Genomic DNA, 57,671 nt, shown 5'->3' with positions numbered 1-57,671 from the left:
CAGCATCCGCAGCCGAAACGCCTCTAGTTACTTGCGCATTGATCGATGCAGCGACCTTCGACGGAACTAAATCACCATTCACAACAAGCGGCCAAAGGTCTTTTATTGCTTTTAGCCCTGCCTCCCCCGTCTTCTTGAGCGCATTGGCAATCTCCTGCGCGGAGTTCGCGGCTAACAGCGATGGATTAAGATCAAGATCACTCTTGATAAAGTCAGGCAGTTCATCGAACGCAAGAAATTTGTATAGATCGTTCCGAGTCACGCCCATAACCTTTGCGAGCCGGGTACGTTGCGGAAACTCGCTCTCTGCGCGGCGAACCGCAATTGCAATTTCGTAGTCGGTAAGATCATCGCGCGTGACATTTTCCATCAACGCCAAAGCGGCCATATCCTGATCGCTGCATTCAATCACCACCGCTCGAATGCTCTGCTTGTTAAGCAACTTGTGCGCTCGCCAACGCCGTTCCCCAGCGACGAGCTGGAACCCGTCCCCCACTCTGCGGACTGTCGCAGCCTGTAGCAAACCGACTTCGCCGATGGAACGAGCGAGCTCCGCAAGTTTCGCCTCATTAAATTGGCGTCGTGGCTGCCACGGATTTGGGGTCACAAAATCCACTTCAATATCTGTTGCGATTCCTTTTGCTTCCAGCTCTTGAATTCGCAATTGCGCCGCAGCGAGCGCACTGGTGATACCTGGCATCGTCTGCGGGCCGCGACCGGATTTATCTTTTTTACTGTCACCCTTGAAATCGGCCGGGGTAGGCAAATTCGCCGTTTTCGCCATTAGCTGCTCTCTGATATTGCTCATGCCGACTCCTTCCAGGATTTGACGAACATGTCGTCGAGCCACTTCGCGTATTGGATCATTGGCTGCTTGACGCGCTGTAAAGACTTCGACGTCGAATGACTGCTCACAACATCCAACGCAGTTGAAAAGGACAGCGCACCTCCGCTCATGACCGAACTTGCAGGTATTTCAAACGGATCGAGCCACCGCCCGTACGCGCTCTGTGCCCATTGGCGTACGACCGGCGCCGACGAGGTCTTCCCGTAGTCGACCTTTGATAGCAATACGGATATGCATTCGTAAACCTTGTCCTCCTCATAAGGAAGAAAATCCTCCGCAACATCAGAGAACAAGCGCCAGAAAGCGAGCGAGCTGATGAAATCAAGATTTTCGGGCACCATGGGCATAATCAACGCGTCAGCGGCAAGCAGGGCATTCAGATTCATGTAAGACAGGGAAGGGGAAGTATCGATTAGGATATAGTCGTATAGCGACTTCAATGGTTCGAGTCCTTGACGCAACACCGCCCAAAAACGATAACCTTGGATTGTTTTCTGACGCGCGGGCAACAGGAACTCTGCGCCGTATAGGAAGGTGTGCCCTGGGATGAGGTCGAGACCGTCCCAGTAAGTCGACTGGACTTTTGCAGCAAGTCCGCCCTCGATATTTTGGTCGTAAATATAAGGAAGGACGGTGTCTTCTCCAGTGACCTCCTTTTCCGCGTAAAGACCGCACAACTCTGAAGCCGACGCTTGCGGATCCAGATCGATCAACAACACTTTACGGCCGAGCAGCGTCAACGCCTGAGCAAGACAGACCGTAGTCGTGGTCTTCGCCGAACCGCCCTTAAGTTGTGCTGTTGTCAGTATCTTGCCCCGAAACTTTCCGTCGCCTTCGTCCAGTCGGGTTTGATAAATGTCCGAAGCCATCTTCACCCATACGCGAACCTCCGGCAGGGTAAATGTTCGGCTGCGGCCGCTGCCGTTCAAAGTGCCGATCGGCAAGCCGGCCTCTCCCTTGGTGACTAAGTATTGAATCTGCTGACGAGTCATGTTGCACATCTCAGCCAATTCACTAATGGTATAGAACGGCGCAACTTTCCTGGGTCGCGGTGCAAGTATCTGCTCGCGCAAGTTGTCCGCGAAAGGCTCAAGTCCGTCTGCGAAGTCGGCTACCTCGCGAAGTGTGACTTTACGATTTTCCATCGGTAAGGTGCCAACGTTGACCATTCTGCGCTTCTCCAATTATTGACGTTAAAGCGCAGAATACACGAATATGCGTAAACACAGTTGCGATGCCTAACATTTAATCATGACGCAGCGCCGGCCTTGGGACGGCAGTACTTTTAAACCTTCCCTGCAACTCAGATCATGTCTTGCATTCCCGATACTTTTCCAACGACCCCAATATGGGCAAAGTCTCGCTCAGCACAAAAACCACCCCGGGGGCGGTTTTTGTGCTGGTTCAAACAGGAAATTTTTATGATTGTTTTCAAATACTTAGCATTACTTCTTCGAAAATGAATAAAGCAAGCTCGGACAAATTGGATGCAGGTTTGTTTTGTAATCTTTAAAAAATAACCCACGAACATACAAACAGGAAAAAAATTCCGTTAGAAATCAACGCCGACTCCTGTGAATAAGGGTGGTTTTTGTGACCCACAGGGTGGTTTTTGTGAAGGGTCGACCTGAAATTGGGCAACCCCGGCGAAAATTGGGACGTTAGGGGTGGAAATTGTGTTGCGCGACTCATGCCAAACAGAATCGATGGTCAATCCAATTCGGGGCGACGCGCGACGGGGCGACCACTGGAACGGGGTGGTTTTTGTGTTGACACCCTTCTGGCGACTGATAAAGTTTCAGCATTAAGGTCGAAACCACCGCATGGAAAACAAAAATATCTCTGTTACGCCGCACCAGCTTGCCTTGGACATCTATGACGACATGTCCGCTCAAGGCACGGCTATAAGCGGTGCCACGAGGGATATTGGCTTCCTCAGGAATAACATCTTTACCCGTGTAGGCGGGCTCGGAATTGCCGCGCGGCGGGTGCTTGACGCAGCCTACTTCATTGTGGCAACAAAAGCGCCTGAGGAGCTTTCCGACGATCGTGTCTACACCTTCACAGCCGAAATCAATTATTTCAAATGGCTGATGCGCTACGACAGCCGTAACCATAGCCACCTAATCTCGTTGATGCGAGCCGCCGCCAAGGCACGCGTCGAAATCATGACGGCTCCGTCTATCGAAGAACTGACAGAGAAAGATTCGTGGGGCACCATCGGGCTGCTAGGCGACTGTTATATCGAGAGAAATGTTGTCTGCATCCTGCTGTCCGGGCGGCTTATCAAATACCTAATTAGCCCGTACAAAGCGCACTGGCTGAGTTTGCGCGCGTCGACAGCATTTTCGCTTTCGCTCGCGCGCGCTATCTATGACCGGCTCATTCCCTGCGAAGGGCCGGGCGTGACGGAGTGGTTCGCATACGAAGACGTGCTGGAGTGGCCTGGCAAAGTGGGCGAATCGCGTAAGGAATTAAAGGAATTTAAAAAGCGTTTCCTTCAGCCCGCGATCGAGCAACTGAACGAAGTCTCCGATTTCGATGTCAGTTGGGAAGCTAACGCTGAGCGCATTGCACCCGAGAAATTGAAGCTTCGTTTCAGGTTCACCAAAAAGCAAGGCGCGGACGCTGCCCGCGCCGGCATCCAAGATTCCATGTATCTCGTGCTTCACCATGAGTTCGCCTTTGATTCCCCCGACTTCGAACGGCTCGCGAAAAATCGCGCCGTCTGGACCGACGCTCGGCTTGAGCAAGCGATTGAATACACTCGCTTCCAGCTCGACCGTGGTGCGATTACAGTCAGCCCAAAAGGATATTTGTTCAAAGCGTTGGAAGGCAGTTATCGGATTGGTGAAGCGGACCGCAAGATGGCCGCACTCAAACTTGCGCACGCTGCGGAAAACAAGAAAGACGCTCTGGCGCGCGAAGTCGTCACGGCGAACGTTAACGCCCATCGGCAGGCACAAGAAAACGTCGCTAAAGCCAAGATGGAAGATGAAATTAGAGCAGGGCGCGACTTCTTCGGTTCCTCCGATGCACAGACGCAAAGCGATCTGTTTAATTCGTTCGTTGGGCAGCGGATACCGCAACGACTCATTGAAAAACAGGAACTGACTCGCGAATTGCTGACGCCAAGCAATATCCTCACGGCAAACCGGGTTGTCGCCGATGCATTTTGCTCGCATGTCTTCGTAAAGATGAAAAAAGCGCTGTCCGCTCGTCAAGGCTGATGCGATTTTAACTGCACACAGACGATAAACTGCCTAATGGTCAGGAGAGTGGCGCGCACGGAAATGAACGCCTATTACCCGCTTTGAACGACACTGGTGAAGAGGCAGTGCTCGTATTGAAGGCTGATTCAGTCGTGTTGACCGTGATAAAGCACTGCACCGAGGACCGGCCCGTGATTACGCGCGCTAATCCGCTTCATTCGGGCAGTGGTGATTAATGTAAGCGTCGATAGGATTGGCGAATTTTTCCGACGCAATGTTGAGCCTCCTACGGAATCGAAGCGCCACATCGTGACATGTCATCGTTCACTACTATGATATGGACACAATCGCTGCTTTCAAGCGATTGCGCGCCAGCCGACGCAAATCCGAAACCGCCGTGGAAGATTTCGGCCAGGCTCTCGATGAGTAAAGTTTGTCGTTACTGCTTAGCGCACATAAAAGGCCGTTGAACTCTAATCTGGCGGATGTCGCTTGAACGCAGAACGAGTAGCGAGGCATTGAGCTTGCACCGCCGGCTAGCCGAACCGAGCCCGAGTCATACTTCTACGTTGTCTTTTGCAGCGAAGATAATTGCAAGTCGAGCACGAGTGGCATCTGTGTCTCGAAGAATCAGACCGCCCAATGTCAACTCGGTAGAATACTTCATGGTGTACGCGAGTACAGCTTCTTCAAGGCTTGTTGAAAAACCAATAGCGCGAAAGTAAGTAGTAAGGGCCGAGTGAATGAAACATGTTAGCGAAGGAAGCAGCCACCAAGCGCTATCAGGTTTCTACACTCGACCGCACGGTTCCGTGTTGTACTGCTCGCATGAACAGATCTCCCGTGGACTTGTTACGTCTGGCGATACCCAGTACCTCAGCTACGCGATCGTTATAACGCACCAGTGTCCCACGAGGAGGCTGTTGCTTAAAACGAGCAATGTTATTAGACAGAAACCAGACGCCTCAAATCTGTCACTTTCCGTCTTTTGATGTGTCATCGATGACGGTCATTTAGCCTATTGAGCGGCAAAGAAACGTGCAGGAATTTTTCGTAAGGCGTTCTCCGATCCATGGACGCGGCGTATTCGCCGATACCATTATTGCGCACGCCGACTATTTGCTGGAATACAAGGGCGAAGTGCTTTCTGAACGCGAGGCCAATCATCGGGTTGCGCGCACGAAAGCGTGGAGGGCCGCACGTCATTTTTTTGGTTTAGGCGACGGCCGGGCGATCGATGGAACCGTTAGCGGAAATTCCGCATGCTGGATCAGTCAAAGTTGTGAAACGAACCGAGAGGCCGAACAGGACGGCGATCGGATGTGTACCCGTACTATCGAAAAAATCAAACTTGGTGAACAAACCTTCATTGATTATCGGCTCGACACTGGAAGCCGTACTACTAAGAAGTTGACGGCGACCTATGGCCGTCGATGTGGTGCTAAAAATTGTCGCCTGACGATGCTCTACGTGCAATGAGAGGCAGAAAAATTGCAAAACATTCATCAACTGTAGCTCAACGTCACGCTTAAATCGAACCTGCGCCGTTCCATCTGTTGGCACTCCGTATCAATTTGCTTAAGATAACGTATCGCCAGCGTACATTAATCGGGCAAATAAAGTTCAGCTGACGCGCCGTCGCAGTCGACGATCCCGCACCGCCCGTCGAACCTGTAACACTTCGAAAACAGAGGAGATCGATTTTTATGCCGGTCGCACTTGCATGCCTGCGAGCTGCATCCGCAACAGCGTTGCGGTCTGCATTTGGACGTCCCGAGAAGCATAATAAACAATTAAACTTCCGAATCGTCGATGCTTAGCAGCCTCAGCCATGTTCTCCGTATGTCAGCTGAGACCAAGGGCAAGTCTTCGACCATTGCCGTTGACGGTAAAGCTTTTGTGCAGCATCCTGAACGGGAGCGGGCACTGTTGAGGGTGGCGGGAACCCGAGGCTAGCGCGCAGCAAATATTAATCGATTATCTTAAAACCTCTCTTGGTGCCGACCTAACGCAAGATGGTAAAGATTGACCAACAAAAAAACTCTTGAGAGGACCTTTGATGAACAAGCAAGAACATGTTGATGCAGTCGCGGCACAAACCGGCGCAAGCAAGGCTTTGACCAGCGAGATCGTAGATGAGGTCCTAGTAGCGATCACGCGAGCAGTGGTGTCAGGTGATACCGTTCAATTAATCGGCTTTGGTTCGTTCGGTAAGAGGGCACGTGCCGCTCGCGCGGGGCGCAATCCAAAAACCGGCGTACCGCTGCAAATCGCTGCAGCTACCACAGTAAAGTTCACTGCAGGAAAAGGCTTCAAGGATAGCGTCAATCAGTAACGCCCCGTGTTTCCGGCAGTTTGCGCGCTAGTAATCCCGACGTGCTCATAGGCGGTGCAGTGTTAGCATTGGGGTCGATACGCTTGCGTTATGATTCGTTTGACTCGGCTTAGCTCTGAAAAGTGACAAAGAAAGAAGTGCGTGCAACATTCATATGAACCAACCCTTGTGGAGGATGGCCGGGTCGTTATGTCCACGGCATTGAACGCTGGTCGCGAAGTAAGCGCACTGATCACGAAGACGGCGTTAGAGCAGTACTTCTGGTCGCGCCCAGATGCAAACGAAGGCCATGTGCTGCGTATATTTGCTGACGGCCGCCATCGCATCGCGGCCGTCACGCGACGTTTGGCTTTACGTAGCGGTTCGACAAAAGTTCGCCTTGATGAGCAAGACTTTTAGCAGTAGGCGCTTACGCTTTCAACACGCTCAGATACTTTGAGCCCTTATCGGTTTTGCGGTGACGCGTAGGCCTGGTTAATTTTTAGATTCAATGTATTGCAGTAGCCAAACCTTGAGCCACCTGACAAAAATTTGTTTGCATATTGGGCTCTCGCTCTTATCTAAATTGGCGAGCGAAACATTCGGAGTTTCATTTTATGAGTCGTACATTTGGACGCCCAGGTTCGCGAGGCAGCGGTCCACGTCCAGCGCGCCAGCACCCGCCGAGCAGCGCGCCTCAGACGCAAAAAAAACACTATGTAAAACCCGTTCAGGCAAAGGATACGACCCAGACAGCATCTATATTTAAGACTCGAGCGTTCAAAGTACTCGTCGACACCGTTGGTGCCGAAAATGTGGCATTGGGTCTCGACTCGAATCTGGCCCGCATCGCGGAATTGGTCAGCGGTGAGCGTTTTACGCCCGAGACGGCGTTTCACATGGAAACGTCGCTTGGTCTTCCCGATGGTTTCTTCGATCATCCAAATCCGACGTTGCCACCAAACGTGATCGCACGACTGCGTTCCCCGCTGGAAAATAGGCCGAATGACAGCGTTTTTGATGAACCCGTGGAGCCTTCACCGAGCCATCAGTCCGCCGATCATATAGAGCACCCCACGGTGAGCGAAGCTGTAACAGCCAAGGATGTTGATATGCCAAGAAAGACCAGCACCGCTCCCGTACCGGCTAGCAAAAAGGGCAAAGTGGTTGCGCCGAAAGGTACCAGCGCAAGCGCGAAGAATGAGCAGCCGGAGAGCGTTTTGAAAGCGGCTAAGGCGGTGCAGCAGCAGTCGCTTGAACTGGCGAGCACGCCGTCGGTCACTGAGGTTCGACAAGCAAACCTTCATGTCTTGACTGCTCGCAATGGATCGAAAGCGCTGCTGAGCCGAATGTTGAATCTAAGCCAGTCAAACATGGCGCATCGGCTGCACGGGAAGAAGCGTTTGGACGATGTTGAGGCGAAGCGATTTACCGATGTATTGGAGCTGCCAGCGGGGTGGCTCGACACGCCGCGACAGCCGGATGACGTGCCTGGTCACGTGAACGAACTCCTCGCACCGACCTCGAGAAGACGTAAGAAAGTGATGCCAACAGCAACGAGTCCAAAACCGCAAGCGGCGGCGAGAGATGATGTGGACGAAACCAGTGCGGTGTCTCCATCGCAAAATGTTGGCGTCTCGGAGAAAGACGTGATGAGCAACGCGATGGAAAATGTCACGACTGCGATGGCGGCTGCACCCTTACTTAAACCACCCGTTGAACAGGTTGAGGTTGCAGACCAGTTTAACCAATTGTCGAGTACCAAGGAAGATTTGGCTAACGAAGCGTTTTCGCTTTCAGTAGCAAGCGACCTTGCTCATCTGCGTGGCATTCCACCCATCGCTGAAGCATTGCTGAAGACAATTGCTGCGAAGGCGCGGACGGGTCATTTGAATGAAACCACGGCGTTGGAACTCTTGCAACAAATGGTTTTGCTCTGATTAAGTATTTCTTCCTGGACCCATTGTTTGATTGATCAACACATCACTTTTCGTTTAGCTTGTCCGGGAAGCGGGGGGCAGCGGCACAAACAGGTTTGTGCAGATTTAGGTCGGTCAGACGCCGCTGAAACAGGTCGTCGAAGCGTCGCATCTACGGGCTCATCGAGGAAAGGCATCTATCAAGCCGAGCAGCGGTATGGCGGTCAATCGGCGTCTAGCCTGACGGATGATGCTGAGCCGGAAGATATCGCAGGTCACTATCTTCGAAGTGGCGGGGCTTGATATCTGCAGCAAATTTTGACTATTTTCGCCGCAACGCTTGTACCACATCTGCGCAATTGCGCGGTTAGGAAGCGAGTCTCCTGACGCCGCACACCCCCAGCGATTCTCCCAATAGAGAGCGAGCGTTTGGGCAGCTTCGCGATGACCAAAGCCGAATGCCATCTCGTACTCGCCTTTGCGAGCTCGACGTCAGGCGCCTCGCCCCGTCCAAGACGGGCGCTATCGCCAAGCGCCGCAGCCGAAAATCCCTTCCGCTTGTCTTGCACGTTTTCATCCTTCAAGACGTCTCCAAGGATGCGATTGGCTAACTCCGGGTCGCTGTCGCCGCCCGTGCCTGCAAAGAGCGACAACGCGTAGCGACGCGCAACGCTGGATGCTTATCGATACCGACCTGCACAAGAAGTTTCCGGCCAAGATACGGAGCGCCGGCGATTGTTGATAACAGCAGGGCGTTGGCGGTCGTGGCAATGGACTCGAGTGGCGCAAAACCCGATCTATACGCGGATACAACATGTCGATAGAACTGTTCGATGTCCAACGCCGTATCGTGAAGCTTAAGCGCTAGCCACTCTCGATGGATTTGGTTAAACCAACTCAATTCGGCCATATCAACTTCCTCGTGTAACAGATGCGAGACATACTACTCTCGATGCGTCGAAGCTTGAGTCAATGACAGTCTGTGTTACGACTTACCTAACCTACTGAGCGATATCCGGCTCAAATTGTCGTTTTAAACGGCGACGAAGGCTCCAGGGATCCTTCTTTGTGCTCGCTATATTTTTGGAATGACGGGGATTTTCGCATACCCGATCCGGGGGACGAGACAAGAAGAAGCTTGGATCGCGCAAGGCAGATCGAATCTAAAAAAGAAGGATCAGGGAAGTCTCAATGAACTTCCATCAAGGCAAATGGATACCGATGGTTTTGGAAGCGACAATCTATACCACCTCCCGACTCAAGCATCAAAGTACAGGAAATAAAGGTAAGTCTGTGGTCGCAAAGTAGTGTCGTACATGGATGTAGTGCTGTGATTTGACTAGTTTGTTTGCATAAATCAAGCGGCATGGCATAGTGCAAGTATTTACTATCGGAAGTACTATGCCCACACTCGAAGTCATTCAAGAAAAGCTTAAGAGGTTGCAGGCGCAAGCCGACGCGCTGATCGCAAAGAAAGCGCAGTCTGCATTGGACCAGATTCGTCGCCTGATGCTGGAACACGGATTAACGACCGAAGATATCGAAGCCAAAGCAAAAGCGAAGCGGGAAGCGAAAGGGGCAGGCAGTCCGATTGTTACGACAAAGCGGAAAGCATCCAATGCCCTTGGCACTAAAGTCGCTCCGAAGTTTCAGGATCCGAAGAGCGGTGCCATGTGGACCGGCCGTGGAAGCGCACCGGCTTGGATCGCGAAAGCAAAAGATCGCACCAAGTTCTTGATTGAAAACAATGCGGTGGCGGCGCACGTCACGTCTCCCGCAGTCAAGAACGCTAATGCAACGGCTACCGCGAAACCCCGCGGGTACCGAACGGGACCGCAGCCGGCTAAATATCGCGACCGCAAGTCAGGCGCAACATGGAGCGGTAAAGGCCGCGCACCCGCGTGGCTCGCGAACGTCAAAGACCGCACCAAATTCTTGATTGAAGAGGCGGGTGCGTCGCCCGTCACTGAACTCGCGACCAAAGCGACGCGTAAATCGCCTGCAGCTGCCAAAAAAGCGAGCGCGGCCAAAAAAGTATTGCGGAGGGTTGCGGCGAAGAAGGCCACTGTCAAAAAAACAACTGCTGTGAAAAGTGAAGGGAAGGAAACCCCGTCGAGGAAAGCCGTGGCTGGACGCAAGAAGGTTGCGGCTAAAAAGTCAGGACCGGTCGCGAAAAAGAGAGTTGCAAAGAAGGCGACTCGATTAAGCAATACAGCGTCCGCACCGACAGTGGCTGACGCTGTCAGCGATCCACAAGCAGCGTTGACAGCGCCGGCAGTGTAAATCTAGCTAGAGTAAGTAGGGCGGCCTTTCGGCCGCTCGCTCCTGTTGCAACCAGCAGGACCCGCAGCCCTGTTTTTGGATTCAAACCGCAGGCGGTCATGCATGATTCGCCGACATGCACGGCACGCGGGTACCACGGCTCGACCCCTTCCGAACCTGCCGTGGCGTCGGCTCATCTCAGAGCCAAGCACCATGCGAAGGTTATCTTACTTTGTGACGGGTCAGCCTCATCGTAGAGCTGCCGCGATTTCAATGCGTGTCGGCATTCGGCGCAGCACGATCGCTTCATCGTCCATTTCGATGTAGCCAGCATTCGCAAATTGAGTCAACCAGCCGTCCATGGGCCAAAATCCCCAGCGCGCGCGGAAGAGTCGTGCGTTGGCAACGATGCTTGTAAGGTGATTGAGCGGCGGATCGAAGCTAGGATGGAACTGATGGAACGCGCGCGCCTGGATGAACTCTATTGGCACTCCGGTTTCCGCCGCGCGAAAGCCAAAATCCGTGTCTTCTGCGCCGTAGCCGCGGTATTGCGTATCGAAGCGGCCGATTTGCTCGAACGTCTCACGTTGACACGCAAAGTTGAGTGACCAAAAGAGGGCGTGCGGCACGGTTTCACCGCTGCATCGCCCCACATGAAGCGGATGGGGCGCTCCGTATTGCGCAAATAGGTCCATTGCCGTTTCAGTGTTCTCCAGGGCCGAGGGAAGGTACAGCACCTCGCCTTGGTACAGGACGTTTTTTGAGAGGGCAAGTTTATCGCGATAAGCTGCCAACAGATCCGGCGCAGGAACACAGTCCACATCGAGAAATACAAGGTCATCACCAGGTGCATTGTCGACGGCAGCGTTGCGAGCGGCTGCGAGCGGTAACTTGTCGTCGCCGCTGTCTAGGGCGCAATGAACGATCGGGAAACGCGAGCTTTCCCACCGGAAGGGCGTTTCATTCATCTGCACGATAACGAGCGCAGCCGGCGGTACCGTCGACTGCTCAAGGCCACGGATCATGTTGAGCAAATGACCGCGACGACCGTGCACGAGAGTCAAGACATTCATCGCCCTACCTCTTGTGCCGTGCGCGTGATAGCCGACGCGGCGCGCTGCCCGCCGGTGCCGTCTGCGAACGTGGTCCAGTTCGCAGGCGAGAGCTCTGCGGCGCGATCGAGCAATGAGGGCCACGATTCCGCCGCAGGCCAAACCGCGCAGTGTATCGCCAGACCGGCTCCACCAAGCCGTTCTCCGACGGATTGTTGTTCGCCAAACGGGCGAACTTCAGGCACGCAGATAAATCGACAGCGCAGATCCGCGATCTCGCTCACGAGACTGTCGCCCGCTGATCCTACGACAACATGTGCGGATGTGAGCCATGGGAGCGGATCGTTGACCATGCCGAGCAGCTGGAGGTTTGGCGGCGTTGGAATCGAAGGATCGTCGGCGACTGGTCCAAGCACAGTCCATTGCCAATCATGACAAGCTCGTGCGGCATCGACCAACCGTGCGACAGTCAATTCCGTACCACCGAAGCCCGTAATGACTGTCACATGCCGGTGGTTGGTTTGTCGCATGGAAGGGGAACGACCGTAGCGCGAAATTGATCCGACGTAATCCGTTTTGAGCGTCCACTCCAGAGGCGTGTCAGGTTCTTCAAGCTGTGCAGGATAGGGCGCAAGCAAACGGCTCGCGCATGCGTAGGCGAGCGTATGAGCTTGATCGAGACGATGTCCGCGTTGACGCACATAGACCGTCGGCACGCCGCAAAGTCGCGCAAACAGCGCAACCTCGACAGATACGTCAACGACCAATAAACACGGCCAGCTTGATCTGAACCAGTCAACCATTGCGCCCATGCGCTCCCTAAGGCCAGCTACAGCCAACGGCGCGTAGTGAAGGCCTACCGGAGTATCAACGAGTGTGTGCTCATCGTAGTCGCTTGGGAGGTGACAAAGCGTTACGTTGGCAAGCTCGGTTTCGCTAGGCAGGCTGCTGCCGAACAATGTCACGGAGCCGGGCAGGTGGGCTGCGATCGTCAAGGCGCGCGTAACGTGTCCTGCTCCCTGATGATGCGCGTAATAGCCGACTGTTGTCTCAGCCATAATCACGAACCTTTAGCCGGGCCAAGTTGGCGAGTAGAACCTCATAACGAGCGACCATTAGATCTATATCCCAGTGCGATGAAGCATGGCGGCGACACGCGGCACGATCGAGCGTGCGTGCGCTGAGCAACGCTGTGGCTAGTGACGCTGCGTCGTTGGCCGAAGCAAGCACGCCCGTCTCGGCAGTCAAAAGTTCAGGAATTGCACCTCGAGAGAATGCCGCGACCGGCGTGCCGCAGGCCAGAGCCTCAGCCGCGACGAGTCCAAACGGCTCGTTCCAGCACGGCGTGACGAGGCAGACGCTCGCACAACCAAGTTCTTCAACAAGCTCGGCCCTCGACAGGTGACCCAGATAAACGACATTTCTCGAAAGCCGGGGCGCGATCTCTTCGTCGAAGTACGCGCGGTCAATTGCCTGCCCCGCGATGCGTAATGGAATTCCTGCAAGTTGGGCTGCGTCGATCGCGAGATGGGCGCCCTTGTCGGCTACAAGCCGGCCATACCAGAATGCGTGGTTGCCAATAGGTCTATGCGTCGGCCGCCATTGCTCCAGGTCAATACCATTTGGAATGACGTGACAGTCGGGCGTCAGTTCCTCCCAGTCTGCTGCATTGGAGCGCGACACCGTGCAGTAGTTACCGCCGCCACGTCTGTGCTGAGCGGAAATGGCATTGATCATTTCAAAAAATGGTGGCGTATGCAGAACGGTCAGCATCGGCGTGGCGATCATGCCAGACATTGTGACGGGAACGTAGTGCAGGGCATTATTGAAGATGATGTCGAATTCGTATGCATCGATACCCTGCAGGCAGTCCATGTACGCATGGTGTTCCGCAATAAAATCGGAGCTCAGCGTGTCGTGTTCATGTTTAACGGCATCGCCGCGATAACTGCCGACAGGCGCCATTGGCACTGCATTCAACCGGAGCGCCGAATCGGGATGCGCAAAGAGCGTCACGTCATGGCCGCGATGCTTGAGGTGCTGGGTAATGTCGTGGGTGAATGCCTCCAGGCCACCTGCGAAGGGCTCGCGGATTGGGTGTTTGATGTGCGTGAGGATTCCGATCTTCAAACGGGATGGGTTCACAATGGCCTGGAGTTAGCCCTTCGCGCATCATTGCGGTCTTGAGCGAGTTTTCACGTGGTCGACCATCGGTAGACCGCGTGTGGGAACAGTAATAGCGTATCGACGAAACTCGTTGCTGCGCTAATTCTTGTGAAGCTTCTTGTCAGGGACTTCACCTCGTCGAGTGGGTAGGACGGCAAGGTATCCCACCCTTTAAAACAATTGAGCTCATTTGATTTCTACACTGTCAACTGGGCTGGCCGCTTGCTCCAACACTTGTTAGGCCTTCGCGTAAGCTCCGTTTTCAGTAAAGAGATCGGTCATCACAGACTTCAGATCTAGGTGAGTTCACTCTTTTGCCGGTCTCCGCCCTGCCTCGTGACAAAAGATTCACTTCCAAGGCCGGAGATAGCAACTCATCACTCCGCACATTGCTAATGACGGCTGCGATGCTTAGCCGCAATAAAGATGCCAGCTTAATCGGCCCGACATACATATCAATGCGTGTATGTTGAGATTGAACGACCGCGCGAGTGTTTAGACTGCTGGGACGAGATACGTAAAGCCCCGTTAGCGGAACGGGACGCTTTTCGGTCCATAAGGCGATCGAGCCATTTGAAGGTAGTTCTGTCGCAAGCTAAAGGTTCTATCTGATTATCTTTCGGCAATCTCAGACCTGGGAAACCGGGTTGGCAAAATCTTCGTCCGACTATCTGCGAAACGCCCATGGCGAAAGTACTGTCGTGCACTTCTCTTCTCGCGCGGCCCGGTCTAGCGATGTCGATGCCTATTGCCGGGGATGGATTGAAGACGTCGCCGGCGGCGATCGATGGTCGATGAGCTCGGCATTTGCTCGGAAACGCTCACTGAGCAACGATCCTTGAGAAGATTATTGGAACCCGTCGGTGCATCACGATAGCGATGCGCTGTGCCATTGGGATACAACGCTAGCGCGTATGTCTCGGCTCTTCAGTAACCAAAAGCCGGCTGCTATTGGCGCTGCGCGATCGCATCCGAGCAGATTGCCAACACGCGCTGAACCATGGAGCTTGAAAGGTTCAACGACATATCTCCCGTGAATAACGCTTGAACGTGAGCCTGCCGGATCACGACCTTGGCTTTGAACAGGTCATGTCTCGCGAGCCGTAGTGCGAGTTGCCCCAGGTTGACTCGCTCAAGCCACGGCATCTTTACAGCGTTTCGTCTGAGCCATAGCCGGCAACTTTCGACCACGTGGTCCACTCGCCATTCATTGGTCAACCTATGCGAAGCCGCAGCGGTCAGGACCAGGAAGCATAACAATTCGGCGCGACGTTCACTCTCTACAATCATGCAACTCCTCATCTAGCGTTTCTGTTTGACCTGCATCGTGCGGCGGTGTGCACGAACTATGCGCTGGCTTCACCTGGTCGCAGTTCCGACGCAACATTCGTCACACCCGTCGCAACAGTGACAGTCCCGAACGTCCCTGGTCGCCATCCAGAGTGTGATGGTCGGCTGGCGGCGTTCCGACCAAGCGCGCGTTTTCGCGCGCGTGAACTCCCGGCTTGCCATTCATCCCGCGAGACACCGCTCCGTCCACTAAGTCGCCGAAGGCCGTTCCCAGCTCAGCTACGAAGGCCGCCCTCCGGCATGGATGCATTCGACAAACAAGCATATCCACAACAGCCTCCGTAATCGACTAAAAAGGGGCAATTCATTGTTTCAAAACCCGTTGCAGACAAGAAGAGGGCCGCTGCCAAAATTCAAGGACGCAGCGATTGTGCATCAACGAGGCGGGCCGACCACAGGCCATTCACTCCTGATTCAAAGCCGCATAACTCGTGCTGTTTAATCTCAGCCGCGAAGTCTAGCCGCAGGCCTTGCTTACAGCTTGAGGCCTCCTTTTTGCTCAGATAGGTGGATACATGACGACTGGAGGGTGACATGACAACGAGCGCGCGCGACGAAGACCCGGGACAACCGCCAACGGAAGTTTCCAAACCGGTTGGCGATGCAATACCAGCGCCGGTAGAGCCCGGCTTAAATCAGCCGTTGCCGTCAAAGGAGGACGACGATAACCCATTAGTCGATCCGGACTCCGCGTCTGGCGTTCCCCCGTCAGGCGAATCAGATTATGCTTAGGTCGAGGAAAGTGGTTGATTTCCTCAAACCACGGCATATCAACTGAGTTTAGTCCTGGCCGAACGTGGGAGCTTTGATCCGGGGTCGCCCCGCTACTGTTTGGCCGAAGCATGCGCGACTACCGCGACCGCGCGGAAGAAGAACCTCAACGTGACATCCACTTCTCACGTCAACATGACTTTCGGTTTCTGTCATCGCAAAACCGATTTAGTGACGCGCGCCGACAGGCCAGCTCAAACTCGACAAACGATTGGCAAAAGGCTGCCGCCTGCGACGGTTGTCGGCAAGCAGCGGCTCTCTTGAATTTTCAAGTCACTGATCTGTGAGCCATCGTGGTTTAGGTTGAGCTGCCATCGAGTGTCGGATAGTTAGTGTAGCCTTCATCAGCGCCACGGTAAAAGGTCGCTACGTTTGGCTTGTTGAGTGGGGCGTTTTCGCGGAACCGCACATCGAGATCCGGATTTGCCAGATACGCGCGGCCAAAGGCGATCAAATCCGCCTGACCGCGTTCGATCCGCTTCTCGGCGCTTTCGGCTGTGTACTGCCCGCACACAATAATCTTTCCACTGAACGCTGCGCGAAGCTTTTGCCTGAAAAGGTCTGACAACGGCTCGCCGCCAGCCCAGTCCGGTTCAGCAATATGCATGTACGCCACGCCTAGGCGCGTCAACTCTTTCGCCAAGTAAAGAGACGACGCTTCCGCTTCCGTGTCCTTTAGGTCGAAGCCGACAAATTTCGGCGAAATGCGAATCCCCACGCGATCTGCGCCGAACACAGCCACCACTGCTTCGAGCACCTCCACGACTAGCCGTACGCGACTTTCGACGCTGCCGCCGTATTGGTCGGTGCGATGATTGGTATTCGTCGACATGAATTGTTGCAGCAAATATCCATTGGCCGCGTGGACCTCAACCATATCGAAGCCGGCCTGTTTTGCGCGCTTCGCAGCGCTCACGTATTGCTTGACGATGCCCGGCAACTCCCGCGTCTCGAGCGCACGCGGGGTATCGGCCGGAATCGGTCCGAGCAAACCGTCTTTGTGCTTCACGAACGCGGTCGTGTTCTCGGCACGAATAGCCGACGGTGCCACCGGCTGGTTGTCATCGGCTTGTACGAGATGATGCGAGACCCGCCCGACGTGCCACAACTGGAGGGCAATCCTGCCGCCTTTTTCGTGAACGGCTTTAACCACGTTGGTCCAGCCCGCTTCCTGTTCGTCCGTATAAATGCCGGGTGCCGCGAAATAACCTTGTCCTTGCTTCGATATCTGTGTCGCTTCGGACACGATCAAACCTGCACCGGCACGTTGCGCGTAATAGCGCGCGTTCAAGTCGGTCGGGATATCGCCGGGTTGAGAAGCGCGATTGCGTGTGAGCGGCGCCATGACCATGCGGTTCTTGAGTTCGACCGAACCGACCTTGATCGGTGATAACAGCTTGTCTAGCGACATGTGGGATTCCTTTTATTCGTGAGCGAAGCGAGCGCAACAGGTCGCGGTGATATTTGTTGCCGTGCAATAATCGCTCCCTGCTTGCGACAGAAGGTTGTGCATACAAGGTTGGTGGCACAAAAAAGCCGCCGGGCTCAAGCCGGACGGCTCGTCGTGTTTCTTGATATCGACACTCGTAACGCGCACGTAAAACGTGGTTTGGGTCGAATGAAGGCAATCCTTGCCGTCTTTCTAAATTCGCGAGAGCATCCACAGAGCAATGTCCCATTGCCGCTGGGACGGATTGACGTCTGAGAATGCCCCTTGCGGTGGATCGATTACACACAGAAGCAACATCCAAATCATCAATTTGCTCGCTCACTCGATCGCGCGTTCGCGTCTGGCACTTGTGCTGCAATCGCCGCTGCTGCAGTTGAGTCGCGGGAAGGTGTCATGGATCGAGCGCCGCAGAGTCATTACACGCTGTCGCTCACTATGTGCAAGGCAGAACCTATGCCGGACGTGCGAGCAAGCGTTCGCCTACAGAGTCCCGCGGACTTGCTCATTTGGCGACAGGCGTATTCTGGGGCGCGCTATCGAGGTACCGCTTGGTTATCGAGCATGGCCGGCACCGATCGTCCGAGCCGCCGGGTTTCACTGCGTATAGTTAAATTACCATCTTGTGCACGGGCGACTCACGCCGGGTTCAACGCACTTGTGCCGCTCCGTTTTTCGTCTCGATCTATGCTGCGCTTGGCGATAGCCTTGCTGAGTATGCCTTGCCTTTGTCATAAAAGTCGGCTAGCTTATACTGTATATATGTACAGTATTTAGGAGGCGCTATGGAAAATTGGGTGCGCGTTCAGAACGATCGGGATCGGAGGGTTTTTGGCTTGGCTACGTGGGCAAGTTGGGGATGCAGAGATCGCGCTAGCGGCACAGGCCTGTGCCCAGGGCGATTCGAAACCGTATTTATCTATGGTCTGTCGGCAGATCGGTCTGCGAGTCCCGAGGCTTCCAACCGCAGATACCAGTTCCGCGATAGGGGAGCGCTACTTGGCTGCCATGTACGAGATTTTGCGTAACCGGGTCTGCAATGCACATGTTGAGACGTGAAAGTTGACCGTTTCGGTGCGTTTCGAGCAAATTTTAGAGCGTGGTTTTAGTCACATCTCTATGTGAAGTCGTTATCAACAATAATCATAGGCCGCGCGTCACTGCGGACCGCTTCGGTGTCTGTGCGTGTCGAATATCCGTGAATGCTGGAAGACGACGCAAAGAGTTTTTTGATAAAGCATTTCGACGTTTCCGCAACAGTGCGCTCTTTTTCTAAAGTAAGTATCCGAGTATTTGGTATGTTTAGATCACGGCGCTAAAAGGAGATTAACACCCGTGTGCCGAGACAGGTTCGGACAGGAGAATTGAAATGCTGCGATGGATTGCAAGTTGGGCTGCCCGTTACGCGCCCACAGTGGAACAGCAAGCGCAGAAAGCAATGCCTGAATTGCGCATGGCGTTGTACCAGGCAGAGCAGCGCATTCTTGATGCGCAGGTGCAGGCCGAGTACTATCGGTCTCGGCTTGCATTCTGCGAATCGGTACTGAAGAATGGGATTGAGCAGGTAAGCGACCTACGGCGAGACCCGCATCCAGGGGCGCCGACACTTAAGTTGGGGCCTACTCTCACCACCGCAAAGTCGGCTTAGAACTTTTGTCACCAAATGGATGGGGCTGTGTGTATTTGCTATCAAGCGCCGTTATCCTAAACAATGAAAGTGCGTCGTAATGCGAATGCGAGCACGGAGAGCCGACGAACAAACGCCCGTCGGATAAACCACAGCAGTCAAGCGGTTTGCCGCAGCAACGCACGGCGATAGCTTGATCGAAGCAGGAGGTCCGGCACGGGCGTCAAGACTTCCGACATAAACTGTAGTTCGACACAGGACGCAATGCCATGGCGCGGGGCGGCACGGTGAAACGCACGGCGCGCGCACTCGAGTTGCGAGCGATCGCCGTCAGCTACTGCACGGATCGCCTGCCGTTCATCTTCACTTAGAATTTGCATGTTAGGTCCATTCGCTTGGTGATTCAAAATGCATTGTACGTGGCGTTTAGCGATCATATAAGTGAGGACGTGGACGAACGAGCAAGTGGAATTCCAAGCTTCTGTCACGAATGGTCACGAATGCAGTATCGATTCATTGATATGGTCAGCTGGATGTGTTTGAACTCGGCTAGACTTCTTTCAAAAGACCGTGCTGATGTGGCTGTTCTCAGCCGTCCGGACCGCAATTCTCGCTGCCCCATGACACCGACTTGCGTGAGCCGGATACGCGAAGAAACATTTCGCGGATATCGGCAGCCGGCCTTATTTGGTTTTGCACCATTGGTGTTTCCAGGGACCCATCCATCGTCGAGGCGTGTCATTGACCGGCGTTATGGAGCCATTCCGGGATCGGCGTATTGGCGCCACCTGATGATCGGCGCATAGGCGCCAGCGCAGGATCGGCGTTATGGCGCCAGTCCGTGACCGGCGTAAAGGAGCCAGTCAATGATCGGCGTATAGGCGCCACTGGCGCGAGGTGTTGAACGCGATTCGAACTTTCCAGATGGGTACTCTCCCGTTCTTTCTGAACGGAGTGTCCATGACCAACCGGAGGTTCGAATTGTTTGAGTACCGTCAAGTCCTTGTCCGCATGCGGCAAGGCGATTCTGATCGCGACATCGGGCGTAGCGGCCTGATGGGTCGCAAGAAGTTGACCGCTGTTCGTCGTATGGCCGACGAGCGCGGCTGGCTGAATCCCGGGCAGCCGTTGCCTGACGACACCGTGATTGCCGGCGTGTTTGGCCGCACTCCACATTTGCCGAGCACATGCGTGTCCACGCTCGAGCCGTTTCGCGAGCAGATCCGTGACTGGCATGACGCCGGCGTTCAGGGAACAACGATTCACCACGCGCTGAAAGTATGCGATCCATCAACGACGCCTCTCTAAGGTTACACGCCGTTGGAGTGTGGACGGTGTAGGGAGCGCGCCATCAGGGAATGTCGGCCGGCATCTTCCAAGGAAGCAGCGCGTCGTATTCATCGACGGTATTTGCAAGTGGCAGCCGTTGAAACAGCCAGGTGAGGTAACGATAGGGATCAATGCGGTGGGCGCGACAGGTCTCCACGATTGAGTAGATGTTAGCGCTGGCGTTGGCGCCCGCAACGGTGTCTGCAAAGAGCCAGGAGCGGCGTCCTACACAGAATGGGCGAATCGAGTTTTCACAAGCATTATTCGAGATGGGCCAGCTGCCATTCTCGGTGTATCGAATTAGTTTCGGCCACTGTCCGCGCAGGTAAGTTAGCGCTTTGCCGAGGAGGCTATTTGGCACGACGCCGGGAGATTGCTCGGTCAACAGCTTATGAATCACATCGAGCACGCGCCTACAATACCGTTGTCGCAATCGCTGTCGTCGATCGACAGCCCATTGCGCGCTGCGTGTCTCGACGGCGAATAACTTTCCGATGAGCTTGATGAAACGCGTGGCCAGCAGATCGGGCGAGCGCGCTGCTTTAGGCACATTTTCCTCTGCCTTGATGAAGTATCGTCTCGCGTGAACCCAGCATCCAAGATGAACAAGCTGGTATCGCTCGGCGAGGCTGTTATAGGGTTCATAGCCGTCCGTCATCAGAACCGCACCTTTACGAATGCCCGTGAACAGTTTGTCAGCCAGGTGCGCACCGCGACCGGGCGTGTAGGTGAAGCAGCGGATCGGATTTCCTGAATCCGTCATCTGCGACCAGAGATAGCTCTTCGTCTGAGGCTTACGCCCCTTCTCCTTCAAGACCTGGAATGTCGTCTCGTCGCAGTAGACCAGCTCCGCATCGAGCAATGCATCGCGCATCAGGTTAATCACAGGCTGTATTGCCAGACCGACGCGAACCATGCTCGCGGCGATCGTGTTGGACGAGATGTCGCCGCCAAAGCGCCGCAGCAAACCAGCCTGACGATAAAGTGGCATTCCGAACTGGTACTTGCCCGTGGCGATCCACGCAAGCGCCGATTCGGTAAGCAGTCCGCGAGGGATGATGCGCGCGGGCGCCGGCGTGACCTTGATGCCGAGATCGCAGCATGGGCACGCATACTTGACGCGCTGATGCTGGATCACACGAAGCTGCTCTGGAATCACATCGAGCTGCTCGCTGATCTCGACCCCGATTTCCACGAGCGCGTGACCGTCGTTCGTGCAGAAGCGGTCGGCCTCGGGGAGATCATGTCGCACAACCTCGCGCGGCAGATTCGGATCGAGCGGTTTGCGATGACCACGCCGCTTGCGCTGATGCGTACCAGCTGTCGTCTCTGGAGTGTCTTCCAAGGCGGCCGTGCTGTTCGCACTGAGCGCTTCGGCTTCGTTGAACAGACCCAGTTGATCGGAACCCCGCGCTTCGCTCTTCGCGCCGAACAGTTCACGACGGTAAGCACGAAGCCGCTCCTCGGCAAGATCGCGTTCCGCTGTCACGAGCCGCAACGCGCCACGTAGCGTTTCCTGTTCTTCGCGCAGTGCGCGAGCGGCCTCGCGCTCAGCGAGCAGCTCTTTCAATTCGTCGGCGGTGATCGTGACCTCGATCGGCATACTGCTTGGACTAATATGCCAAGGGCGCGTTCAGCTAACGCGGAGATATTCTCGCTTTGTATGTCGCCGGATCGTCGTAATGTCATCGCCGTCGAGCAGCGCATGCAGGACGTCGCTTGTCATCGTCACGACCTCGGCCTTGTTGTCCGGCCAGATGAAGTGGCTCGTCTCCAATCGTTTGATCATTAGCCAGAAACCGCTGCCATCCCAGAAGAGAATCTTGATGCGGTCACGACGCCGATTCCCGAAGATGTAAAGAGAGGAGTCCATCGGGTTCAATTGCATGGACTGCTCAACGAGGATTGACAGGCTGTTCATACCGTAGCGGAAATCGACAGGATCCCGGTGCAAGTAAACCTTCAGCTTTTCGTCGAACCTGAACACGGCAACCTCCCCAGGATCTGCACTACGGTCGTCAGTTCGTCGATGGTCGCGATCGAGCTGCCCAGCTCAAGTTCGACGCCGTTCGATAGACGCACATGCAGCGCCAGAGACATCGTCATCGGGGGTGGCGCAGCCGATGGTGGCGTCGCCGCATGGGCGACCGCAACAAATGGCGCAGCGTGATCGTTGTACGACATCGTTAGCGCGGCAGGCACCGCAATGTCGATCATCACTTCGTCCGATACCTCGGAGACTTTAGCAACCGATTCTGTGGCGGCTTGCCGCTGCCGATACTGCGTAACCCAGGTGCGCAACAGATTCGGGTTGATATCATGTTCCATGGCTGTTCGGGCAATCGATACGCCTCGCTTCAGACACAGACGGATAAGTTCATCCCGCGCTTCGTCATCGTATTCGCGTCGGCCATCGCGCTTTTGGCCAATCACTAAACGGCTTCGCAAGTCATTTTCTTCTGTCATCGGTGCAAATCCTCTAAGTGTCCACGTGGACACCTAGCATCAGAGTGCAACGATTTCTACACAAGGACGCTACTGATGGATCGCATACCGCTGAAACGCAACCATGGCTACACCGCCAGCTTCTCGGCGATGCGCCGTATCCTGCTGGGCCTGAGGGCCGAACGCGGCGTGCCGGCCACAACGATCCTTGAGTTTGCGCCAGCGGGGGCCGCACAGGTTGACTTCGGCGCCGGGCCGGTACTACGTAAGCGGTCGGTGAAGGACACACCTCGGACTGGAATAGATTATGCCGAGGCATCCCTTTCGGGTTTGCCGAGGTTCCAAGGCAACAAGGCCTCGTAGTCGTCGGCGGTCTTGGCATAGGGCAGCGCCGTAAATAGGTCGACCAGATATCGATAAGCGTCGACACGATTTGCGACACACGTTTGGACAAGCGAGTACAGGTTCGCGCTCGCTTTAGCCCCACCCACAGAGTCAGCGAATAACCATGCTCGGCGTCCGACTACAAATGGACGAATCGAATTCTCAGCTGGATTGTTATCAATGGGCCACGCTTCGTTTTCCACATAGCGAATCAGTTTTGGCCACTGACCGGCAAGATACCTCAGGGCTTCGCCTAATTTTCCGCTCGGCGCAGTCGTATCGAGATGGTGGTCAAGGAGTCTCTTGATTTCCGTGAGCACTGCACGACTGTAGCGCCGACGTAAGCGCGCTCGCCAGTTGGACTTCTTATGCGCGTGCGACTCCGCCGCATAGAGCTTGGCAATGAGATGGATGAATTGCGTGGACGGCTGATGTACACCACGCGCCTCTTTGGGTAACCCGTCTTCCGCTTTCACGAAGTAACGCCTCGCGTGAACCCAGCAACCTAAATGCACGGCGCCATGGGTTTGCGCGATCGCGTTGTATGGTTCGTACCCGTCGCTCATCAGCACGGCGCCGTGGCGCATGCCTGCCCATAGGTTTGACCCGTGTTGCGTGCCACGCCCGGGTGCATATCCGAAGAGCCGCACGGGTCGCCCGCTGCCGTTGATTTGGCACCACATATAGCTCTTGGTTTGCGCCGCTCGCCCAGGCTCCTTGAGCACTTGCACGGTGGTCTCGTCAGCGAACACAATCTCGCTGTCGAGTAAGGGAACCCGCAATAAATTGATGATGGGCTGCACCGCCTCGCCCAGGCGCACGACACTGGCCGCAAGCGTATTGCGCGAGATGTCACCGCCAAAGCGTTTGAGCAGCGCCGCAATGCGGTACAGCGGCAACCCATCCATGAATTTCGACACCACGAACCAGGCCAGCGCCGCTTCGGTGAACAAACCCTTCGAGATGATGCGCAAACGCGCCGGCGTAACCAAGATTCCCTGGTCACACTCTGCGCACGCGTACTTCACGCGCTCGTGACGAATCACCCGTACTTGCTGTGGAACGATGTCAAGCTGCTCGCTGACTTCGACGCCGATCTCGATCAACGTCGTGCCGTCGTTTGGGCAGGTACGTTCTGATTCGGGCAATTCGTAGCGAATCACTTCACGCGGCAGAGCAGGATCGAGCGGCTTTCGACCGGGCTTCTTACGTTTATGACCCGCGACCTCAGTTTCAGCTTCGTCAGACTGTGCCGGCGCCGTCGCTGCGGTGGGGGCAAGCGCTTCGGCTTCGTTCAGAAACAGGTCCCGCTGCTCAGCACTACGTGCTTCGCTCTTGGCGCCGAACAACTGGCGCTGGAACGCTTTGAGTTGTTCCTTGAGAAGGTCGCGTTCGACCTTGGTCACCCGTAGTTCGCCGCGCAACGCTCGGCTATCGGCAAGCGCCGCATCACGCTCAGCGATGAGCGCGGCGAGCTCTTCGGCGGTGATCGAGTGGGGTTTGTGAATGTCGCGGGCCATGGCGTAACAATAGCCAATCGCGAGCCTCCGTAGGTTTACGGGAATTTCTAAACATCTGACCGGCGTCTCGTGGATGGGACAGACAATGAACGAGATGCACCGGTCGTGCGCGTGAGCGCGGCTAGCTCGCGCGCATGTAGTGACGGGCCGAATGCTTCTTCATGGCCGCCAGGTCGACACCGTCGAGCAGCCAGTGCAACTGTTCCACCGTCAGCTCAAGAACTGCCGCCTCGCGGGGCCATGCAAAGCGGTCTGCCTCTAACCGTTTGATCAATAGCCAGAAGCCCGTTCGGTTCCACAGGATGAGCTTTACACGGTCGCGCCGCTTGTTGGTAAAGGCATAAACGGCGGGCGCGAACGGGTCGAGTTTCAATGCTTGCTCGACCAATGCAACCAACCCGTTAATCCCTTTACGACCGTCGATGGCGTCGCGGTGAAGGAAGACCTTCAAGTCTTCGTCGAATCGAAACATGGCAAGGTACTCAGCGTGGTTAGTAGTGACAGCAACTGATCGTCTCGGGCATCATCGAATTCAACCTTGATGCCGTTGGGAAATCGAACCTCCAAGCGAGGTGCAGTCTCCTTTGGCTGGGCCTGAGTTGGAATCACGGGTATGAAAGCCGCTGCCGCCGGGTTCAAGGGCTTAGCCACCGGCACGATCCCGGTGCTCGCCTGCCGTTTTTTATCAGCCGTAACCCACGTACGCAACAAGTTTGCGTTTAATCCGTGGTCCAGCGCGAGACGTGCGACGGACACGCCCGGCACCTTGCAGGCCTCGATCAGTTCTCGCTTGGCTTTCGGGTCGTACACGCATCGACCGTCCTGCTTGCGGCCTACAATAAGCCGCGCTTTCAACTCTGAGGTGATGTCAGTCATAGATGTCCACGTTGATTTACGTGGACATATGGTCGCCACTGTGAGGCGCTTCCGCTAGACGCTGACAACGGACCGCTTACGGTACTACCACATGAATTGGGCGCGCAGATCAAGACGTGGTTCTACGCATGACCTGAACGGATTACGCTCGAGAACGGCTTGCGCTTTCGCTGTGAGGCTTATTAAGCCTTCACGCATGTCGGTGAAGCCCGCGGCCAGCCACACACGCGTGCCAGTAGGTGGTCCCATCACCATTGAGCACCACGCATTGAAAAGTCGCGTTAGCCGTTCGCTGGAAACACGTTGTTCCAAGCTGTGATAATCGCAAGTCAGCCGTTGCGGGCTATGCGGCGACACCGGTCGTCATTGTGGGCTTGCCGGCATCACAGCGGGCTACCAGTGCAGAATCATCCTGCGTGCCGCGACCGTCGGCACAAGCGGCACGGCCGACTGCTTACCTGCCCAACGGGGTGGATCTTGAACTCGAGTGTTCAGCAGACGGCGCTGCAATAGTAAGTTCGGTGATCGTTGCGTTGGGAGTACATTGACGTTTCGCTTCGAAGCGGACCTCGCTGTCTTCTGCATCGCAAACCGGTCGACTTTTGTGCTTATGCCACGCTCGGGGCTATCCAAAGTCCGTGGGACACAACCACACATACTGCTGTGGACGTTGCAAGCTACTCAGCTTACATAAGTGCCCGAGCGCCTTCGCTTGTGCAGCATCGGTTGTAACTTGCCTGGCGCCTTGTGGCGACCAGGACTTAGCACGGAAGCAGCTACTGGGGACTAGACTGGCTCTGTTGCTGCGGCGCCTGAGTCTGCTGCTGGGCTTGCGCCTTGGCTTGCGCATCTTCTTTTGCTTTTTTGCTAGCCATGTGGTGGCCCACTATACAGCCACCGGCTGCGCCGAGCACCGCATGACCGCTGCCGACAAAGTGGCCCCCCACACCCCCGACGGCCGCGCCTTTAAGGCAACCCGCGGCATTGGCTTGGGCAACTCCTAAGCATGTCAGGAGTGAAAAAATCAAGACCTTCGTAACGCGCATAACACCTCCGGATGTTTGGAAAAATCACATGGGGCCGACTTTTACAAACGCAAGTGGTGTCGTCCGCGTGAAGCCATAAAAATTTCGGCGAAAGCGGCTCAGCTATTTGCGCCCTCGCACCTTTAGAACAAATCGATGGGCTGATAAATAGCTCACGAAATTTGGTTGCGAGGTCCAGGAGGAAACATCGGTGAGGCGACGTTTGACAGTAGCCATCGAATTTTCGCTTCGCCGGTCGTTGCATGACCGGCGTCAGCGTCAGCCATTTGCGAACGTCAGAACATTGCAAATTTGCGTTAAGCACACCATCGTGGCGATCGAGACCTTTACATGGCGTTGCGCAACCACCTGTCGCCAGCAATCGTGCGCCGATACCACCAAAACAGCGGCGCCATTGGCAATATCACCGGTGGATGCAAAGGCCAATTATTGTTGGCGCCGGCGAAATTTAAGATGGGACCTATACCGTATGTAAAATGGCAATTAAGGCGAAAAAATGGGTAACGAAGGTAGCCTTTTGAGTGGATCCGCGCGGAAGGTCGTTGCATGCTCCGCGGAGTTTATGTTGCATTTGGATACCGGAAATATGGCGCACGCGCGCCCCGTACTGCGGCCGGAAGCCGCAATGGAGTTTTGATAATGAGAAAATTCGGACGTCTTCTGGCAATTGTATCGGTCTTGGGTGCTTTTCTTACCTTGACAGGCTGTAATACGATCGCAGGCGTTGGGGATGATATATCCGGCTCGGCACGTGCAGTTCAGCACTCGCTATAGCCCTGAGTCTGCATGAGTAGCTACCGTACGGAAATCGATCTTAGAGAAAGAGAGGAACGGCTTCGAACTACAAAGAATTGTTGGCTCGGGCGTTAGAGCTCGATTACCAGATAGCCGCGGCCCTTGACGTGGCTGCGGCATCAGCACTTACCGAGATCGAAGCAAAAATTGCCGGGGCCGATTCAAGGTGGATGGTTTGTTTTCGACAAATAAAACACGGAAGGGACGCGTTGACAGTGGCCCTTCCTATCATGACCCAGATTCGGGTGCGTTCTGGAGTGGCCTGGGACGAGAACCCCATCGCATCACAGGCAAGGATCGGGCGTCCTTCGTCGTTACTGAAGACCAGTAGCCGATCTTTGATCTCAACTTTTGAATCGTCTTGGTTGGTCTGGCTCTCGGTCGTCTTACGAATCGCACGAGAGAGTCAAGCCGCCTAATTCGTTTTATCGCCGAGCGCGGCATAAGGGTCGCGATTAGCGCAAGGGATTGGCGCTCCCACTCGCACAGTCGCTTCCTTTCCAACAATAATAAAGCCGGCGAAAGCCAATGCTGTGGCCCGTTCATCTATGCACGTCTGGGACACATTGAACATGACCCGCCAATATCTGTCGACATCAAAAGCTCCGAAACACTCGCGTCGGGAGAAAGGAGTCAGACCAGGTTTCGTCAGCCGGATGACCCACGGGCGATCGCGACGAAGTTATTTGTTTTAACGTCGCTATCGTCTGAACGTGAAGCCAATGCGAGGCGAATCGATACGTTTGGCGGAAGCACATCGGCGTATGCAATACCATCAATTCGGATCTGACAAACAGACGAAGGTACTAATGAGACCCCGAATCCTGCCGCAACGAGGTTTACTACGGATGACAATTGTGGGGCCTGCTGCCCCTCGCGCGGAACAAACCCTGCGTTACGACACGCGTCCAAGATGACATCATGCAGTGTCGGACTAACTACCCGCGGGAGTAAAACAAATGGCTCTTGCGAAAGGTCCGAGAGCGCCACCCGCCGTTTTTTAGCTAGTGGATGTGTGCTCGGAATAACTACCCTCATAGCTTCGGTAGCAATATGATCTAACTGAACGCCGGTTGGTGACTCGCCTCCCAAACGGACGAAAGCAACATCGACGCTGCCGTCGTGCAGAAGGTCAAGAAGCTGGGCGGTGTTGCCCTCCGCGAGAGTTAGCTTGACGCCTGGGAATGACTGTCGATAGGTTTGAATTAACTTCGATACGACTGGGTTAAAGGCAGCCGAGCCTGTGAACCCAATGTTAAGTTGTCCCAGTTCTCCACGAGCTGCGCTCTGCGCTTTCTCAACAGCGTGCCGTGCGTCTTGTAGAAGCCTTTTCGCATCGGTCGCAAAAGCGTTGCCAGCGTCGGTCAAAACCACGCCATGCCCGGTGCGGCGAAATAGCCTCGTTCCAATCTCCTTCTCTAGAGCATGAATTTGTGTGCTAAGTGGCGGCTGACCGATGCCCAGCCGCTCGGCCGCACGCGTGACATTGCTCTCTTCAGCAACTGCCAAAAAATACCGAATGTGACGTAGTTCCATGCGATATCTTTTTAAGGTATTTCAGGAAGACATGATAGATATTGGACAGAATATCACCGTTGCGACACTATGGGTTGTTGCCACTCATTTGAGCACGCACTGCGATGAGGTTAATAGATCAGTCTCGTCCAAGTAAGGGGTCTAGCATGGCTGAAGCTGTAAAAAAACCAAGGCCTGAGTACCGGAACATCGGACTTGCTCAGCTCGCAACCTACCGCTTGCCGCTAGCGGGAAAGGTTTCGATTCTGCACCGCATCAGTGGTCTGCTTCTATTCGTAGCGCTACCGTTTCTGCTTTATCTGCTGGACCAAAGCCTGACATCGGAAATCAGTTTCGATGCATTCAAGGGCTTTCTCGCCAATCCTCTCGTCAAGCTCGTCGTGCTCGTGCTGTCGTGGTCCTTCCTGTTCCACTTCTGCGCCGGCATCCGTTTCCTCCTTCTCGATACGCACCGTGCAGTAAGCAAGGAAGGCGGCAAGCAGACGTCCATCGTGGTACTGACGGTGTCGACCCTGCTGACAATCGTCGTTGCGCTTAAACTCTTCGGAGCCTTCTGACAATGGCCGCGAATAACAACAACCGAATCGGTCCCAAGCGCCTTGTAGTGGGCGCGCATTACGGTCTGCGTGACTGGCTCGCGCAGCGCATTACCGCCGTTGTCATGGCTTTGTACACGCTGGTGCTGCTGTTCTGGTTTTTCGGTGCACGCGATTTTTCGTATGACGGCTGGGCGTCGATCTTCGCCATGCAATGGATGAAGCTTGCAACCTTCGTAGCCCTGCTCTCGCTCTTCTATCACGCGTGGGTCGGCATTCGGGACATCTGGATGGACTACGTGAAGCCGGTCGGCTTGCGTCTGCTCCTGCAAGTGGCGACGATCCTCTGGCTGGTCGGTTGTATCGGCTACGCGGCACAGATTCTCTGGAGAGTGTAAAGAATGGCTGCAATTAAAACGTCCCTGCCGCGTCGCCGTTTCGACGTCGTGATCGTGGGTGCAGGTGGTTCCGGCATGCGCGCTTCGCTGCAACTCGCTCGTGCGGGTTTGTCGGTCGCGGTGCTGTCCAAGGTATTCCCCACGCGTTCGCATACCGTGGCCGCGCAAGGCGGGATTGGCGCGTCGCTTGGCAACATGAGCGAAGACAACTGGCACTATCACTTCTACGACACCATCAAGGGCTCCGACTGGCTCGGCGACCAGGATGCGATCGAATTCATGTGCCGCGAAGCCCCCGGTGCTGTCTACGAACTTGAACACATGGGCATGCCGTTCGACCGCAACGCCGACGGCACGATCTACCAGCGTCCGTTCGGCGGCCACACGGCCAACTACGGCGAGAAGCCGGTTCAGCGCGCATGCGCCGCGGCCGACCGTACCGGCCATGCGTTGCTGCACACGCTGTATCAGCAGAACGTCGCGGCCAAGACGCACTTCTTCGTTGAATGGATGGCGCTGGACCTGATCCGCGACGCCGACGGCGACGTGCTCGGCGTGACCGCGCTGGAAATGGAAACGGGCGACGTCCACATCCTCGAAGGCAAGACCACGTTGTTCGCAACGGGCGGCGCGGGCCGGATCTTCGCGGCATCGACCAATGCGTTCATCAATACCGGCGACGGACTCGGCATGGCCGCGCGTTCGGGCATCGCCTTGCAGGACATGGAATTCTGGCAATTCCATCCGACCGGCGTGGCCGGCGCGGGCGTGCTGATCACCGAAGGCGTGCGCGGCGAAGGCGGCATCCTGCGCAACTCGGACGGCGAACGCTTCATGGAGCGCTATGCACCGACTTTGAAGGACCTGGCGCCGCGTGACTTCGTATCGCGTTCGATGGACCAGGAAATCAAGGAAGGCCGCGGCGTGGGTCCGAACAAGGATCACGTGTTGCTTGACCTTTCGCACATCGGCGCCGAGACCATCATGAAGCGTCTCCCGTCGATCCGCGAAATCGCGATGAAGTTCGCGAACGTCGATTGCATCAAGGAACCGATTCCGGTTGTACCGACCATCCATTACCAGATGGGCGGCATTCCGACGAACATTCACGGCCAGGTGGTCGGAACGCTCAAGGGCGGCTACGAAGAACCGGTCAACGGCTTCTACGCTGTCGGCGAATGCTCGTGTGTGTCGGTGCACGGCGCGAACCGTCTCGGCACGAATTCGCTGCTCGACCTCGTGGTGTTTGGCCGTGCGGCCGGCAACCACATCATCAAGCACGCGAAGGAAATGAAGGAGCACAAACCCCTTCCGGCCGATGCAGCCGACGCAGCGCTTGAACGCCTCGCCGTGCTGGAAAACTCGTCGTCGGGCGATTACACGCAGGCCATCGCGAACGATATCCGCGCGACCATGCAGGCACATGCTGGTGTGTTCCGCACGTCCGCGTTGCTGGAAGAAGGCGTGGGCAAGATCAAGGAACTGTCCGAGCGCGTGAAGCACGTGCATCTGAAGGACAAGTCGAAGGTCTTCAACACGGCGAAGGTCGAAGCGCTCGAACTCGCGAACCTGATCGAAGTGGCGCGCGCCACCATGATTTCAGCGGAAGCGCGCAAGGAAAGCCGCGGTGCGCATGCGCACAGCAACTTCGAAACGCGCGACGACGACAACTGGATGAAGCACACGCTGTGGTTCAGCGAAGGCGACAAGCTCGACTACAAGCCGGTGCACATGACGCCGCTGACGGTCGAATCGGTGCCGCCCAAAGCGCGGACCTTCTAAGGCAAAGGAATCGAAATGGCAAAGCGTACTTTTGAAATCTACCGCTACGATCCGGACAAGGATGCGGCGCCCCGCATGCAGACGTACGAGATCGAAATCGACTCGCACGAGCGCATGTTGCTGGACGCGCTGCTGAAGCTGAAATCTGTCGATGAAACCCTGTCGTTCCGCCGTTCGTGCCGCGAAGGCGTGTGCGGTTCGGACGCCATGAACATCAACGGCAAGAACGGCTTGGCCTGCCTGCAGAACATGAACGACCTGCCGCAGAAGATCGTGCTGCGCCCGCTGCCAGGTCTGCCGGTCGTGCGTGACCTGATTTGCGACTTCACGCAATTCTTCAACCAGTATCATTCGATCAAGCCGTACCTGATCAACGACACGCCGCCGCCGGAAAAGGAGCGTCTGCAGACGCCCGAAGAACGCGACGAGCTTGATGGCTTGTACGAGTGCATTCTGTGCGCCAGCTGCTCCACCTCGTGCCCGAGCTTTTGGTGGAACCCGGACAAGTTCGTGGGTCCGGCGGGCTTGCTGCAAGCCTATCGTTTCATTGCGGACAGCCGCGACGAAGCGACGGGTGAACGTCTGGACAACCTGGAAGATCCGTACCGTCTGTTCCGTTGCCACACGATCATGAATTGCGTGGATGTGTGCCCGAAGGGACTGAACCCCACGAAGGCAATCGGCAAGATCAAGGAATTGATGGTGCGCCGCGCTGTCTGATAGGGACTGTGTCATGAATGACTCCGGGCATCAGTCCGACCCTCTACGTCGTGCACGCCTTAGGTGGCGGGCGCGGCGCGGTCTGCTGGAAAACGATCTGATCTTCGAACGTTTTTTCAGCCGATATGAGCATGACCTCAGTGACACGGACGTCGGCGTGCTGACGCAACTGCTGGAACTGAGCGACAACGACCTGATGGACTTGCTGCTGGCACGCAAGGAACCGGATGGCGAACTGGCCTCGCCGGATATGACTCGCGTGCTGGAGATGCTGCGCTCAGCCTGAGCCAGTCACGCGGTTGTGCAATTGTCGTGCGAATTATCGAAAACCTGTTTCCATACTTCGATTGAGTATATCGCGCGACCGAACACTGATCAGTGACTGAGTGTCGGCAATCGATGACTTTCGTTGAAGTGACTTCCCAGACGCAATGCAAGGGTCACGCAGCCGAAAGCTAAGCGTGGGATGAGTCGATGGCGGTCCATCGTTTCCGTCCCATTTGCGGACATATTAATCCGGCCAAATAGGAAATTCGTTACCCGTTCCTCATCAGGATGGCGAAATAACCACCGAAGCATCGAACTCCGCGGGAAGTGTTCGGTGCCCGTCCTAGGCTGCTTGCTGACTTTTAACTCAGATTCCCGGACGTCTCTAAGTTTTATTTAACGTCGTGAGCAACGATGACACTATTGAACACAGTGGCATTTCAACGTTTCCCCTCGGATTGGGCGTGCATCTGACGATGAACAACTGAGGGGCATACAAGACACCTAATGTGCGCTTGGTTAGCTTAACATCCGCACTTGCGCTTACGCGCGTCAGTCCCCCGGGACCAAACATGCGGGTGTGATTCTTACCTCTAACTCAATGGCGACGGCGCTACCGCACGCATCGTGCTCGTGTCTTGCCGTTGCTGTGGCGATGTTCATTAAAGCGCGTTGGAGTAGCTACCCTTAATGGGCGTCAGTTGCAGTTCGAACTGCCGATGACCAAATTAAACTCGGAAACCTCTATACGACCGCAGATTTTCAAAGAAACAGGTCGCGGGCCTGCTCAAATATCCCGACTATCTCCTCGGCGACAAGCCGGATAGTAGCGTCGTTCCTATCACGGCGGCGGGTTACTTGATACACATCTCTGCTCGGTGGGCATGATCCCAGATCGCAGATTCTTAACGCCGGATCGCTGCGTCCAATGTAGTGGGGAATCAGTGCAAGGCCAATACCTGAACGCGCAGCGATCGATTGCAGAAATTGGTCCTTTGCGCGAAACGCCAAGCGAGCGAGCGGGAAGTGTTCAGATGACCATGCTGCTCCAGACAGGTAGTGGTTAAGGAAAAGTGCTGAACCGCACCGTACTTTATTAGCGCCACCGTGGACACCTGAATTTCCAATCTCTCCTTGAGCGCGTCACGTGGCCGAAAATTACTGATGGAACGGCTGGTGAGCCGAGTGCCAAATGTCGCGAACACGCGGACGCTGGTCAATCTAATCATGCGTTGCCTGCCCAATCTTATTTAATCAGACAAATTACTGCTTTACTAAAAATTATTTGAGATGGATAATTATTTCAGATAAATAATTTGGGATAAGCGGGTCATGGCATACCATCGCACCCAACTTGCCGACGAGATGGCGCAGCAGATTCTCCATCCGCGCGGCCTTGATACGCAGCTTCAGGCCGGCGTGTTCCTTTCCGGCCCGCGTCGTATCGGGAAGACCACCTTTGTGCGCCAAGACCTGATCCCCGCTCTACAGAAGAAGGGTGCGATTGTTGTGTACGCTGACCTGTGGAGCCAGGCGCTCGCAAATCCGGCGGACCTGGTGACGATGGCGGTCCAACAAACGGTGGGAGAACTCCAAACGCCTGCTTCCGATCTGTTTGAGCGCGTCTTGCGGCATCTCAAACGCGTTTCGTCGATCGACATGGGCGCTGCAGGCTTCAAATTCGGCTTCAAGTTGGATCAGATCGGGAAGATGTCCGGCCCGACCTTGGCGAAAGTGTTCACGGAAATCGTTGAGAGAACCCACGCGAATGTCGTGTTGATCATTGACGAGATCCAGCATGCGCTCGGTAGCGCGACTGGGAACGAACTGCTGCTTGCGTTGAAGGCCGCTCGCGACGCAGTGAACCTAAGCCCTAAAATGCCGGGGCGGTTGTACATCATTGGAACGGGCTCGCATCGCGCGCAGGTGCAAGAGATGGTCATCCGCGGGAATCAGGCGTTTCAAGGCGCCGTGTCGCAGCCATTCCCGCTGCTCGGCGAGGACTACGTAGCCCACGTACTGGCTCAGACGCACGAGCAACTGGGCGCGCGGTCACCGTCCCTCGCAGCTGCGCTCAACGCGTTTCAGCAACTCGGCAGCCGGCCCGAGGAGTTGCTCAAGGCTCTAGTGTCGCTTCGAGATAGCCCGTCGGACTTGGGACCGGATACGCAACTCCCCATCATTGTGCAGGCGCTGCGTCAGTCCGCCGCCGATCTTGAGATTACGCGGGTCGAAGGGCTAGGGGATCTCGCGATCGCGGTTTTCAACCGCATCTGCCAGAGCGATGCTCCGGCTGGTGGCCTTTACTCGGCTGAGGCGAACAAAGTCCTCGCCGCCGAGGTCGGCACTCTGGTGTCCCAGAGCGCGGTGCAGAACGCGCTTCTGTCGCTCACTGACGAGAATTTGGTTATGGCTGTAGGCAACGGGAAGTACGATGCAACCGATCCGTTCGTCAAGACGGCGTGGCGAGAATCGCGCGGCTTGGCGTCAGCGATGGGGATCGATATCGCGACGCCAGCGCGTAAGCGAGGCTCAAAACGCGGACAGCAGTAGCGTGGATCGACCACGGGAAGACAGCGCGCCAGCATGAAAACAAGAGTTACCGGGAGCTGTTGTCGCCGTCGGCGATGGTCGGCAACGCCAGCTGATTTGGGCCGAGCGATCAATACTCAGCCACCGAGCAGGTTGGTGCCGCGTCTGCCACCGCTTGTATAGATATCGAACAGTGCCGAGAAGAAGCGATCGAAGGCCGGGGCGCGCGGATCACGCCGTATTGTCTCGCGTAATGACAATGACTCGATTATTGCGAGGGCCGTGCCATATTGTTTTTCTGCCCAGACTTCGCCGACCACGCGAAGCTGGTCCATGCTTTGTGCGAGATCGGTCTGGGCGCAGTACCAGAGTTGCCCCCAAACATTCGGCCGGACGACGGCGAACCACTCCGCTAGTTCAACGGCGGACCGGGCTCGGCCTGAACGCGACGTTCACTTGACGGCGTGTTTGAACATTCGAGCATCGGTCGCACACCGATTACGTTCACTGGAACTGCCAAAATGTGACAGCAAATGGAACCGTGCGGGCTGTTAGAGTTTCCGTGAGCCAACGAATGTGCTATCTAGCCTGACACTCGTTCTCATTTCCGCGATGGGTTTTCTGGCGCACTCCGAGCTTTGTTCAACGGTTCATCGCATCCGGACTCCGCGAGAAAACTGCCCGTTATGCTTCTCGCCATAGTGCGCGAGAGTCAGCCGAGGAGCCGGATAGCCCCCGCTATGTGTGTGAATGCCGTAAGGGCCCAAGTTGCGAAATCAATCTCACTCCCGACGGAGCGGCTATAACGTCAGGGATGCGATTCACCATGCATGCGGCTGAAGCGTGCACTCCGTCCGCGCGGTCGACCCGGATTTTTGATGACGGTCTTCCGTCAACCGTCCACATCATGTGTTCGGCCTCACCCTCTGCCAGAATGCGCAATTCGATATGCGCGCTTGCCGTTGGACCTTCGGCGGTTTCGACTGACGCGACGATCCTTAGGCCAAGCGAGGTGCCGGGGTCTAGCAACCTATTCAGGATGCGGCACCACACTGGTTGATCGGATAGCACCGGCTCCCGCCGTTCAGTCACGTTCGTAATGGTGAAGCCAAGCGCGTGCATTACGTGGTGCGGAATGCCTTTGTACAATTCACCTAGTTGGCCAGGCACTTTGGCCACCTTTTGCGCAAACTCGGCTTGCGTCATGTCCACGCCATAGGCTCGCATCATCCGCTCATTCGCTAGCTCAGCGTTTGTGAGGCTGTGATGGTTGAGCGAGCGAAGTTCACTGCAAGGCCCTGCGATTAGGATGCCCGGCCAGATACGCGAGAAGTCCCAGATACCGGTGCCCGTGAACGTGACGCTGCCCTGCTTGGCCAATGCGTCGATCTCCTCGGCCAACTTCGGATCAGCGCCCTGTGGGAAGTAGGACTCGGAACCGTGGCAGATAACGTTGATGCCAGCCCCAAGAAGACGTTGGTAGGCCATCAAGTTAAGACTCAGCCTTTCAGTCTGAACAACAAGCGCGATGTCCGCTCCCAAGGCAGCATAGTCGGCAGTTTCACAATCCTGAACGATGACCCCTAGATCTTCATTCAGACCAGCGAGGCGCCCTAAATCTTGGCCAATTTTGGGACCTGCTCGGTTCACGGCCGCGACGATTGGCCAACCTTTTTCAGCCAGGATGCGCACTGCCTCCATGCCATAGAAGCCGACGCCATAGATCATGACCCGGGGCTTGCGTCGAGCTTGGTCTTGAGTGTCGCTCTTCCCACATTCGGTCAGGTTCATAAAGGGTCGCTTCGACAGGTGAAGTGGCTTGCTCCAGCGCATGGGACAGAACGCGGGTGAGATCTGGGCGAGCCGCGAGGCGCCGCTTCTGCGCTTCGTGACGCTCTATGACTTTTGCGCCCTTAGGCTTCGGCCTCGCAACGTTGTTTGCGCTCTTGCAACGACAATTTTCATGTCTACGAGCGGAACGCATAGTTGAAGTTCAAAGCCGGTAGCGAAGGCCTCCTTGGCCGCACGCAGTTCCATGCGATCAAAAAGTCGCCGGCGCGGAAAGCCGCATGGCTCACATTGGCTACTTTGATGCATTAAACACCACTAGGTGAATTTTTGCAGACAACCGTTCCTACGGAGCTCATTCTACCTTCTTAGTCTATCAGGACGGTTCTCAAGCTCGTATTGGAATCGGTACATGCTTTGCAAATGCCACCGGCTCTATTACACGTGGACTTGTCTACTTTAACGCTTTGGACTTTTCAGACGCTTGCGATGCGAAGCTTCTAGGTCGTTCAAGCAACCCCCGTCCCCTCCTGCCTTGGAGGTCATTTTTAAGCAACCGTACATGCGGTACGAGGTGACATTTCGTCATCCACTTCCTTCGAATTGTGTGGAAGACGCTGTTGTCTTCTGGGCAAATTTCGTGGCGTTCGCTAGGACCCTCCGCTAAAAGGTAGGGTCAAAACAGCAAGCTCTGGAACGTTGGCTAACTCGAGGCTGGTCCCTTGTGCAAGTTGGTGTAAGAGCGAATAACTGCTTGAAATTATTTGGATGGACAACTAAGGTGTCGCACTTCAGATCTAAGAGACACCCAATGCCCACCGCGTACCGAAGCAAGACCCGTCTTTCTGCAGCTTACACAATATTACTTTTTCCTTTCCTGGTCTTCCGATCGGCCGACGTTGTGGCCGCGTGCAACACGACGGGTCTTTCGACAGTTTGCGACGCATCTGTGCCTAATCCTGCCACCGGCATGATCGGAACGGGCTCGAACGCTTCCGAAGATAACCGCACTATTACTATAGGAGCCGGCTCGTCCTTAGCAGTCGGTGACTCGAGTGCGATCAGCGTCGAAAACAACGCAAACATAACGGTAAGTGGAAATGTGAGCGCGACAGCGGTTTCCTCCCAAGGCCTTTACGGCACGGGTGCTAACGCCATTGATTTCCTTAACAACAGCAAGCTGACGGTCCAACAAGGCGGTCAGGTCGTGACACTTGGCACTGAGGCCTACGGTGAGCCCATAAATGTGGAGGGGTCGGGTAATAGCATCGTCAACAGTGGCTTGATAAAAGGCACGCACTCGGTAGCCATCTGGTTTCAGAACACCTCAGGCGCCAACACGGTGATTAATAGTCCGACCGGCATTATTCAGGCCCCAGGTAATGTCATAGGTTCGTCGGGCAACGGCGCGGTTGACTTCACCAATTATGGGCAAGTGATCGGTGATCTTAACTTCGGGGGCGGAGACGACGTACTCAGGCTTTATACCGGCTCTTCAATTTCTGGGAGTTTTAGTGGGGGAGGTGGAAACAATAGTATTTTTTTAAACGGCCTTGGCGCCTCCAGCTTGCCGGGTAATTTTACGCAGTTCCAGTCGCTTTACAAACAAGACTCTGGAACCTGGACGCTTACAGGAACGATCACCGGCGTCACGCTCTCGGAAGTACAAGCCGGCACGCTGGTATTGACGGGCAACAATAACAGTTATACCGGCAGGCTTCTGGTCGACGCAAGCGGCACGCTCGAAGCGCGAGCCCAGAGCCTGCCCCTGTCGATCAGCGACAATGGCCTGGTGCGTTTCGTCCAACCAGATGCGGGGACATACACCGGTTTGCTAGACGGTACCGGCTCCGTGGAAAAAACCGGCGCCGGCACGCTTACGCTCGCGCCCACTGCGCCGGCCGGCAACACGTACTCCGGCGGCACAACGATCACCCAAGGCACCGTCGCGCTCGCGGCGGACAACGCCCTTGGTGCGGCGACCGGTGCCCTAACGTTCAACGGCGGCACATTACAACTGACCCGGAACCTTGACTTGGCAGCCACACGTGCGGTTTCGGTGAACGCACCCGGCGGAACGTTCGACACGCAGGCTTTTACTTCGACTGTGGCACAAGGCATTACGGGCACCGGACAACTGACGAAAGCGGGGACCGGCTCTCTGACTCTCACCGGTACGAATACTTATACCGGTGGCACGACCATCGCCGCAGGCACTCTTCGGTTGGGCAACGGCGGAACCAGCGGCAGTATCACGGGCGACGTAATGGATAACGGCACGCTGCTGTTCGACCGGTCTGATGTCGCCGGCTACGCAGGCACGATATCCGGCTCAGGAGCAGTTAATCAAGCGGGCGTAGGCACCACTGTGCTGACAGGGGCGAGCACCTATACCGGTGGGACGTCGATCTCGGCGGGAACCTTGCAACTGGGCAGCAGCGGCACGAGCGGGAGCATCGTTGGAGACGTGACCGACAACGGACAGCTTGCATTTGATCGCTCGGATGTCGCAGGCTTCGCTGGTACCATTTCCGGCACTGGTTCAGTGTCTCAGATAGGTTCAGGCACCATGGTGCTGACGGGCGCTAACACGTACAACGCTGGGACTGCGGTCCAAACCGGGACCCTCGTGGTCGGCGACAGCGCGCATCCATCGGCCACCATTGGCGCGGGCTCAACGACTGTCGCACACGGCGCGACGCTCGGCGGGTATGGAACGGTGCTGGGTTCCGTAGACAATGCCGGTGTCGTTGCTACTGCCAATGCATTGCCTTTCACCTCGGGTAGCCCGAGCGGAACGTTCACTATTGCTGGCGATTTTACGAATCGTGGCGTGGCCCAACTCGGTGTGACGGGCAATACCATTGGCAATGTGCTGAATGTCGGCAGCAACTACACTGGCGTTGGCGGCACGCTTCGCCTGAACACCTTGTTAAATCAAGGCGGAGCCGCCTCCCAGTCCGACCGCCTCGTCGTGAACGGCAACACAACTGGCAACACCGCCATCCAGATAAATAAAGCAGGCTCAGGTGCACAAACGGTTGCCGACGGCATTCAACTGGTGCAGGTCAACGGCAATTCCGCGGCAGGCAGCTTCGCCCTTGGCGCGCCAGTACAAGCGGGCGCTTATCAATATCTCCTTTATCGAGGCGGAGCATCGACGCCCAGCGACTGGTACTTGCGGACTACTCTAGAAACGGCGCCCGGAGTTCCTCCCACGACGCCAGCAACGCCTGCTGCACCGGGCAACCCTCCCTCTCTTGCCGCGCCGGCTTATCGTCCCGCAACTGTCGGATATACGATGACGCCTTTACTAAATCTGGACTACGGCTTTTCGATTTTAGGGCGGCTCCATGAGCGTGTCGGCGACGTCGCCAGTCTTTCTGCGGTGCAACCCGGCAGCAAGGACGGCGTTTGGGGACGCATTGGCGGCGAAAGCTTGGATGCGAACTCTGATGATCGTTTTTCAAGCGATGAGCGCACTTTCTTTGCGCAGCTGGGCAAGGACTGGACACTCGACAATGCCCCGACGGGCGGCAGCACGCACGCAGGCGTGACGGTCACTCTTGGGTCCACGTCGGCGTCTTTTGAAGACAGTGCCAGGAATATCAACGCTCAACTGAGCAATACGACCGGCTCGGTTGAGACGCAAGCGCAGTCAGTAGGCGGCTACTGGACCAAGTATCTTTCCGACGGGACCTACTTCGATGGTGTCGGCCAGTTGACGCACTACCACAACAAATATGGCGACATTTACAGCGACAACGCGGCCCAGAATGGTTACGGCGCGGGCGCGTCGGGAGAAATCGGCAAGCCGTTCGTGCTTGGTTCGACCCGCATCGCTATCGAACCGCAAGCGCAGTTGCTGTATCAATACGTTCACCTGAACGCGACAAACGACGCGATCTCATCGGTAAGCGCGAATTCGACCAACGCCTTGCGCGGGCGGCTCGGATTCCGTTTGTTCACGGCGAATCTCAGCAACAATTCGAAGGATGGTGCGGCCACACCCTATTTCACGGCAAACGTACTGCACGACTTCTTCTCTCCCGGCCAGACCGAAGTTGGCAACGCGTCGTTTGACTCGGGGATGAACAAGACCTGGTATGAGCTAGGTGTGGGCGTGACGACGAGCGCAGGCAAAAATTCTGAGCTTTACGCGAATGTAAAATACTCGCGAAACTTCAGTGGGGCGTACCGACAGGGCGTGTTTGGCCAGGCGGGTTATCGGTATAGTTGGTGACTGGTCAGGATTCACGGCGAAGCGAAACGCGGGGCACAGTGACTTGAGGTCCTTGTTAATGTGTCTCAAACCAGGCAGGTCTTACGTAGCCTGCTCGCCGTGATCTTTTTACGGATCAACAGTTTGTCACGGTCGAATTCTTTTGAATGCGGCAGATAGAAAAAACAGTTTGCTACGTGGCTAATGACCAAAAAGCATATCGGAGGAAAGATTTATAAAAACGGAATGGAACGCATTCGAAATGCGTTCTGCTGCCTCAATCGTCGATAAATAAAAATACTCAAGCGGTCAGCCCAAAAAGTTGAAAGTGAGTTGGCTGCCGATGTGGCGCTAAGGTTTGTCGCCTGCCAACGCTCTATGCGCATTGAGAAGCCGAAATCTGAGCGCGCCGATTAACTGGAGCGGTGATAGCGCTTAAGGCGAACTCGAGGCACTGTTTCTGCCGGCAAGTGTCGCCATTTCGCCAGTGGCAACGTATTCAGCGTATATGATCCGAGCAGCTGGATTGAAGCTGACCCGCCGTCGCAGTCGTCGATGCCGCGCTACCTTTCATCAACTCAGTACGCATCGGGAACAGAGACACCAAATTTTACGACGGTCGCACTTTGCGCTGCGCCCTGCAACCGATGTAACGCTGCAGACCCGGTGTCTGCGTCTAGGCTGTCCCAAGATGCATGGTGAACAATCCACGTTCCAATATGGTTGCAACTCAGCGGTCGCAACGAAGTTTTACCTCGTGTCTGCGCATCGCGAGGGAGATCCCTTGAGCAGTTCGCCAGGCTGTGTGTATTCTAATGCCATCTTTTCGGCTTGCGCGCTGTAGTGGGTGGCTGGAACTCGACGCGAATGGCAACTGGAAATAGATCAGCTCGGAGGTCTCTTCTAGTGCCGACCTAATTCTTGATGGTAAAGTTTAACCAACGAAACTTAATTATTGAGAAAATTCTGATGAACAAACAAGAACTTGTCGATGCAGTCGCAGCACAATCCGGCGCAAGCAAAGCCTTGACCAGCGAAATCATCGATGAGGTGCTGGCAAAGATCACGCAAGCGGTGGTGTCCGGCGATACGGTTCAATTAGTTGGTTTTGGTTCGTTCGGTACTGGCGCGCGTGCCGCCCGTGCGGGGCGCAATCCGAAAACAGGCGAAGCGCTCCAGATTGCCGCAGCTACGACGGTAAAGTTCACTGCAGGAAAAGCGTTCAAGGACATTGTCAATCAGTAACGCTCCGTATTCGACTGTTCATCATTGCTGGACACTCCGTGTGTGCTCATTGGCAGTGTAGTGCTACACGGAGCTTGATACACTTGCATCTTTAATTCGGTTGATTCGGGTTAGATCTGACAAGTGACGAAGAAATGATCGGCGCGCAACACTCACATGAACCATCCCTCGTTGAAAATGGGCGTGCTGTTATGTTCAAGGTAGTGACCGCTGGTCGCGAGGTGAAGGCGATGATTACGAGGACGGCGCTAGAGCAGTACTTCTGGTTGGGTCCTGATGCAAGCGAAGGCCGCGTGCTGCGTATATTTGCTGACGGCCGCCAGCGCATAACGGCCGTCACGCAGCGCGTGGCTTTACGCAGCGGCGCGACCGAAGTCCGCCTTGATGCAGAGGACTTTGCGTCGTAGGCGCTTTCATTTCCGTACGGCCCAATTTTATAAATTTGAGACTTTAATCCTTGAGCTGCGATGCTTAGGGTCGGCAAATTTTAGATTCGGTTGATTGCTGTAGCCATCTCTCGGTTACTTGGCAGCAGTCTGACTGCTACTGGACCTTCGCACTTGCTGCAATTGCGAGTGCAACATTCGGAGTTTAATTTGATGAGTCGTACATTTGGACGCCCAGATTCGCGAGGCAGCGGTCCACGTCCAGCGCGCCAGCACCCGCCGACCAGCGCATCGCAGACGCAAAAGAAGCATTACGGGAAACCCGCGCAGTCAAAGGATCCCGCCCAGACGGCATCTATATTCAAGACTCGAGCGTTCAAAGTACTTGTCGACGCTGTTGGTGCAGAAAATGTAGCGTTGGGTCTCGACTCGAATCTGGCCCGCATCGCAGAATTGGTCAGCGGCGAGCGTTTTACGCCCGAGACAGCGTTTCACATGGAAACGACGCTTGGTCTTCCCGATGGTTTCTTCGATCACCCAAACCCAACGTTGCCACCAGACGTGATCGCACGACTGCGCTCTCCGCTGGAAAATCGGCCAACTGACAGCGTATTTGATGACCAGTGGAAGCTTCGCCAAGTCATAAGTCAGCCAATCATACAAAACACCCCGTTTTGAGCGAAGCTGTAACAGCCAAGGATGTCGATATGCCAAGAAAGACCAGCACTGCACCCGCGCCGGCCAGCAAGAAGGCAAGGCGATCGCGCCGAAAGATGCCGGCGCAAGCGCGAAGGCCGATCAGTCGAAGGGTGTTTCGAGGGCGGCTAAGGCAGCGCAGCAACAGTCGCTTGAACTGGCGAGCACACTTTCAATTCCTGAGGTTCGACAGGCGAACCTTCATATCTTGACTGCCCGCAATGGATCGAAAGCGCTGCTAAGTCGAATGTTGAACCTAAGCCAGTCAAACATGGCGCATCGGTTGCACGGGAAAAAGCGTTTGGACGATGTCGAGGTGAAACGCTTTACCGATGTACTAGAGCTGCCAGCGGGGTGGCTCGACACGCCACGACAGACGCACGATGTGCCTGACCACGTGAACGAGCTCCTCGCACCGACCTCAAGAAAACGCAAGACTGCGACGCCCACAGCAACAAGTTATAAACCGCAAGCGGCGGTAGCGAAACATCTTGTGGACGAAACTAGCACGGTGCCTCAACCGCAAACCGTCAGCGTCCCAGACCAAGACGTTACAGGTAACCTAATGGAAAATGTCACCACTGTAGCGAACGCTGCAGACTTCCTTAAGAAACCCGTTGATGCGGTTGATGGTGCCAACCAAAACAACCAACCGTCGAACACTGGGAAAGACTTGGCCAACGAAGCGCTTTCGCTTTCAGTGGCGAGCGACCTTGCTCATTTGCGTGGGATTCCACCCATCGCTGAAGCATTGCTGAAGACAATTGCTGCGAAGGCGCGGACCGGGCTTCTGAACGAAAACAAGGCGTTGGAGCTCTTGCAACAAATGATTTTGCTCTGATGAATCTTTGGTCAAGGATCAATTTCTCAATTGATCATGACGACAAGTTCGTTTAGATGGTCTGGGATGCGGTGTGGGGCGGCACAAATAGGTTGATGCAAATCTGCGCCGGATCAGACGCCGTTATTGGTTGATGCGTCGCATCCAGGGCTATTCGAAGACCGGCAACGATATAGTCGGCCTGCGGTATGGCATTTAAACCCAGCATCGCGCGACGAACGATGCGGAGCCGCAAGGTTACCTCCGCTCACCAACTATGAAGCGATGGGGCTCGCTGTTTGCAAGATCTTTTGATTGTTTTCACCGCAGCGCTTGTACCACTTCTGGGCAATTGCGCGGTTAGGGACCGAGTCTCCTGACGCCGTGCATCCCCAGCGATTCTCCCAGTAGAGAGCAAGTGTCTGCGCAGCTTCGCGATGGCCAAATCCGAATGCCATCTCGTATCTTGCCTTCGCGAGCTCGACATCAAGCGCTTCGCCGCGCCCAAGCCGGGCACTATCGCCCAGCGCCGCTGCCGAAAGTCCCTTCAGCTTGTCTTGCGCGTTTTCATCTTTCAATACGTCGACGAGGATGCGATTGGCCGATTCCGGATCGCTGTCGCCGCCCGTGCCAGCGAAGAGCGACAGGGCGTAAGTGACGCGCAACGCGGGATGCTTGTCGATGCCGATCTGCATGAGGAGCTTACGGCCCAAATACGGAGCACCGGAAATTGAAGATAGAAGCAGGGCGTTTGCGGTCGTGGCAATTGACTCGAGCGGGGCAAAGCCCGATTTGTACGCGGATACAACATGTCGATAGAACTGTTCGATGTCGAGCGCAGCATCGTGAACCTTAAGCGCTTGCCACTCTCGATGGATTTGGTTAAACCAACTCAATTCGGCCATATGAATTTCCTCGCGTAACGATGCGGGATATATTACTCTTGATAAGGCGGTGCTTGAGTGAATGACGGTCTTTGTTACGACTTACTTGATTCACTGAATGACCGTCCCGAAACAACGTCTGCTCACACAGCGGCAAATGCTCCAGGGCATGCTTCTCTTTGCCTACTTATCCGTAGGACAACGGCGGATGTGCGCATCCTCGATTCAGGATAGACGTAGGAAGAAGCCTTGAGTTTGCGCAACGCAGCTCGCGTCTACAAAGGAATGAACAAACGAAGTCTGAATAAGATTCCAATAGTGCAAGGGCACCGCTGTTCTTCGACCGACAATCGATAAGAACTCGATGCTCAAGTATCCGAGCTTTGAAAACGAAGCGGTAAGGCTGCAATCGAAAATATCGATGTACGCGGATGTAATGCTTTGAACTGACAAGTTTGTTTGCGTAAATCAAGCGTCGTGGCATAGTGCTAGCATTCACTATTTGGAGGTCACGATGCCCACACTCGAAGTCATTCAAGAAAAGCTAAAGAAGTTGCAGGCGCAAGCCGACGTGCTCATAGCAAAGAAAGCGCAGTCCGCGTTGGAGCAAATCCGTCGCCTGATGCTAGAACACAGATTGACGACCGAAGATATCGAAGAAAAAACGAAAGCAAGGCGGGAAGCAAAAGGGGACAGCGGTTTGGCTATTGGGTCAAAGCGCAAAGCATCCAATGCCCGTGGCACCAAAGTCGCTCCCAAGTTCCAGGACCCAAAGAGTGGTGCCACATGGACCGGCCGGGGAAGTGCACCGGCTTGGATCGCTAAAGCGAAAAACCGCAGTCGGTTTCTGATTCAAGGTGATGCGGTGGCGGCTCACGCGGCGTCTCCCGAAATTGAGAACGCGGAAGCAACGACGACAGCGAAACCGCGTGGGTACCGAACGGGACCGCAGCCGGCTAAGTATCGCGACCGCAAGTCAGGTGCAACATGGAGCGGAAAAGGACGCGCACCGGCATGGCTTGCGAACGTCAGAGATCGCACCAAATTCCTGATTGAGGAGGAGGGTGCATCGCCTGTTGCTGAAGTCGCGACCAAAGCGGCGCGTAAAGCGTCTGCTGTAGGCAAGAAGGCGAATGCAGCAAAAAAGCCAACGCGGAAAGTTGCAGCGAAGAAAATCACCGCAAAAAAGGCCGCCGCCACAAAAAATGAGGTGAAGGAAGCAACGCCGAGACAATCCGTTGCTGCTAGCAAGAAGGTTGCTGCGAAGAAAACAGGGACTGTCGCTAAAAAGAGAGTTGCAAAGAAGGTGAGTGGTTCAGGCAGTGCTGCGAAGGCAGCAACGGTAGCTGACGATAACGGCAGTACCCAAGCAGCCATTGAAGCGCCCGTAGTGTAAAACGGGTGAGAGCGCGCGGGCGGCCTTTTGGCCGCTCGCTCCCGATGCGGAGCGCAACGGCGCGCGTGAAAAGCCTGTTGACCAAGCAGTGTCAATAGTTGCCGTTCTTGCAACTCCGAGATCGGACGAGAGCACCACATAATTTGTGGATGGGCGGAAACACACCACGTGCAACTGAAGGCTCGGGCTCTGCGATTTTTCTTTCTTTCTGCTCGGACAGCAAGCCTGTCCGCTTTCGGAGTGGCTGCTACGACTGGCGTGGCAACTGCGCATCTGGCATGACTTGCCCTATTGCGTAGCGAGCGCACGAAGCGATCCGGAATCGTCGATGAACCCGGCAAGCTCGCAGCTGATAGAGACGACTCGCGTACTTCTCAATGCAGCCAAATCTGCCGGCATGGCGGTGAAGGAAGTGACGACAGAGGATATCTTCGAACTTGTCACGACATTATCCTGGGGCGTTGATCGTTTCGGCGACGACGAGCAAGCTGCCCGCAGGCGAGTTGCCATTGCGACTGTGAGCATCTTTCGCGAGACGTGACGTTCCGAGCACGCTGAGCCAGGACTTACGCTTTTATTTGGCTTCCATCGAAGTGCCGATGGCAATGACCGGATTAATTCGCATTGGTGTTGATTTTCGAGTGCCCATGTCGAATAGATCACGGCATGAAAATAAAAGTTCTGGCGTTCGCGCGTCAGGGCCTAAGAATTCACCACGCCAATCCAACGATACGGCTTGCAGCGGATCGCTCCAATTATTGATGCGTTGCGGACCTGGCTTCGTCGGATTGGAAGCGTACCGTCCACGGGTCTTCAGCCAGCACGCTCGGGTCCGCGATGAGCGTGTCCTGCGTCGGTCCGAATAACGCATACGGCAAATAGCCATAGCCGTTATCGCCGAAAGTCGGTCCCCAGGAATTTTCGCTTTCTACCAGGCCGGTGGCGTCGTCGTAACCGATGGCCAGAACGAAGTGGTAGCCGTCGGCAAGATCGGAAGCAGGTTGATGGAAAGGGTTCATGTCATTTACAGGGCCGCCTGCATAACCGGTGGCTTTGCCAGCAGATCCAACAGAACCACCCCCGGAGCCCATAGCGCCGCCTGCGGAGTCCACAGCGCCACCTCCAGAGCCCACGGCGCGGCCCGCTGAGCCCACAGAACCGCCTGCCGAACCAGCGGATACGCTCGATGCACCGGTCCGGACGTCGCCGAGTGCTGCGGTCGGCACAGGGAACACGCCGGTTCGCCATGTCGGCGATAAAACCGCGTCGCTGCCATAGCCGACCGAGCGCGCCACAGGAAAGGCAACGGGCACAGGATAGCCGTCGGCGATCGACACTTTCATGGCTCGCAGCGTCGTTACCCTGTACACCTTCGCCAGCTTGCGCGTTACTGCATCGTCGAAGGCGCTCGCGGGCGGCTCGACCGCGAACTTCGCCGTGTCGTAGGGCCATAGACTTTCGACGCACACGCCGTAGTTCTCAAGCGCCTCGACGACCGCGTCGGCTTTGCATCCCGAATCGTCGCCGTTTTGTTCCTTCTCGATCAGTACGCGAGTCGCGTAATAGCAAAAGAGCGGCGACAGACATTCATCTTGTCCATCGCGCATGTGCAGGAACCGCAATGCGCTGGTGAACGCGAAGGCCGCGCATGACTGGATAGGATCCTGATCGAGGACGGGCGGGCACATCGAACGCAAGCTTGCCGAAGCCGGCGGTTCCCGCAATGTTTTGTTCGCAGTCGCTATCTTGAGTTCGGGCCGGGCGAGCGGCTTGAGCCGTCGCGCAGTTGAAGCGAGCTTCCGCACAACGCCATCCACATGAACGGCAGGCGTGACCGCCAATGCCGGAGCGTCTGCCCCCGCGTGCTCACCTCGTGTGTTGCTCCGACCCGCTTGCACTTGACCGGTTTCCACTTCGTTTTGCACGTGACTCCCTTTTTTGTGAGCGATTGCTTTCGATTCAACAACCGCAATCGTCTTATTTTGGGCGAGCGGGCGTTAAGCCAATCGTCGATCACAAGGGCGATTACCGCCTATTTCCGCATACTGCGGGCGGCGAAGTATGTTAGCGAGCGCGGCCGGGTGCAGGCCTGCATCTTTACCAAGCCGGTCATAAATGGCGAGGTTGAGGCAACGCCGGCGTGAACGAGCGTCGCGAGTCAATGGCCGACGTCGAAAGAACATTCGCGCTATCAGCGTGCCGTGACAGCCACGGGATTTGAAGGCGCAATCTCCAGGGCAATATTCTCGAACAATCGCGATGCCGCTGACACGTCCGGCGAATCGGCATTTTTCGTTGCCGTTACCGCGATCGAAATACCGTTTTTTTCAAGGTACGCCGATACACCTGAATAGCCGAAGAACGACGGGTTTTGCAACAGCCAGCCATTGACCACGACAATGCCCAACCCGTCGTACGCTTTGCCGCGCGACGTCACCGGATTCTGCGCGATCATTTCTGCTCGCGCGCGTGAAGAGATAAGCTCGCCACCGCCGATTGCCCGCGTGCTTCTGAGGATATCGGGGATCGTGGAAGACATGATTGCGCCGTGTGCGAGCGTCCAGGAGGGGTTCCAAGCGGTCGAATTCTGGTAACTGCCGAGTTCGTTTGAATACGCATTCAATACTGGCAAAGGCATAAACGCATCGTCGTTGCTGAAGGTCTGGTTCAGTTGTAATGGACGCAAAATTCGTTGGCTGATCAACGTGTCGAGCGGCAGTCCTGCGACTTTCGCGAGCACTTGACCAAAGAGCACAAAATTGGCGTGCGAATACGCGAAACAGGTCCCTGGATCGCAAACCGACGGTTTGGAGAACGCGTCAGCGAGCAATTCGCTTTCTTGCCATTGTCGATAGACGTTCTCTTCGATCGGAATCGTATTTACATATTCTGGAAACCCCGATGTCGATGCAATCAACATTCGTAGCGTGACCTTACTTGCGTCGCGTATATCGGGCAGATACTTCGACAGTGGATCGTCCAGACTTAATTTTCCTTCGTCCTCGAGTTGCAACGCAACCGTCGACAAGTAGGAAATCGCGACAGCGCCAATACGCCAGTGCATGTCGATGGTAGCTGGCACGTTCGGCGCCGATTCGCCCCACGCCTGCGTGAGCACGACTTGATCGCCCACGCTAACCCCAACGATTGCCGCCCGTAGATCGAGTTGTTGCATCGTGTCTTGTACGGCTCGACGGACCGAATCGGCAACTTGCGAGCTGCTTGTGCAGCCGGTTTCCAACTGAATTTGATCCACGCCACACGCTGCCGTGGAACTGCCGCCGCAACTGGTCAATACGCCGCACGCCAGCGCGACCGAGGCAGTCCATGCAAACCAATCAGATCTTTCGAGCAGCATGAGTAAATAATCCCCGGAGTTGCGCGGTACCTTCAAGATAAAGAATTACGTTCGACGAGGCAATGGTTCCGAGCGAAGATCCGTGAAAACAAAGTCACGGTATGGCAGATTCGTTGTCGACTTGAAGGAAGCAATCCAGTCCAACCTGATCATTCGACGGAATGCTTTGAATCCGGAATGCTTGCTCAAGAAGACTGGATCGGAAAATTCAGAATATGATCCGTGGTCTGTGAGACTTGGCTTTGTCAGTTCGTATAGTTACGATTTTACTTCGCCAACCGCATTCTAGAAGCGCGGGTGACATTGTTTTCTTCGTCTGAAGGTTCGACTAAAGCATTCGATTCACGGGCCGGTGCGAACAGATATTTGTTCTCGGGCGCCGTACACTACCGGGTATTCACTAACGGTCGCACTTGCAGGCCTCATGACCGCGCATTGTTATATGTTGCTGCGGCCCACTAAATCTTATCTTTGAGCGACCGCGCGCCAAACGACAAAAACTTGTATGCATTCCTACAAGTTTTGACTTATTATTTCAGGGAAGTAATCAATTAGAATAACGAAAATTGTCTAATTAATTCAGGATCGGCTCCGGTCTCTTGTCGTCAACCAGCGGCGGTCTTCAAAGCATTGCGTCACGGCCAATAAGGAAAACCAAGCAATGATGATCGTCCGCTCTGGTCTTGGGATGCATTTCGCGTCCAGAGGCTGTGTCTTTGCGTCTTCTCTGATCCTATCGATGTTGTTATCGGGTTGCGGCGGCGATGATTCATCGGACCCGGCGTTCGTGAGTGCAGCCAGGCCGCAAGTCGTCCAGCTAATGAGCGATATGCAGGCGCCGGGCGCCGTTGTCTATGTGCAGTCGCCCAAGGGTAATTGGCTGGAATCCTTCGGCGTTGCGGAGCGGGGCACTAGCGCCACGATTCCGACAAACGCAAATTTTCGAGTAGGCAGCGTGACCAAGACATGGACCGCCACGGTCATCCTGCAACTCGTTCAGGAAGGCAAGCTGAGCCTCGCGGACCCCGTCAGCAAGTACATCTCCAACGTGCCGAACGGTACAACGATCACGATCCAGCAATTGCTCGCGATGCGAAGCGGCCTCTACAACTACAGCCGCGACCTCGGGTTCAATCAGACGCTCGACTCGCAGCCGGAGACGCTGTGGACCACAGCTGAGCTCCTGACCATTGCATACAGCCACCCCGAGGTGTTCCCACCCGACACGTCTTTCGACTATTCGAATACGAACTACATCTTGCTGGGCGAGATCATCGAGCACATTACGGGCATGAGCGCCGCCGATGCAATCAAAACCCGGCTCTTCGCGCCGCTTGGCCTGACTGCAACGTATATGCCGCCGGAGGACAATACGGCGATCCCCGCGCCGTCCGCGCACGGTTATCTGTGGGGCACGAATGTGGAGACGGCGACTAGCTCGGCCCTGTCACCCGCACGCCAGGCAGCGGCAAAGGACGGATCATTGCAGCCGACGGACGTCACGAATGCCTCGGCGTCGTGGGGCTGGACGGCGGGATCGGGCATCTCGACGATCAAGGAGCTCGCGGCCGTCGTGCAACGGATGGTTGGTGGCGGCTACCTGAACCCGGACCTGCAGTCGAAGCGGCTTTCCACCTGCACGTCGCTTCGGGCAAGCAACCCGAACGCGCCGTCGTATTGCCTGGGCATCGTCAAATACGGGACGTACTACGGACACAACGGCCAGATCAGCGGCTTCAACACGTTCATGGTGTACGACCCGACGACCGCGACGACGATCGTCGTCTGGACCACGACTGCAGACTCGCCCGACGGCCGCCCGCCCGCCGACACGATCGGACAAATGGTGATCGCGGAGCTCGCCAAGCCGTAACGTGAAGCCGCTCCTCAACTGCTCTATATCAAATAAAAGCCAACTAAACCAGGAGACGGCGATGAAACCATTTATCGAAGCGAGCGGTAAACGATGGCCAATAGCGGTTGCGGCCGCGTTTCTGCTCGCGTCCTGCGGTGGCTCGGATCACAACAGCACGTCGGTCCCGGATGCGATCATGCAGGTGATGCAGAAGCCCGCGTACAAGGGCGCGACCTGGGCGATGCAGGTTGTCGATGTTGATACTGGCCACGTTATTTACGATCTCAACTCCGGCTCGCAGATGTTCATCGCTTCGGTCCGCAAGGTGTTTACCACGGGCAATGCGCTTAACATCCTCGGCGCGAAGCGCACGCATGTGACTCCCGTTTACAAGCAGGGCACCGTCGACGCAAACGGCACGCTCAACGGCAATCTGATCATGGTGGCGAGCGGCGACTTGACAATGGGCGGTCGCGCCAACCCGGATGGCACGGTTGCGCTCACCGCATTCGATCACAACGAAGCCGATGGTCTCGGCAATGCGCTCCTGAGCGCGCCCGACCCACTGGCGGGATTCAACGCCATCGCGGCTCAAGTGGCCGCTGCGGGCATCAAGAAGGTCAATGGTGACGTCGTGATCGACGATCGTCTTTTCGATGCGTTCCAATATCGCGATGAGGAAGGCTTCAACGTCACGCCAATGATGGTCAATGACGATGTCGTCGACATCTCGTTCAGCCCGAGCGCGCAAGGTGCGCTTCTTCCGTTCACCTATCGGCCCATGTCTGCAGCGTTCTCCGTGCAGTCGACGCTAACAACGGGCGCGGCGACATCAGATTTCTCCGTCGATCTTAACCCCGAACCGCCGGATGATGTACCCAAGTGCTTTGGTGCGGCGAATTGCGTGGGCGAAGTCAGCGGTACGGTGCCTGCGGGCGTGGCGCCTCCGCTGACCGGCGCGTACCCGCTGGTGCGCACGTTCCGTGTGAGCCAACCGTCTACGTATGCGCGTACGGTCTTTATCGAAGCGCTGACGCGTGCGGGCGTGACGGTGGCTGCCGCGCCGCTCAAGACCAACCCCGTGGCACTGCTGCCGGCGCAAGGCTCGTATTCGAGCACGCAGCAGGTGGCGGCGCTCACGTCCGCGCCATACGCGCAAGACCTTCGGTTCGTGAACAAAGTCAGCTATAACATTGGTGCTGACGTGACGCTGTTGCTTTATGGACTCGCCAAGAACGGTTCGCGATCGATGGCCACTGCGCTTGCGACAGAACAAAGCGAGCTTTCGTCCGCGTTCAAGATAACGCCGGACCAGTATCACTTCGAGGACGGCAGCGGCGGCGGCGACACCACGGCGACCGCTACGGCTGTCATTGCGATGCTACGCGGCATGCGCCTGATGCCCGACTATGCAACTTACGTCGACATGATGCCATCGCTCGGCGTCGATGGATCGCTTACGACGGTCACAGACTTTGAGTCTGACCAAACACTGGCCGGGGCGAAAGGCCGCGTGTACGCGAAGACGGGCACCTATGTCGGCCTTAGCACGAGCCAGCCGCAAATGCCGCTTCTCAAGGCACAAGCGCTTGCTGGTTACATCGATGCGAAGAGCGGCCGTCGGATCGCCTTCTTCCTGACAATGAACAATGCCGTGTTCGAAGGCTTTCCGACCGTCCTGAACGCCTTCCAGGATGAAGGCGAGATAGCGGCGCTGCTCTGGAAGCTGCAATGACGCCACAGCGTCATACATCTGGCCTATCTCGTCGTGGCAATGGCATTGATGGTATTCGTGCATCGTTTCCGGTTGTTCTTGCCGCGATCGCTTCCTGCATGCTTGTCGCGAGTTGCGGAAGCGACGGCGACAGCACGACTGACCCGATCGCGCAGGTCATGAACAAGCCGCGCTATACGAGCGCGAAATCGCAGTGGTCGTTGGTCATGATGGACGCAAGCACGGGCGAAGTGCTCCAGTCGCTGCAACCTGACAAGCTCGTGCTGACTGCATCGGTACGCAAGCTATATTCCGTGGCCACGGCGCTCAACGTCATCGGCGCGGATCACCGGTTTGTCACACCGGTGTATCGCAACGGTCCAGTTGATTCGTCCGGCAAGCTCACGGGCGATCTGATTCTCAAGGCGTCGGGAGATCTTACGTTTGGCGGACGGCAGAAGCCCGACGGTACCGTTGACTACACCGACTTCGATCACAACGATGCGCGTGGCTTCAGCGGTGCCATACTCACCCCTGAAGATCCGCTGACCGCCATGAATGAATTAGCGCGGCAGGTGAGGGCGTCGGGGATTACGTCGGTGACTGGCGAGGTGATCATCGATGATCGTCTGTTCGATACATTTCGTGTTCCTAACGGTCCCGTGCTGATTTCACCGATCCAGATCAACGAGAATGTGGTTGACATAACGCTCTCGCCGGGTGGATCTGCGGGCCAGGCTGGATTGCTCGACTGGCGGCCCCGCACTAGCGCGATGACGATGCAGGGCGAATCGCAGACGGCTGCGGCGAACACCGATGCCGACATACTCGTCTCCGGGAACGATCTGAATGAGGCGCCGATTTCCTGCGCCGCCACACCGGGTTGTAAGGGCACGCTATCGAGCAGAGAAAGTCTTTCCGCCCCCGCCACAATTCCGCACGGCTACGTGGCGCCGTTCGTTGGCAACGGCCTTTATGTAAGTATCCTGCGGGTGGAAGATCCGCCGTCGTTTGCGCGCACGGCTTTCATCGATGCGTTGACGAGGGCGGGAGTATCGGTATCGGCGCCTGTGGTTGAGCCGAATCCGTCAGCCGCGTTACCGCCGACGCAGGACTATCCAGCAACGGCACAAGTCGCGAGCTTTACGTCGCTGCCCTATTCCGAATTCGCCAAGCTCGTGTTGAAGGTGAGCCTGAATACGGGCGCGAACCTGAGCCTAATGTATCAGGGACTAGCGCAAAACGTGCGTACCGTCGGCGACGCGCTCGGTACCGAGCGCAAGTTCCTGACCGGCACGCTCGGGCTCGACGGTGCCGGCTTCAACTTCCCGACCAATGGCAGCGGCACGCCCGACAGTCAGGCAACCGCCCGGACGACCGCAACGCTTCTGACCAATATGAGCCGTCTGCCCGTCTATCCTGTGTATCACGATGCGCTCGCGATACTCGGCGTTGACGGATCGCTCGCGGCAACCGGCAAGGACGTAGTCGGCAAGGACCACATCTTCGTGAAGAGCGGCGCGACTGTGGAAGGCGGGGAAATGGTCGCGATAAACATGGCAGGTTATATCGACTCAAAGAGTGGCCGGCAGCTTGCGTACGCGCTGTTCGTGAACCACGCCGGTCCCATCACCGCGCTTACCGATTCGTTGGAGGTTTTCAACGACGAGGCAACAATCCTCGGCATCCTGTATGCAAAATACTAAGGTGAGAGGAAGCTTCATTGCCGTATCGTCTTGATGATCCGGTCAACCTTCCGTTTGACATTTTTGGCACTCAGATCGATTGATGAGTACGGTGTTCCTAAGCAAGCCGCTGGGAAGTCACTCGTCGATACGCACGATAGCGTCGTCTACCCCTATGCGGCCTCGTGTGAGTTTCTTCGCCGTTATTGTTCAGCCATTGGCGACCGTTTTCGTCGAGGCCGGAAATTAGTGTGGTCTCGGGTGTCCAGAGCTCTGGCGAGACGGACAAGCCGCGCTCCACCAAATAGCGCTCCAGTGCCCACCAGCCAGACGTGGGGAGCATTGAATATGTCACTACCTGCGGTCCGCTGAATCATGGCTTACGATTAAACAATGACATCGTTAAAATCATTCAAACGAAATAAGAACGTGATTCACCTGCCTTTGCTTTCATAAAGCACGAGGACCGGTCGAGGCCCGCACGACTAGCTTCGGCTGAGGCGCGATTACCATAGATGGCGGTGCGCCGGGCGTGTCGATCAGATTGATGAGACTCTGGACCGACAACTCCGCGACTGCCTCCGCGTTAATTGCGATCGTCGTTAACGCTGGATGGACTTGATGACACAGTTGGATGTCTGTTATGCCAATCACCGAAACGTCGTCAGGTACGTGCAACCCCTGTGACAAGAGCGCCTGAACTGCGCCAATTGCGAGTAAATCATTGGTTGCGAACAGGGCGGTCAGGTGTGGCATGTCGGCCATAAGTTGCATGCATGCAGCGTAGCCTGAGTCAATCGAGTCGCGTATGGTAAGCGTCGCGCGCACGTCGACAGACAACCCGACTTCGTGCAGCACCGCTCTGAATCCGCTTGAACGTGCATCCTGCAGACCGCCTGAGCCGTCGCCAACGAGCATGCCAATGGCGCTGTGCCCAAGCTCAAGCAGATGACGCGCCGCGAGCGCTCCCGCATGCGCAAAATCTACAGCGACGCAGGGCAAAGCGGGCGGATCCTCGGGATGCTCCCACATCGAAAGCAGGATCGGGGCACGGTGCATAGCTGAGACACATAGCTCGTTGATAGCAATGTCAGTGTTCATGACTAATACACCGTCAGCGAGTGTGCCTGCGATCTGGTTAAGATAGGCGCGCCCGATATCAGCGTTATCGTCCGTGTTGCAGACCATCAAAAATCGGCCCGCGCGGCGCGCTTCGCGCTCGGCTGCAAGCACAAACTCAGGATAAAACGGGTTCGATAGGTTGGAGAGCATCAATGCGAGCATCGACGAGCGTCCCTCTGCTAGGGCTCGCGCATTAAGGTTTGGCCTGTAACCAAGTTCATTTATTGCGTTGAGTACACGCTCCACAGTTTCAGGGCGCACCTTGTCGCGGTTGCGAAGGACATTAGAAACTGTCGCTGCAGTTACCTTTGCTAATGCAGCGACTTCTACGAGCGTTACCATTCGGTTCCCACATTTAGGGATTGCTATTCAAATGTTGCGCTACTGGTAGCGCGTTGCTAACTTTCTACGAAACACAACGGAGACAAAAACCATGACTTGCTTTCTAAACCTCGAATTTAAGCGCTTAAACCTGCTGTCCGCAACCCAAATTTTTCCGCGTAGGTAATTTAAGCGCTTAAATTCGGGGTGACGTGGCATCGATTTCTCTTAAAGACGTTCAAAAATCTTATGGAACGAACTCACCGGTGATCAGGCGGCTTAACCTCGACATCGGTCAGCATGAGTTCTGTGTTTTCCTGGGCCCGTCGGGCTGCGGAAAGTCGACACTGTTGCGCATGATTGCGGGGCTCGAGGAATTGAGCGAAGGCGAACTGCTCATCGACGGTCGGCGAATGAATGAAGTTCCTGCCGCCGAGCGTGGGATCGCGATGGTGTTTCAAAGCTACGCGTTGTTCCCACACATGACAGTGTTCGAAAACATGGCGTTCGGGCTACGGATAGCAAAACAACCGAAGCACTTGATCGAACGCCGTGTACGAGAAGCCGCTCGCGTTCTTCAACTTGAGGCGCTCCTTGACCGACATCCGAAAGCGCTCTCAGGCGGTCAGCGTCAGCGCGTAGCTATCGGCCGGGCAATCGTGCGCGAACCCGGCGCGTTTCTCTTTGACGAACCATTGTCAAATCTGGATGCGGCATTGCGAGGCCAGACGCGGGTAGAAATTGCACGACTTCACCAGCAGTTCGCTAATGCAAGCGTGGTGTACGTGACCCATGACCAGATTGAAGCCATGACGCTCGCTGACAAGATTGTCCTGCTGCACGCGGGCGCTGACGCCGAGCGGTTTGGCAGCATTGCGCAGTGTGGCGCGCCACTTGATCTGTACCACCATCCGCGCTCAAAGTTTGTTGCGGGGTTCATTGGCTCACCGCGCATGAACTTTATTGACGCCGTGGTGGACGCTATCGAGCCGGGCAGCGTAAGCGTGAAGCTCGCGCAAGGCGACGGCCGCCTTGTCGCGCATGTA

General features: G+C 55.8%; 46 protein-coding genes (2 of these 46 only partly in view). 26 read left to right on the top strand and 20 right to left on the bottom strand.

The window, feature by feature from the left end:
- Positions 1-808, bottom strand: partial view of a ParB/RepB/Spo0J family partition protein gene (locus tag AXG89_RS26120; RefSeq protein WP_062173869.1) — the 5' portion only. The gene continues 164 nt to the left of window position 1, outside the view; the window shows 808 of its 972 coding nt (coding positions 1-808); its start codon is at positions 806-808; the stop codon falls past the left edge of the window.
- Positions 805-2,016, bottom strand: a complete 1,212-nt coding sequence (locus AXG89_RS26115; RefSeq protein WP_062173867.1) for a ParA family protein — start codon at positions 2,014-2,016, stop codon at positions 805-807. Before AXG89_RS26115 ends, AXG89_RS26120 begins: the two co-directional genes overlap by 4 nt.
- 654 nt (positions 2,017-2,670) lie before the next feature.
- On the opposite strand from AXG89_RS26115, the gene AXG89_RS26110 reads away from it, so the two are divergent.
- From AXG89_RS26110 to AXG89_RS26090, 5 genes are all read left to right on the top strand, one after another.
- The gene (locus AXG89_RS26110) at positions 2,671-4,077 is read left to right on the top strand and encodes a replication initiation protein (RefSeq protein WP_062173865.1); all 1,407 of its coding nucleotides are present in this window, start codon (positions 2,671-2,673) and stop codon (positions 4,075-4,077) included.
- Positions 4,078-5,097: 1,020 nt separating this feature from the next.
- Positions 5,098-5,538, top strand: a complete 441-nt coding sequence (locus AXG89_RS26105; protein WP_062173863.1) for an SET domain-containing protein — start codon at positions 5,098-5,100, stop codon at positions 5,536-5,538.
- Between the two features lie 580 nt (positions 5,539-6,118).
- The gene (locus tag AXG89_RS26100) at positions 6,119-6,394 is read left to right on the top strand and encodes an HU family DNA-binding protein (protein ID WP_062173861.1); all 276 of its coding nucleotides are present in this window, start codon (positions 6,119-6,121) and stop codon (positions 6,392-6,394) included.
- 141 nt (positions 6,395-6,535) lie between these two features.
- Positions 6,536-6,793, top strand: a complete 258-nt coding sequence (locus tag AXG89_RS26095; protein WP_335671974.1) for a DUF1488 family protein — start codon at positions 6,536-6,538, stop codon at positions 6,791-6,793.
- Positions 6,794-6,990: 197 nt separating this feature from the next.
- Positions 6,991-8,313 carry a hypothetical protein gene (locus tag AXG89_RS26090; RefSeq protein WP_069638446.1) on the top strand — a complete coding sequence of 441 codons (1,323 nt, stop codon included), beginning with the start codon at positions 6,991-6,993 and terminating at the stop codon, positions 8,311-8,313.
- A gap of 159 nt (positions 8,314-8,472) precedes the next feature.
- Here the strand turns inward: AXG89_RS26090 and AXG89_RS26085 are convergent, their stop codons facing one another.
- Complete coding sequence (locus AXG89_RS26085; RefSeq protein ID WP_062173855.1) at positions 8,473-8,757, bottom strand: hypothetical protein; 285 nt, start codon at positions 8,755-8,757, stop codon at positions 8,473-8,475.
- 936 nt (positions 8,758-9,693) lie between these two features.
- Here AXG89_RS26085 and AXG89_RS26075 point away from each other — a divergent pair.
- A complete protein-coding gene (locus tag AXG89_RS26075; protein ID WP_062173851.1) occupies positions 9,694-10,575 on the top strand; it encodes an H-NS family nucleoid-associated regulatory protein in 882 nt (293 codons plus the stop codon).
- 227 nt (positions 10,576-10,802) lie between these two features.
- Here AXG89_RS26075 and AXG89_RS26070 read toward each other — a convergent pair whose 3' ends face one another.
- The 3 genes from AXG89_RS26070 to AXG89_RS26060 are packed head-to-tail and all read right to left on the bottom strand — an operon-like array spanning position 10,803 to position 13,751.
- Positions 10,803-11,627, bottom strand: coding sequence for a glycosyltransferase family 2 protein (locus AXG89_RS26070; protein ID WP_062173849.1), 825 nt, complete (start codon positions 11,625-11,627; stop codon positions 10,803-10,805).
- The gene (locus AXG89_RS26065) at positions 11,624-12,664 is read right to left on the bottom strand and encodes a hypothetical protein (RefSeq protein ID WP_062173847.1); all 1,041 of its coding nucleotides are present in this window, start codon (positions 12,662-12,664) and stop codon (positions 11,624-11,626) included. Before AXG89_RS26065 ends, AXG89_RS26070 begins: the two co-directional genes overlap by 4 nt.
- On the bottom strand, positions 12,657-13,751 hold the full coding sequence (locus AXG89_RS26060) for a glycosyltransferase family 4 protein (protein WP_236873513.1): 1,095 nt from the start codon (positions 13,749-13,751) through the stop codon (positions 12,657-12,659). Before AXG89_RS26060 ends, AXG89_RS26065 begins: the two co-directional genes overlap by 8 nt.
- A 1,905-nt stretch (positions 13,752-15,656) precedes the next feature.
- On the opposite strand from AXG89_RS26060, the gene AXG89_RS43345 reads away from it, so the two are divergent.
- Positions 15,657-15,854 carry a hypothetical protein gene (locus AXG89_RS43345; RefSeq protein WP_082771638.1) on the top strand — a complete coding sequence of 66 codons (198 nt, stop codon included), beginning with the start codon at positions 15,657-15,659 and terminating at the stop codon, positions 15,852-15,854.
- A 337-nt stretch (positions 15,855-16,191) separates the two neighbouring features.
- On the opposite strand, the gene AXG89_RS26040 is transcribed toward AXG89_RS43345, so the two are convergent.
- Positions 16,192-17,304: an alkene reductase gene (locus AXG89_RS26040; RefSeq protein WP_062173844.1), complete on the bottom strand. Its 1,113-nt coding sequence runs from the start codon at positions 17,302-17,304 to the stop codon at positions 16,192-16,194.
- A 2,623-nt stretch (positions 17,305-19,927) separates the two neighbouring features.
- On the opposite strand from AXG89_RS26040, the gene AXG89_RS26020 reads away from it, so the two are divergent.
- Positions 19,928-20,275, top strand: coding sequence for a hypothetical protein (locus AXG89_RS26020; RefSeq protein ID WP_236873512.1), 348 nt, complete (start codon positions 19,928-19,930; stop codon positions 20,273-20,275).
- A 43-nt stretch (positions 20,276-20,318) separates the two neighbouring features.
- Here the strand turns inward: AXG89_RS26020 and tnpC (AXG89_RS26015) are convergent, their stop codons facing one another.
- The 7 genes from tnpC (AXG89_RS26015) to AXG89_RS25975 form a co-directional block, all read right to left on the bottom strand.
- Complete coding sequence (gene tnpC, locus AXG89_RS26015) at positions 20,319-21,899, bottom strand: IS66 family transposase (RefSeq protein ID WP_062173840.1); 1,581 nt, start codon at positions 21,897-21,899, stop codon at positions 20,319-20,321.
- Between the two features lie 30 nt (positions 21,900-21,929).
- Positions 21,930-22,283: an IS66 family insertion sequence element accessory protein TnpB gene (gene tnpB, locus AXG89_RS26010; protein ID WP_062173838.1), complete on the bottom strand. Its 354-nt coding sequence runs from the start codon at positions 22,281-22,283 to the stop codon at positions 21,930-21,932.
- Complete coding sequence (locus AXG89_RS26005) at positions 22,259-22,762, bottom strand: transposase (protein ID WP_062173836.1); 504 nt, start codon at positions 22,760-22,762, stop codon at positions 22,259-22,261. Before AXG89_RS26005 ends, tnpB (AXG89_RS26010) begins: the two co-directional genes overlap by 25 nt.
- A gap of 284 nt (positions 22,763-23,046) precedes the next feature.
- Positions 23,047-24,645 carry an IS66 family transposase gene (tnpC, locus tag AXG89_RS25995; protein WP_062173834.1) on the bottom strand — a complete coding sequence of 533 codons (1,599 nt, stop codon included), beginning with the start codon at positions 24,643-24,645 and terminating at the stop codon, positions 23,047-23,049.
- Positions 24,646-24,766: 121 nt separating this feature from the next.
- The gene (gene tnpB, locus AXG89_RS25990) at positions 24,767-25,117 is read right to left on the bottom strand and encodes an IS66 family insertion sequence element accessory protein TnpB (RefSeq protein WP_062173832.1); all 351 of its coding nucleotides are present in this window, start codon (positions 25,115-25,117) and stop codon (positions 24,767-24,769) included.
- Positions 25,093-25,521 (bottom strand): IS66 family insertion sequence element accessory protein TnpA, encoded by a 429-nt coding sequence (tnpA, locus tag AXG89_RS25985; RefSeq protein WP_062173830.1) that lies wholly within the window; start codon positions 25,519-25,521, stop codon positions 25,093-25,095. Before tnpA ends, tnpB (AXG89_RS25990) begins: the two co-directional genes overlap by 25 nt.
- A 2,489-nt stretch (positions 25,522-28,010) precedes the next feature.
- The gene (locus AXG89_RS25975; RefSeq protein ID WP_062173826.1) at positions 28,011-28,898 is read right to left on the bottom strand and encodes a LysR family transcriptional regulator; all 888 of its coding nucleotides are present in this window, start codon (positions 28,896-28,898) and stop codon (positions 28,011-28,013) included.
- Between the two features lie 146 nt (positions 28,899-29,044).
- Here AXG89_RS25975 and sdhC point away from each other — a divergent pair, with 146 nt between their 5' ends.
- The 6 genes from sdhC to AXG89_RS25940 all read left to right on the top strand — a co-directional run bounded on the left by sdhC (position 29,045) and on the right by AXG89_RS25940 (position 35,154).
- Positions 29,045-29,455, top strand: a complete 411-nt coding sequence (sdhC, locus tag AXG89_RS25970; RefSeq protein ID WP_060818444.1) for a succinate dehydrogenase, cytochrome b556 subunit — start codon at positions 29,045-29,047, stop codon at positions 29,453-29,455.
- Between the two features lie 2 nt (positions 29,456-29,457).
- Positions 29,458-29,832, top strand: a complete 375-nt coding sequence (gene sdhD, locus AXG89_RS25965) for a succinate dehydrogenase, hydrophobic membrane anchor protein (protein ID WP_062002455.1) — start codon at positions 29,458-29,460, stop codon at positions 29,830-29,832.
- A 3-nt stretch (positions 29,833-29,835) separates the two neighbouring features.
- The gene (sdhA, locus tag AXG89_RS25960; protein ID WP_062173823.1) at positions 29,836-31,614 is read left to right on the top strand and encodes a succinate dehydrogenase flavoprotein subunit; all 1,779 of its coding nucleotides are present in this window, start codon (positions 29,836-29,838) and stop codon (positions 31,612-31,614) included.
- A 15-nt stretch (positions 31,615-31,629) separates the two neighbouring features.
- Positions 31,630-32,334 carry a succinate dehydrogenase iron-sulfur subunit gene (locus AXG89_RS25955; RefSeq protein WP_031362534.1) on the top strand — a complete coding sequence of 235 codons (705 nt, stop codon included), beginning with the start codon at positions 31,630-31,632 and terminating at the stop codon, positions 32,332-32,334.
- 13 nt (positions 32,335-32,347) lie between these two features.
- Entirely contained in the window at positions 32,348-32,620 is a 273-nt protein-coding gene (locus AXG89_RS25950) for an FAD assembly factor SdhE (protein ID WP_056362818.1), read from the top strand.
- Between the two features lie 1,313 nt (positions 32,621-33,933).
- Positions 33,934-35,154 carry an ATP-binding protein gene (locus tag AXG89_RS25940; protein WP_069638445.1) on the top strand — a complete coding sequence of 407 codons (1,221 nt, stop codon included), beginning with the start codon at positions 33,934-33,936 and terminating at the stop codon, positions 35,152-35,154.
- Between the two features lie 116 nt (positions 35,155-35,270).
- On the opposite strand, the gene AXG89_RS25935 is transcribed toward AXG89_RS25940, so the two are convergent.
- Both AXG89_RS25935 and AXG89_RS25930 read right to left on the bottom strand, forming a co-directional pair.
- Positions 35,271-35,468: a hypothetical protein gene (locus tag AXG89_RS25935; RefSeq protein WP_062173821.1), complete on the bottom strand. Its 198-nt coding sequence runs from the start codon at positions 35,466-35,468 to the stop codon at positions 35,271-35,273.
- 403 nt (positions 35,469-35,871) lie between these two features.
- Complete coding sequence (locus tag AXG89_RS25930) at positions 35,872-36,924, bottom strand: NAD(P)H-dependent amine dehydrogenase family protein (RefSeq protein ID WP_062173819.1); 1,053 nt, start codon at positions 36,922-36,924, stop codon at positions 35,872-35,874.
- 808 nt (positions 36,925-37,732) lie between these two features.
- On the opposite strand from AXG89_RS25930, the gene AXG89_RS25925 reads away from it, so the two are divergent.
- From AXG89_RS25925 to AXG89_RS25905, 5 genes are all read left to right on the top strand, one after another.
- Complete coding sequence (locus AXG89_RS25925; protein ID WP_062173817.1) at positions 37,733-41,164, top strand: autotransporter outer membrane beta-barrel domain-containing protein; 3,432 nt, start codon at positions 37,733-37,735, stop codon at positions 41,162-41,164.
- A 948-nt stretch (positions 41,165-42,112) separates the two neighbouring features.
- A complete protein-coding gene (locus AXG89_RS25920) occupies positions 42,113-42,388 on the top strand; it encodes an HU family DNA-binding protein (protein WP_062173815.1) in 276 nt (91 codons plus the stop codon).
- A gap of 134 nt (positions 42,389-42,522) precedes the next feature.
- A complete protein-coding gene (locus tag AXG89_RS25915) occupies positions 42,523-42,795 on the top strand; it encodes a DUF1488 family protein (RefSeq protein WP_062173812.1) in 273 nt (90 codons plus the stop codon).
- 192 nt (positions 42,796-42,987) lie between these two features.
- A complete protein-coding gene (locus tag AXG89_RS43335) occupies positions 42,988-43,452 on the top strand; it encodes a hypothetical protein (RefSeq protein ID WP_335671973.1) in 465 nt (154 codons plus the stop codon).
- A gap of 319 nt (positions 43,453-43,771) precedes the next feature.
- A complete protein-coding gene (locus AXG89_RS25905; protein ID WP_162916138.1) occupies positions 43,772-44,311 on the top strand; it encodes a hypothetical protein in 540 nt (179 codons plus the stop codon).
- 254 nt (positions 44,312-44,565) lie between these two features.
- Here AXG89_RS25905 and AXG89_RS25900 read toward each other — a convergent pair whose 3' ends face one another.
- Entirely contained in the window at positions 44,566-45,195 is a 630-nt protein-coding gene (locus tag AXG89_RS25900; protein ID WP_062173805.1) for a hypothetical protein, read from the bottom strand.
- Positions 45,196-45,688: 493 nt separating this feature from the next.
- On the opposite strand from AXG89_RS25900, the gene AXG89_RS25895 reads away from it, so the two are divergent.
- On the top strand, positions 45,689-46,570 hold the full coding sequence (locus AXG89_RS25895) for an H-NS family nucleoid-associated regulatory protein (protein ID WP_062173803.1): 882 nt from the start codon (positions 45,689-45,691) through the stop codon (positions 46,568-46,570).
- A 208-nt stretch (positions 46,571-46,778) separates the two neighbouring features.
- Positions 46,779-47,111, top strand: coding sequence for an SbtR family transcriptional regulator (locus tag AXG89_RS25890; protein ID WP_373408594.1), 333 nt, complete (start codon positions 46,779-46,781; stop codon positions 47,109-47,111).
- Between the two features lie 214 nt (positions 47,112-47,325).
- On the opposite strand, the gene AXG89_RS25885 is transcribed toward AXG89_RS25890, so the two are convergent.
- Positions 47,326-48,483 (bottom strand): C1 family peptidase, encoded by a 1,158-nt coding sequence (locus AXG89_RS25885; protein WP_162916137.1) that lies wholly within the window; start codon positions 48,481-48,483, stop codon positions 47,326-47,328.
- Here AXG89_RS25885 and AXG89_RS25880 point away from each other — a divergent pair.
- Positions 48,469-48,714, top strand: a complete 246-nt coding sequence (locus AXG89_RS25880) for a hypothetical protein (RefSeq protein WP_144029356.1) — start codon at positions 48,469-48,471, stop codon at positions 48,712-48,714. The genes AXG89_RS25885 and AXG89_RS25880 overlap by 15 nt on opposite strands.
- A gap of 47 nt (positions 48,715-48,761) precedes the next feature.
- Here AXG89_RS25880 and AXG89_RS25875 read toward each other — a convergent pair whose 3' ends face one another.
- The gene (locus AXG89_RS25875; RefSeq protein ID WP_062173794.1) at positions 48,762-49,928 is read right to left on the bottom strand and encodes a serine hydrolase domain-containing protein; all 1,167 of its coding nucleotides are present in this window, start codon (positions 49,926-49,928) and stop codon (positions 48,762-48,764) included.
- A 661-nt stretch (positions 49,929-50,589) separates the two neighbouring features.
- On the opposite strand from AXG89_RS25875, the gene AXG89_RS25870 reads away from it, so the two are divergent.
- The 3 genes from AXG89_RS25870 to AXG89_RS25860 all read left to right on the top strand — a co-directional run bounded on the left by AXG89_RS25870 (position 50,590) and on the right by AXG89_RS25860 (position 55,203).
- On the top strand, positions 50,590-51,801 hold the full coding sequence (locus tag AXG89_RS25870) for a serine hydrolase domain-containing protein (protein ID WP_062173793.1): 1,212 nt from the start codon (positions 50,590-50,592) through the stop codon (positions 51,799-51,801).
- A gap of 61 nt (positions 51,802-51,862) precedes the next feature.
- Positions 51,863-53,518: a D-alanyl-D-alanine carboxypeptidase/D-alanyl-D-alanine endopeptidase gene (gene dacB, locus AXG89_RS25865; RefSeq protein ID WP_062173791.1), complete on the top strand. Its 1,656-nt coding sequence runs from the start codon at positions 51,863-51,865 to the stop codon at positions 53,516-53,518.
- Positions 53,515-55,203 carry a D-alanyl-D-alanine carboxypeptidase/D-alanyl-D-alanine-endopeptidase gene (locus AXG89_RS25860; protein ID WP_062173789.1) on the top strand — a complete coding sequence of 563 codons (1,689 nt, stop codon included), beginning with the start codon at positions 53,515-53,517 and terminating at the stop codon, positions 55,201-55,203. Before dacB ends, AXG89_RS25860 begins: the two co-directional genes overlap by 4 nt.
- A gap of 429 nt (positions 55,204-55,632) precedes the next feature.
- Here the strand turns inward: AXG89_RS25860 and AXG89_RS25855 are convergent, their stop codons facing one another.
- Positions 55,633-56,646 carry a LacI family DNA-binding transcriptional regulator gene (locus tag AXG89_RS25855; protein ID WP_062173787.1) on the bottom strand — a complete coding sequence of 338 codons (1,014 nt, stop codon included), beginning with the start codon at positions 56,644-56,646 and terminating at the stop codon, positions 55,633-55,635.
- Between the two features lie 191 nt (positions 56,647-56,837).
- On the opposite strand from AXG89_RS25855, the gene AXG89_RS25850 reads away from it, so the two are divergent.
- Positions 56,838-57,671, top strand: the 5' portion of a protein-coding gene (locus AXG89_RS25850) for an ABC transporter ATP-binding protein (RefSeq protein WP_062173785.1). 306 nt of this gene lie beyond the right edge of the window; only the first 834 of its 1,140 coding nucleotides appear in the window; its start codon is at positions 56,838-56,840; its stop codon lies beyond the right edge, outside the window.

Origin of the sequence: Burkholderia sp. PAMC 26561 (assembly GCF_001557535.2) — a bacterium.
Classification (GTDB): domain Bacteria; phylum Pseudomonadota; class Gammaproteobacteria; order Burkholderiales; family Burkholderiaceae; genus Caballeronia.
This window is presented reverse-complemented; position numbering and strand designations above follow the sequence as displayed.

Excerpts from the sequence above, each read along its gene's own strand:
- tnpC (WP_062173834.1), bottom strand. The coding sequence starts at position 24,645 with ATGGCCCGCGACATTCACAAACCCCACTCGATCACCGCCGAAGAGCTC.
- AXG89_RS26070 (WP_062173849.1), bottom strand. The coding sequence starts at position 11,627 with ATGAATGTCTTGACTCTCGTGCACGGTCGTCGCGGTCATTTGCTCAAC.
- AXG89_RS26085 (WP_062173855.1), bottom strand. The coding sequence starts at position 8,757 with ATGGCATTCGGCTTTGGTCATCGCGAAGCTGCCCAAACGCTCGCTCTC.
- AXG89_RS25870 (WP_062173793.1), top strand. The coding sequence starts at position 50,590 with ATGATGATCGTCCGCTCTGGTCTTGGGATGCATTTCGCGTCCAGAGGC.
- AXG89_RS25875 (WP_062173794.1), bottom strand. The coding sequence starts at position 49,928 with ATGCTGCTCGAAAGATCTGATTGGTTTGCATGGACTGCCTCGGTCGCG.
- AXG89_RS25955 (WP_031362534.1), top strand. The coding sequence starts at position 31,630 with ATGGCAAAGCGTACTTTTGAAATCTACCGCTACGATCCGGACAAGGAT.
- AXG89_RS25950 (WP_056362818.1), top strand. The coding sequence starts at position 32,348 with ATGAATGACTCCGGGCATCAGTCCGACCCTCTACGTCGTGCACGCCTT.
- AXG89_RS26100 (WP_062173861.1), top strand. The coding sequence starts at position 6,119 with ATGAACAAGCAAGAACATGTTGATGCAGTCGCGGCACAAACCGGCGCA.
- AXG89_RS25895 (WP_062173803.1), top strand. The coding sequence starts at position 45,689 with ATGCCCACACTCGAAGTCATTCAAGAAAAGCTAAAGAAGTTGCAGGCG.
- AXG89_RS25900 (WP_062173805.1), bottom strand. The coding sequence starts at position 45,195 with ATGGCCGAATTGAGTTGGTTTAACCAAATCCATCGAGAGTGGCAAGCG.
- sdhA (WP_062173823.1), top strand. The coding sequence starts at position 29,836 with ATGGCTGCAATTAAAACGTCCCTGCCGCGTCGCCGTTTCGACGTCGTG.
- AXG89_RS25860 (WP_062173789.1), top strand. The coding sequence starts at position 53,515 with ATGACGCCACAGCGTCATACATCTGGCCTATCTCGTCGTGGCAATGGC.
- AXG89_RS26065 (WP_062173847.1), bottom strand. The coding sequence starts at position 12,664 with ATGGCTGAGACAACAGTCGGCTATTACGCGCATCATCAGGGAGCAGGA.
- AXG89_RS26110 (WP_062173865.1), top strand. The coding sequence starts at position 2,671 with ATGGAAAACAAAAATATCTCTGTTACGCCGCACCAGCTTGCCTTGGAC.
- AXG89_RS26020 (WP_236873512.1), top strand. The coding sequence starts at position 19,928 with ATGACCAACCGGAGGTTCGAATTGTTTGAGTACCGTCAAGTCCTTGTC.
- AXG89_RS26090 (WP_069638446.1), top strand. The coding sequence starts at position 6,991 with ATGAGTCGTACATTTGGACGCCCAGGTTCGCGAGGCAGCGGTCCACGT.
- AXG89_RS26075 (WP_062173851.1), top strand. The coding sequence starts at position 9,694 with ATGCCCACACTCGAAGTCATTCAAGAAAAGCTTAAGAGGTTGCAGGCG.
- AXG89_RS26115 (WP_062173867.1), bottom strand. The coding sequence starts at position 2,016 with ATGGTCAACGTTGGCACCTTACCGATGGAAAATCGTAAAGTCACACTT.
- AXG89_RS25925 (WP_062173817.1), top strand. The coding sequence starts at position 37,733 with ATGCCCACCGCGTACCGAAGCAAGACCCGTCTTTCTGCAGCTTACACA.
- sdhD (WP_062002455.1), top strand. The coding sequence starts at position 29,458 with ATGGCCGCGAATAACAACAACCGAATCGGTCCCAAGCGCCTTGTAGTG.
- AXG89_RS26040 (WP_062173844.1), bottom strand. The coding sequence starts at position 17,304 with ATGTCGCTAGACAAGCTGTTATCACCGATCAAGGTCGGTTCGGTCGAA.
- AXG89_RS26005 (WP_062173836.1), bottom strand. The coding sequence starts at position 22,762 with ATGACAGAAGAAAATGACTTGCGAAGCCGTTTAGTGATTGGCCAAAAG.
- AXG89_RS43345 (WP_082771638.1), top strand. The coding sequence starts at position 15,657 with ATGACAACGAGCGCGCGCGACGAAGACCCGGGACAACCGCCAACGGAA.
- dacB (WP_062173791.1), top strand. The coding sequence starts at position 51,863 with ATGAAACCATTTATCGAAGCGAGCGGTAAACGATGGCCAATAGCGGTT.
- AXG89_RS43335 (WP_335671973.1), top strand. The coding sequence starts at position 42,988 with ATGAGTCGTACATTTGGACGCCCAGATTCGCGAGGCAGCGGTCCACGT.
- AXG89_RS25915 (WP_062173812.1), top strand. The coding sequence starts at position 42,523 with ATGATCGGCGCGCAACACTCACATGAACCATCCCTCGTTGAAAATGGG.
- AXG89_RS25920 (WP_062173815.1), top strand. The coding sequence starts at position 42,113 with ATGAACAAACAAGAACTTGTCGATGCAGTCGCAGCACAATCCGGCGCA.
- sdhC (WP_060818444.1), top strand. The coding sequence starts at position 29,045 with ATGGCTGAAGCTGTAAAAAAACCAAGGCCTGAGTACCGGAACATCGGA.
- AXG89_RS25935 (WP_062173821.1), bottom strand. The coding sequence starts at position 35,468 with ATGGACCAGCTTCGCGTGGTCGGCGAAGTCTGGGCAGAAAAACAATAT.
- AXG89_RS25940 (WP_069638445.1), top strand. The coding sequence starts at position 33,934 with ATGGCATACCATCGCACCCAACTTGCCGACGAGATGGCGCAGCAGATT.
- tnpC (WP_062173840.1), bottom strand. The coding sequence starts at position 21,899 with ATGCCGATCGAGGTCACGATCACCGCCGACGAATTGAAAGAGCTGCTC.
- AXG89_RS25975 (WP_062173826.1), bottom strand. The coding sequence starts at position 28,898 with ATGGAACTACGTCACATTCGGTATTTTTTGGCAGTTGCTGAAGAGAGC.
- AXG89_RS25930 (WP_062173819.1), bottom strand. The coding sequence starts at position 36,924 with ATGAACCTGACCGAATGTGGGAAGAGCGACACTCAAGACCAAGCTCGA.
- tnpB (WP_062173832.1), bottom strand. The coding sequence starts at position 25,117 with ATGTTTCGATTCGACGAAGACTTGAAGGTCTTCCTTCACCGCGACGCC.
- tnpA (WP_062173830.1), bottom strand. The coding sequence starts at position 25,521 with ATGACTGACATCACCTCAGAGTTGAAAGCGCGGCTTATTGTAGGCCGC.
- AXG89_RS25855 (WP_062173787.1), bottom strand. The coding sequence starts at position 56,646 with ATGGTAACGCTCGTAGAAGTCGCTGCATTAGCAAAGGTAACTGCAGCG.